The organism is Aquimarina sp. AWH4_224 (genome assembly GCF_056160245.1).
In genome coordinates, this window is record NZ_JBSWWU010000003.1 from 346,030 (window position 1) to 403,700 (window position 57,671).

General features: G+C 36.1%; 48 protein-coding genes (2 of these 48 only partly in view). 29 read left to right on the top strand and 19 right to left on the bottom strand.

What is annotated here, in order from left to right:
- The 9 genes from ACXAGJ_RS07695 to ACXAGJ_RS07735 all read right to left on the bottom strand — a co-directional run.
- Window positions 1–712, bottom strand: the 5' portion of a protein-coding gene (locus ACXAGJ_RS07695) for an NAD(P)-dependent alcohol dehydrogenase (protein ID WP_474838615.1). It extends 209 nt beyond the left edge of the window; 712 of the gene's 921 nt are visible here — the first part of the coding sequence; the start codon lies at window positions 710–712; its stop codon lies beyond the left edge, outside the window.
- Window positions 713–821: 109 nt separating this feature from the next.
- The gene (locus ACXAGJ_RS07700; RefSeq protein WP_474838617.1) at window positions 822–1,169 is read right to left on the bottom strand and encodes a DUF983 domain-containing protein; all 348 of its coding nucleotides are present in this window, start codon (window positions 1,167–1,169) and stop codon (window positions 822–824) included.
- Between the two features lie 11 nt (window positions 1,170–1,180).
- Window positions 1,181–2,053: an SDR family oxidoreductase gene (locus ACXAGJ_RS07705; RefSeq protein ID WP_474838618.1), complete on the bottom strand. Its 873-nt coding sequence runs from the start codon at window positions 2,051–2,053 to the stop codon at window positions 1,181–1,183.
- A 20-nt stretch (window positions 2,054–2,073) separates the two neighbouring features.
- Entirely contained in the window at window positions 2,074–3,336 is a 1,263-nt protein-coding gene (locus ACXAGJ_RS07710; protein ID WP_474838620.1) for a serine hydrolase domain-containing protein, read from the bottom strand.
- A gap of 236 nt (window positions 3,337–3,572) precedes the next feature.
- Window positions 3,573–5,366: a helix-turn-helix domain-containing protein gene (locus tag ACXAGJ_RS07715; protein WP_474838622.1), complete on the bottom strand. Its 1,794-nt coding sequence runs from the start codon at window positions 5,364–5,366 to the stop codon at window positions 3,573–3,575.
- Window positions 5,367–5,590: 224 nt separating this feature from the next.
- Window positions 5,591–8,632, bottom strand: coding sequence for an efflux RND transporter permease subunit (locus tag ACXAGJ_RS07720; RefSeq protein ID WP_474838624.1), 3,042 nt, complete (start codon window positions 8,630–8,632; stop codon window positions 5,591–5,593).
- Complete coding sequence (locus ACXAGJ_RS07725) at window positions 8,629–9,678, bottom strand: efflux RND transporter periplasmic adaptor subunit (RefSeq protein ID WP_474838626.1); 1,050 nt, start codon at window positions 9,676–9,678, stop codon at window positions 8,629–8,631. Before ACXAGJ_RS07725 ends, ACXAGJ_RS07720 begins: the two co-directional genes overlap by 4 nt.
- Entirely contained in the window at window positions 9,678–11,036 is a 1,359-nt protein-coding gene (locus ACXAGJ_RS07730; protein ID WP_474838628.1) for a TolC family protein, read from the bottom strand. Before ACXAGJ_RS07730 ends, ACXAGJ_RS07725 begins: the two co-directional genes overlap by 1 nt.
- A gap of 70 nt (window positions 11,037–11,106) precedes the next feature.
- Window positions 11,107–11,508, bottom strand: a complete 402-nt coding sequence (locus ACXAGJ_RS07735; protein WP_474838630.1) for a MarR family winged helix-turn-helix transcriptional regulator — start codon at window positions 11,506–11,508, stop codon at window positions 11,107–11,109.
- Between the two features lie 283 nt (window positions 11,509–11,791).
- Here ACXAGJ_RS07735 and ACXAGJ_RS07740 point away from each other — a divergent pair, with 283 nt between their 5' ends.
- The 20 genes from ACXAGJ_RS07740 to ACXAGJ_RS07835 all read left to right on the top strand — a co-directional run bounded on the left by ACXAGJ_RS07740 (window position 11,792) and on the right by ACXAGJ_RS07835 (window position 33,622).
- On the top strand, window positions 11,792–13,015 hold the full coding sequence (locus ACXAGJ_RS07740) for an efflux RND transporter periplasmic adaptor subunit (RefSeq protein WP_474838632.1): 1,224 nt from the start codon (window positions 11,792–11,794) through the stop codon (window positions 13,013–13,015).
- A gap of 107 nt (window positions 13,016–13,122) precedes the next feature.
- Window positions 13,123–16,311, top strand: coding sequence for an efflux RND transporter permease subunit (locus ACXAGJ_RS07745; protein WP_474838634.1), 3,189 nt, complete (start codon window positions 13,123–13,125; stop codon window positions 16,309–16,311).
- Between the two features lie 97 nt (window positions 16,312–16,408).
- Window positions 16,409–17,050 (top strand): NADPH-dependent F420 reductase, encoded by a 642-nt coding sequence (locus tag ACXAGJ_RS07750; protein WP_474838636.1) that lies wholly within the window; start codon window positions 16,409–16,411, stop codon window positions 17,048–17,050.
- An 87-nt stretch (window positions 17,051–17,137) separates the two neighbouring features.
- A complete protein-coding gene (locus tag ACXAGJ_RS07755; protein WP_474838637.1) occupies window positions 17,138–18,607 on the top strand; it encodes a TolC family protein in 1,470 nt (489 codons plus the stop codon).
- A 92-nt stretch (window positions 18,608–18,699) separates the two neighbouring features.
- Complete coding sequence (locus ACXAGJ_RS07760) at window positions 18,700–19,605, top strand: helix-turn-helix domain-containing protein (protein WP_474838639.1); 906 nt, start codon at window positions 18,700–18,702, stop codon at window positions 19,603–19,605.
- Window positions 19,606–19,758: 153 nt separating this feature from the next.
- Window positions 19,759–20,664 carry a helix-turn-helix domain-containing protein gene (locus ACXAGJ_RS07765; protein WP_474838641.1) on the top strand — a complete coding sequence of 302 codons (906 nt, stop codon included), beginning with the start codon at window positions 19,759–19,761 and terminating at the stop codon, window positions 20,662–20,664.
- Window positions 20,665–20,764: 100 nt separating this feature from the next.
- Complete coding sequence (locus ACXAGJ_RS07770; protein ID WP_474838643.1) at window positions 20,765–21,523, top strand: SDR family oxidoreductase; 759 nt, start codon at window positions 20,765–20,767, stop codon at window positions 21,521–21,523.
- Between the two features lie 145 nt (window positions 21,524–21,668).
- Window positions 21,669–22,514 carry an aldo/keto reductase gene (locus ACXAGJ_RS07775; protein WP_474838645.1) on the top strand — a complete coding sequence of 282 codons (846 nt, stop codon included), beginning with the start codon at window positions 21,669–21,671 and terminating at the stop codon, window positions 22,512–22,514.
- A gap of 19 nt (window positions 22,515–22,533) precedes the next feature.
- Window positions 22,534–23,499: an aldo/keto reductase gene (locus ACXAGJ_RS07780; protein WP_474838647.1), complete on the top strand. Its 966-nt coding sequence runs from the start codon at window positions 22,534–22,536 to the stop codon at window positions 23,497–23,499.
- Between the two features lie 124 nt (window positions 23,500–23,623).
- Complete coding sequence (locus ACXAGJ_RS07785) at window positions 23,624–23,767, top strand: hypothetical protein (protein WP_474838649.1); 144 nt, start codon at window positions 23,624–23,626, stop codon at window positions 23,765–23,767.
- A gap of 314 nt (window positions 23,768–24,081) precedes the next feature.
- Window positions 24,082–24,984, top strand: a complete 903-nt coding sequence (locus ACXAGJ_RS07790) for a helix-turn-helix domain-containing protein (protein WP_474838651.1) — start codon at window positions 24,082–24,084, stop codon at window positions 24,982–24,984.
- A gap of 111 nt (window positions 24,985–25,095) precedes the next feature.
- A complete protein-coding gene (locus tag ACXAGJ_RS07795) occupies window positions 25,096–25,902 on the top strand; it encodes an aldo/keto reductase (protein WP_474838653.1) in 807 nt (268 codons plus the stop codon).
- Between the two features lie 28 nt (window positions 25,903–25,930).
- Complete coding sequence (locus ACXAGJ_RS07800) at window positions 25,931–27,862, top strand: L-dopachrome tautomerase-related protein (protein WP_474838655.1); 1,932 nt, start codon at window positions 25,931–25,933, stop codon at window positions 27,860–27,862.
- Window positions 27,859–28,062: a hypothetical protein gene (locus ACXAGJ_RS07805; protein WP_474838657.1), complete on the top strand. Its 204-nt coding sequence runs from the start codon at window positions 27,859–27,861 to the stop codon at window positions 28,060–28,062. The genes ACXAGJ_RS07800 and ACXAGJ_RS07805 overlap by 4 nt, the downstream gene beginning before the upstream one ends.
- 108 nt (window positions 28,063–28,170) lie before the next feature.
- Window positions 28,171–29,031 (top strand): DUF6503 family protein, encoded by an 861-nt coding sequence (locus tag ACXAGJ_RS07810; protein ID WP_474838659.1) that lies wholly within the window; start codon window positions 28,171–28,173, stop codon window positions 29,029–29,031.
- A 218-nt stretch (window positions 29,032–29,249) separates the two neighbouring features.
- On the top strand, window positions 29,250–29,507 hold the full coding sequence (locus tag ACXAGJ_RS07815) for a hypothetical protein (protein ID WP_474838660.1): 258 nt from the start codon (window positions 29,250–29,252) through the stop codon (window positions 29,505–29,507).
- A gap of 49 nt (window positions 29,508–29,556) precedes the next feature.
- Window positions 29,557–30,447 (top strand): helix-turn-helix domain-containing protein, encoded by an 891-nt coding sequence (locus ACXAGJ_RS07820; RefSeq protein ID WP_474838661.1) that lies wholly within the window; start codon window positions 29,557–29,559, stop codon window positions 30,445–30,447.
- 90 nt (window positions 30,448–30,537) lie between these two features.
- On the top strand, window positions 30,538–31,215 hold the full coding sequence (locus ACXAGJ_RS07825) for an SDR family NAD(P)-dependent oxidoreductase (RefSeq protein ID WP_474838662.1): 678 nt from the start codon (window positions 30,538–30,540) through the stop codon (window positions 31,213–31,215).
- A 331-nt stretch (window positions 31,216–31,546) separates the two neighbouring features.
- A complete protein-coding gene (locus tag ACXAGJ_RS07830; protein ID WP_474838663.1) occupies window positions 31,547–32,659 on the top strand; it encodes an MBL fold metallo-hydrolase in 1,113 nt (370 codons plus the stop codon).
- Between the two features lie 33 nt (window positions 32,660–32,692).
- A complete protein-coding gene (locus tag ACXAGJ_RS07835; protein WP_474838665.1) occupies window positions 32,693–33,622 on the top strand; it encodes a helix-turn-helix domain-containing protein in 930 nt (309 codons plus the stop codon).
- A gap of 34 nt (window positions 33,623–33,656) precedes the next feature.
- Here the strand turns inward: ACXAGJ_RS07835 and ACXAGJ_RS07840 are convergent, their stop codons facing one another.
- Both ACXAGJ_RS07840 and ACXAGJ_RS07845 read right to left on the bottom strand, forming a co-directional pair.
- Window positions 33,657–34,340, bottom strand: a complete 684-nt coding sequence (locus ACXAGJ_RS07840; RefSeq protein ID WP_474838667.1) for a LytR/AlgR family response regulator transcription factor — start codon at window positions 34,338–34,340, stop codon at window positions 33,657–33,659.
- On the bottom strand, window positions 34,337–35,134 hold the full coding sequence (locus ACXAGJ_RS07845) for a sensor histidine kinase (protein ID WP_474838669.1): 798 nt from the start codon (window positions 35,132–35,134) through the stop codon (window positions 34,337–34,339). The genes ACXAGJ_RS07840 and ACXAGJ_RS07845 overlap by 4 nt, the downstream gene beginning before the upstream one ends.
- Window positions 35,135–35,348: 214 nt before the next feature.
- Here ACXAGJ_RS07845 and ACXAGJ_RS07850 point away from each other — a divergent pair, with 214 nt between their 5' ends.
- The 3 genes from ACXAGJ_RS07850 to ACXAGJ_RS07860 are packed head-to-tail and all read left to right on the top strand — an operon-like array spanning window position 35,349 to window position 37,121.
- Window positions 35,349–36,257, top strand: a complete 909-nt coding sequence (locus ACXAGJ_RS07850) for a M28 family metallopeptidase (protein ID WP_474838671.1) — start codon at window positions 35,349–35,351, stop codon at window positions 36,255–36,257.
- Window positions 36,254–36,664 carry a hypothetical protein gene (locus ACXAGJ_RS07855; RefSeq protein WP_474838673.1) on the top strand — a complete coding sequence of 137 codons (411 nt, stop codon included), beginning with the start codon at window positions 36,254–36,256 and terminating at the stop codon, window positions 36,662–36,664. Before ACXAGJ_RS07850 ends, ACXAGJ_RS07855 begins: the two co-directional genes overlap by 4 nt.
- A gap of 13 nt (window positions 36,665–36,677) precedes the next feature.
- Window positions 36,678–37,121 carry a DUF6326 family protein gene (locus ACXAGJ_RS07860; RefSeq protein ID WP_474838675.1) on the top strand — a complete coding sequence of 148 codons (444 nt, stop codon included), beginning with the start codon at window positions 36,678–36,680 and terminating at the stop codon, window positions 37,119–37,121.
- 111 nt (window positions 37,122–37,232) lie between these two features.
- Here the strand turns inward: ACXAGJ_RS07860 and ACXAGJ_RS07865 are convergent, their stop codons facing one another.
- Window positions 37,233–37,931 carry an NUDIX hydrolase gene (locus ACXAGJ_RS07865; RefSeq protein WP_474838677.1) on the bottom strand — a complete coding sequence of 233 codons (699 nt, stop codon included), beginning with the start codon at window positions 37,929–37,931 and terminating at the stop codon, window positions 37,233–37,235.
- Window positions 37,932–38,002: 71 nt separating this feature from the next.
- Here ACXAGJ_RS07865 and galK point away from each other — a divergent pair, with 71 nt between their 5' ends.
- Both galK and ACXAGJ_RS07875 read left to right on the top strand, forming a co-directional pair.
- Entirely contained in the window at window positions 38,003–39,160 is a 1,158-nt protein-coding gene (gene galK, locus ACXAGJ_RS07870; RefSeq protein ID WP_474838679.1) for a galactokinase, read from the top strand.
- Entirely contained in the window at window positions 39,153–40,193 is a 1,041-nt protein-coding gene (locus ACXAGJ_RS07875) for a UDP-glucose--hexose-1-phosphate uridylyltransferase (protein WP_474839004.1), read from the top strand. Before galK ends, ACXAGJ_RS07875 begins: the two co-directional genes overlap by 8 nt.
- Before the next feature lie 108 nt (window positions 40,194–40,301).
- Here ACXAGJ_RS07875 and ACXAGJ_RS07880 read toward each other — a convergent pair whose 3' ends face one another.
- From ACXAGJ_RS07880 to ACXAGJ_RS07905, 6 genes are all read right to left on the bottom strand, one after another.
- Window positions 40,302–41,276 carry a type I phosphomannose isomerase catalytic subunit gene (locus ACXAGJ_RS07880; RefSeq protein ID WP_474838681.1) on the bottom strand — a complete coding sequence of 325 codons (975 nt, stop codon included), beginning with the start codon at window positions 41,274–41,276 and terminating at the stop codon, window positions 40,302–40,304.
- Window positions 41,273–42,403 carry a glycerate kinase gene (locus tag ACXAGJ_RS07885; protein ID WP_474838683.1) on the bottom strand — a complete coding sequence of 377 codons (1,131 nt, stop codon included), beginning with the start codon at window positions 42,401–42,403 and terminating at the stop codon, window positions 41,273–41,275. Before ACXAGJ_RS07885 ends, ACXAGJ_RS07880 begins: the two co-directional genes overlap by 4 nt.
- A gap of 10 nt (window positions 42,404–42,413) precedes the next feature.
- Window positions 42,414–44,021 carry a sodium:solute symporter family protein gene (locus tag ACXAGJ_RS07890; protein ID WP_474838685.1) on the bottom strand — a complete coding sequence of 536 codons (1,608 nt, stop codon included), beginning with the start codon at window positions 44,019–44,021 and terminating at the stop codon, window positions 42,414–42,416.
- 4 nt (window positions 44,022–44,025) lie between these two features.
- Window positions 44,026–44,658: a GNAT family N-acetyltransferase gene (locus ACXAGJ_RS07895; RefSeq protein ID WP_474838687.1), complete on the bottom strand. Its 633-nt coding sequence runs from the start codon at window positions 44,656–44,658 to the stop codon at window positions 44,026–44,028.
- Complete coding sequence (locus tag ACXAGJ_RS07900) at window positions 44,655–45,959, bottom strand: MGH1-like glycoside hydrolase domain-containing protein (RefSeq protein WP_474838689.1); 1,305 nt, start codon at window positions 45,957–45,959, stop codon at window positions 44,655–44,657. The genes ACXAGJ_RS07895 and ACXAGJ_RS07900 overlap by 4 nt, the downstream gene beginning before the upstream one ends.
- Before the next feature lie 85 nt (window positions 45,960–46,044).
- Window positions 46,045–48,708, bottom strand: coding sequence for a TonB-dependent receptor domain-containing protein (locus tag ACXAGJ_RS07905; protein WP_474838691.1), 2,664 nt, complete (start codon window positions 48,706–48,708; stop codon window positions 46,045–46,047).
- A 131-nt stretch (window positions 48,709–48,839) separates the two neighbouring features.
- Here ACXAGJ_RS07905 and ACXAGJ_RS07910 point away from each other — a divergent pair, with 131 nt between their 5' ends.
- Window positions 48,840–49,871 carry a LacI family DNA-binding transcriptional regulator gene (locus ACXAGJ_RS07910; RefSeq protein WP_474838693.1) on the top strand — a complete coding sequence of 344 codons (1,032 nt, stop codon included), beginning with the start codon at window positions 48,840–48,842 and terminating at the stop codon, window positions 49,869–49,871.
- 58 nt (window positions 49,872–49,929) lie between these two features.
- On the opposite strand, the gene ACXAGJ_RS07915 is transcribed toward ACXAGJ_RS07910, so the two are convergent.
- Window positions 49,930–50,460: a hypothetical protein gene (locus ACXAGJ_RS07915; protein WP_474838695.1), complete on the bottom strand. Its 531-nt coding sequence runs from the start codon at window positions 50,458–50,460 to the stop codon at window positions 49,930–49,932.
- Between the two features lie 286 nt (window positions 50,461–50,746).
- Here ACXAGJ_RS07915 and ACXAGJ_RS07920 point away from each other — a divergent pair, with 286 nt between their 5' ends.
- From ACXAGJ_RS07920 to ACXAGJ_RS07930, 3 genes are all read left to right on the top strand, one after another.
- The gene (locus ACXAGJ_RS07920; RefSeq protein ID WP_474838697.1) at window positions 50,747–51,232 is read left to right on the top strand and encodes an asparaginase domain-containing protein; all 486 of its coding nucleotides are present in this window, start codon (window positions 50,747–50,749) and stop codon (window positions 51,230–51,232) included.
- A gap of 237 nt (window positions 51,233–51,469) precedes the next feature.
- The gene (locus ACXAGJ_RS07925) at window positions 51,470–54,412 is read left to right on the top strand and encodes a helix-turn-helix and ligand-binding sensor domain-containing protein (protein WP_474838699.1); all 2,943 of its coding nucleotides are present in this window, start codon (window positions 51,470–51,472) and stop codon (window positions 54,410–54,412) included.
- 184 nt (window positions 54,413–54,596) lie between these two features.
- Window positions 54,597–57,671, top strand: partial view of a glycosyl hydrolase gene (locus ACXAGJ_RS07930; RefSeq protein ID WP_474838701.1) — the 5' portion only. Its footprint extends 948 nt past the window's final position; only the first 3,075 of its 4,023 coding nucleotides appear in the window; the start codon lies at window positions 54,597–54,599; its stop codon lies beyond the right edge, outside the window.

The following is a 57,671-nucleotide window of genomic DNA, read 5'->3' on the forward strand; positions in this document are numbered from 1 at the left end:
CTCTTTTGGCATCAGACTTTGAAGTTTTACCTACGGCATCAAATACAATATCGAAGCGTTCAGATAGGTTAGCATAATCCTGTTTTTTGTAATCGATTACAGCTTCAGCACCTAATTGTTCAACCATATCTACATTCTGAGTGCTACACACTCCCGTAACCTGTGCCCCAAAATGATTGGCAATTTGCACCGCATAGCTCCCCACACTACCAGAAGCTCCGTAAATGAGTACTTTCTGATTTCTTTTAATATTCGCTTTTTCCAGTAAATACTGAGCGGTCATACTGCCGATCGGTAATACAGCAGCTTCCTTGTGAGAGAGGTTCCTTGGTTTTTTGGCTACCACACCATGGTTCCAACGCTCGGGGATACACATATATTCAGCATAGGCTCCTGTTTTTAGCATGGACGTGGTACCAAAAACCTCATCTCCTACTTTAAACTTTAATACTTTACTTCCTACTTGTTCAATCACTCCGGACCATTCGTGACCTAAGATCCGCTTCCTTGGACGGAACAATCCAAAAATCAAACGTGCGGGTAACCATACCATTGCTGGAAAATCAGAGGCACGTAACCTTACATCACCAGCAGTAACCGAAGTAGCGTGTACCTTCACCAAAACTTCATTAGATTTTGGTGTGGGTTTTTCCAACTCCTCTAATTCCAGGACTTTTGGCGAACCATATTTAGAATACACTACTGCTTTCATTTTTAGAAGTTTTATACTTGCTGGTTTAATTGATAATTTAATGGTTCAAAGATGCGAATGATAAGGCCACCAGTCGTTCTGAAATGAAATCCCGAACTAATTTCTGTTTTTAAACACCTTTCAATATGTAAATCCAGATTATTCGGGCAATCCGCATATTAAAAGAAGATAACAGTAAAATAGTGATGGCTATCCATGGTAGGATCCGTAGATCAAAGGTGTTTTCAAAAAAGAAAGTTCCGATGACAAATACTGTGATTGCTTCTGCAATTCCCAAAGCATAACTTACGTACATCGCACCGAAGAAAAACCCTGGTTCTTTTTCGAATGCAAATCCGCAATGCTCACACTCTCTGTTCATTCTGGGTTTGCTAAAATTGAAGTAAATGTTCTTTTCGTTATAGATATGTCCTTTACCACAGTTTGGGCATTTATTACTTAACATTTTATGTATCATGACTTTAAATTTTAATTGTTTTTTGCTTCTGCGAAATAGAAGTCTCTTAGCTTATGCTTTCCGTAGCGCATTGCTACGTTGTCATTGGCCATCAGGGTCAAAAAGAACTCAATCGGACCATAAGTCTCTACAGTAGTAAATTTTCGGACCGACCAAAGAGAGAAACGCCTTATCCAATCTGGCAAATGCCAAATATTAGGTGCTTTACCGTGGGCATCAAATGCCAATTCTGCAATCTCATTTTGTGTAAGTACATCTGGTCCTCCTACTGAACATTCATTAACAGATTCGTCAATCATTGTCAAGATGATTTCTGCCAAATCTGCTCCGTGAATTGGATTCATCAATTGCTCCCCTTTTCCGAAGAGAAATACGCGTCCATTCCCTGCCATTTGCAGAAAGTCTTTCATATCAGAGAAAAATCCATTGGGTCTAATCACGGTATACTCCAACCCTGACTTTTTTAGTTCATCTACAAAGGCTTCTTTAGCCTCAAAAATTTTAAGGTCTCGATGCTGGTCACCATTAATAGCGGATACATAAATGAACTTTCGGACAGCTGATCTTTGGGCTTCTCGCAGTAGATTTAAATTGGCTTGGTAATCTACATCCATATACGTGAATCCATCTTTTTGGCGAGTGATACCTATGGTAGAAATCACTGTATCGATTCCTTCACAACTTCCAGAAAGTGTATTGGGTTCTGTAACCGTAGCCTCCACAATTTCTATCCCTGGAGACTGATATTGCGCTAATTTTTCTTTCTTTCGCGTAAGCAGCCTTGCAGCTAACCCCTGTGTCATCATGATTTGTGCTATATGATTTCCTAAATAGCCTGTAGCACCTGCAACCAACACATGTTTAGTATTTACTTTTTGTAACATCCTAATTCTTTTTCACCTGATTAATTATGCTGTATATATTCCTGAACACCTTCTTTTATGAGCTGCAATACAGATTCCCATTTACCAGTGTTATCCGAAAAAGTGGCATCCATATTAGCAATAACAAAGAACCCTGAACTACCATCTGTTTTTATTTCCATATGACTGGACACCCCCAAACTATTACCTCCATGAACCCAGTTATTTCCTTTTTTGTACCAATACAGACCGTGGTTTTCGGCAAAATCATCTGGTACGATACCCGCATCAAGTTGTGGAGTAAATAGTAGTTCATAAAAAGCTGTTTCGAATAATGTATTTGATTGCCCCTTAATCCCATTGGTCATATCCAAAAGGTAGTTTGCCAAATCGTCATTAGTAGTATGTATGCTGCCTTCGGGATAGCCGTGATTTCCGTAAAATGGAAGAGGTGTATTTTTATCCAGATAAGGAGTGGCCCATTGCTGTTGGTTTACTTCTGTCACGTTAAATGTGGTATTATTCATCTGCAAGGGCGATAAAATATATGTTGCCACATAGGTTGCAAAATCTTCTTTGGTGGCAGATTCTATAACGAAGCCCATGAGTGTCGTTGCTACATTTGAATACGACCATACTTCTCCTGGTTTTATAGCAATGAAGTTAGAATCACCATATAGTGCCCCATCCGCTAAAAAATACTCTGCCAAATATTCATCAAGTGGAACAGGATTCATCACTTCGAGTTCTAGAGCATCAGTTAATATCATAGCACCTGTAGTACTCATATCCTGATTGGGCAATACAAAATAATTGGCCTTGATATACGTACTTTGATCATCTACAATCCCTGAAGTATGTGTTACCAAATGTCGTACTCGAATCACCGCATCAGGATTTGCAAGATTGACAATGCGAATAGGCAGTATATCATTTATTGGTGTATCCAAGGTAAAGTACCCTTGCTCAATAGCTTTTGCGGTAGCAGCACCAACAAAGGACTTGCTTAAAGAAGCAATATTAATAACCGTTTGGTTGTTGAAGTGACGTTGTGCTTCAATATTCTCGAACCCAAAAGAAGCCTTGTAATTAATGTTGTTACCTTGTGCGATACTCACTGCAAAACCAGCTATTTCCTGAGTTTCTATAACTTTTTCAAAGTACTCTGTTAGGTCTTCTTGAGTTTGAATTCCTGTTGCTACAGGTGGGGTACTACTTCGATCATCATCGCTGGAGCACGACGAAATGGCTGATAGCAGTATTACTAATGTTGTTCCTAAAATAAATCTAATCCTTGTTGTCATAAATGTTCGTTTTTTACTCTGCGCAATTGCGAAGTAGATGGATAATTTTTTGATGGTACAAAGATGATTTTGAAAGGAAAGACAATCGTTCTGAAATGAAATTCAGAACCTACAAAATGAAAATCAGAACTTTTTGACTACGATTCTCAAAAAAATTGAATAAGTAGTATTAAATACTTGTGATTACAACTCAGATGTTAGACAAGAGATTTTGAAACTGTGTACGAACTCCTTAACTAGGCATTATTCTTCAACCACTGCTTGGGCGTCATACCTTCTATTTTTTTAAAGTATGTATTAAAAACAGTTTTGGAGTTAAAACCACTTTCGTAGGCTAATCCCAATAAGGTCAAATGGTTGTTTTCTGGTAACAAGGCTATTTTTTTGAAATACTCAAGACGCATACGGTTCACTAACTCTGCAAAATTTGTTTGGAGACCATCATTAATGAATTTTGATAATCGATTGGGGTGGATCACCAATTCTTCTGCCAAAGAGCGAAGCGATAATTCTGGCCAAAGAAAGGCCTCTTTACCAACTAAAATTTGGTCCAATCCATTTTTCAACTCATCAGATTCTTTTGGGGTAAAGGATGGGATGTTATCCGTTTTTGAAGCTTCAAGAGAGAAGGTAGTGACTTCGATTCCTTTAAACACTGAATCTCTTAATTCTTTGAAAACTTTAGTTCCTCGTATAGGCTCCAGAAATGGATCAAATTGAAAATTAATGATTTGCCCAATACGCTCATCTACCATTTTCTCAAAGTGTTCGAGTGCAAGATCCGTTTTTTGACAATGTACCAAATAATAAAAATCCCAATACACCATCAAGTTCAAATTTTCTGACACTAGCGCTTCATCGTATTCTGGTATTTCTTGACGGTGAACGGCCCCATAAATGGCTTCAATCATAGCTACAAAATCATTATTCAGGAAGGATTTGGCATAGGCCAACATTGCATCTCTTTCTTTTAAAAATAACAGACATGCTACTTTCAAATGCCGGCTTAATGCAAAACTATTGTCAAGCTTTAGCGAATTTTCGAAGCTATTCAATGCAGTTTCGTAGTGTCCTTGCAAATAATGTATATTTCCTTGGGTATAATAATGATTTGGAGATAATGGATTAATTTTTAGAATCTGTTCGGTTTGTTCCAAAGCCTTATCAAAAAATCCCGTTGCAGTATATAGTTCTGCAAGGGCTTCCATACCTTCAGAGAAATGTGAATTTATTTTGAAACAACTTTGAAGATCTCGATACCCTTCTTCAAACTGCCAATTCCCCCAAAAATGTATTGTTGCTTTAGCAAAATACCCAGTATAAGAATCAGGGTTCATTGCTAAACCCCTATCCAAAAATTCATTTGCCTTTTTTAGCCCATCATCTCTATCCATATGCCCCCAACTTGCATTGATGGCATAACACCATCCAATAGCTATTATGGGATCTGCATAAGAAGCATCAAAGTCTGCAGCTTTTTGATAAAAACCAATGGCCTTTTCAAGATTTGGCAAGTTCCAAGTCAATTGAAAATATCTTCCTTTCAAATAGAGTTGATACGCCGTGAGGTTTTGTGTACGAACAGTGGATAGGGTTTCATCAATCTCGATATGCCCAAAATTCTCACGAATTTTATCTGCTATCAAAAGGCTAATTTCGTCCTGAAGTCCAAAAACATCATTGAGTTCTCTATCAAACTTTTCAGACCATAACAGAAAACCTGTATCTGTTCGTGTAAGTTGGGCAGAAATACGTATTCTCTCTTTTGCAATCCGAATACTTCCCTCAACGGCATTGGTTACACCAAGTTCGTTCCCTATAATCCGAATGTCCGTCGGTTTGTTTTTAAACGTAAATGATGAAGTCCGTGCAGTAACTTTAAGTCCATCAATCTTTGTAAGCGCATTAATTATTTCTTCGGTAATACCATCAGAGAAATACTCATAGGAAGTATCTCCACTCAGATTTTTGAACGGTAAGACGACAATAGATTTGTCTATGGATGATATATTTGAATTAGATAGATTCAACTTTTACAACACAACGGTAAATTTAAGAAAGTGCTAAAAGAAAATTTAACTCTCTTATAGAGAATTTGAATTTCTTATCGCGGAGCGAATAAAAATCGATCTTAAATTATCTAAAATGTAGCGTTTCAGAAATTAATAAACCCTTAAAAGCCACGTTCAAAAACGTAGCTTTTAGTTTATAAAAACGAGCATCTTTAATATTCAAAATGAATATCACATCATATTTATTCACCTACGGTTAACCACTTATATAATACCGGCACTATTAAAAGGGTAAGCAAAGTTGACGAAATCATTCCCCCAATAAGAGTCCAGCCCAATGGCGACCACAAAGAAGTTCCAGAAAGTGTTAATGGCATAAGGCCCAAAATGGTGGTAAGCGATGTAAGAACAATAGGAATAAACCTTCTTTTGGCAGCAAGCTCAATTGCTTTTACTTTTTTCCGGCCTTCGGCAATCAGCTGATTGGTGTAATCAACCAGAATAATAGAATTATTGATGACTATTCCGATAAGACTAATGAATCCAACAAAAGCAAAAAACGAAAACGACCAACCTGATAAAAAAAGTGCAATAAAAGAACCGCTTATGGCCAGTGGTATCGCCGAAAAAATAATCAACGGTTGCGTAATCGATTTGAATTGTAACACGAGAACTGCAAATATTAAAATCAGGGCGGTTACCAACAAAATACCCAAATCCCCAAAACTCTCGGTTTGAGTCTCATACTCCCCTCCTATATAATAGCTGTAACCCTCTGGCCAATTATAATTTTCTAACTTGGGTAATATCGCTTCTGTATATGTTTTTGTGTTATCGGGGTTCACTACATTGGCAGTGATCGCAGTATTTCTTTGGGTATTGAAATGGTTAATCTTCGCATAATCCTCTTCAAACTGAATAGTTGCCAATTGACTTAATGGTATTTGTTCTCCTGTGGAGCTCGCTACATATACTTTATCAAAATCCTCTAAAGACGGCCTATCTGCAAACGGAAGCCTAAGTACAACTGGATAATTTTCATCGTCTTCCTCTATTTGGATGTTATCGATCAAAAGTCCATTTAAACTTGCTCTTATGGTTTGGTCTAAATCCAAAAGAGAAACATTAAACAATGATGCCTTGTCGCGATTTACTTTAATATTAATATCAGTCTTTGCAACTGCCAATGGGTTATCAACATCCAAAGTTCCTTCAGTTTCTTCAACAATTCTTTCTACATCATAAGAAATCTGTTTTAGTACTTCAAGCTCTTTACCGATTAACAAAATTTCAATTGGTGCTTCAAAAGGAGCTCCGTTTTTAAGCTCCCTAAAGGAAATTCGAGCATCAGGATATCCGGCAAAAGTGTGCCTGAATTGCTCCAAAGTTTTATAAAACATTTCTGGATCCCAATGATCAAAATTCACCAGTACTTCACCATGATAAGTTTTGTACTCTTCTGGAATTCGATTGTAGTATACCTGAGGATTACCATGTCCTGCATTGGTGGTGTAATGAGATACAAAATCGGTGGTATCCAATACCGACTCGATATAGCGCATGGTTTTATCTGTATGCTCAATATTACTGGAATACGGATGATCAACATCGATCAGTAACATTGGTTTGTCTGCGGTTGGAAAAAAACTCACCCCAATACTCGGAAACAACAAAAGAGAACAGATTAATACCAAAAACCCTCCAAAAACGATTATCCAACCTTTCCGAAGGGAAAATTGTAAAAGAGGGCTGTACCTTTTTTCAACAAAGTATTCCAACTTTTTTGAAATAGCTGGTGTTTTTTGAGGGGCTGCTTTTTTCAACAACCTACTAGCCAAAATTGGTGTAAAAGTTAATGCCAATATCAATGAAGCTATTAAGACATAGATAACTGTTAGGGGCAAGCTACGTAAAAACTCTCCTGGCCCACTTGACAATAGCGTTAACGGAGCGAAAGCCAGTATGGTTGTAATTGTTGAACTCACAATAGCATATCCAACTTCAGAAGTTCCTTTTGCTGCAGCTTCTAGTAAAGAGTAACCTTCTTTTTTGAACCGAACAATGTTTTCGATAACTACAATTCCATTGTCCACCAATAGCCCCAAAGCAATTACCAAGGCTGCGATGCTTATTTGTTGCAACGCATAGTCTGTGAAGTCCATTAGCATAATTGCAATTAATATAGAAAGTGGTATGACCACCATGATAATAATAGCAGGTCGCCATCCTAAAAACAAGAGTATGATAATCCCTACCAACAGGATACCTTGAAACAAATTAGATATAAAATCATTAATTCTTAGTTTTACCGCCGGAGCCTGTTCGAAAGCCGTTCTTAATTCGATCGTATCCGGAAGTTTTTCCTTAAAAGTCTCAGTTATGGTAGAAAGCTCTTCGGAGAGTTTCAAAATATTACCCCCTTCTTTTTGAGTAACAGTTATATAAATAGCCTTTTTACCATTAAACCTACCTATCCAGCGTAAATCTTCATAATCATTAGTTACCGTTGCAATATCCTTTAGGTACACAATCTGCCCCTCATTAGAAAAAATAGCAGTGTTTCGAAGTTCATCCAAGGTTTCGTAGCTACCAGTAGATTTTAAGTTAAATCCTAGATTTCCAGATTTAATAGTTCCCCCAGGGACATTAACGTTGTTATTCCGTAAAGTACCAATAACCAATCTTAACGGAATCTTCAAGGTTGCCATTTTCTGAAAATCCAAACTAATCCGGATTTCCTCTTGAGGGTTTGCCTCTATATCTACTTTGTTTATATAACTGGAAACTTCGAGTGCATCCTCTAGATCCTCCGCATAATCATACAATTGTTTATAAGATTCGCCGTCAGACACCAGAGCAAATTGATTTACTACAACCCTATCTGCTGGCTTAAACTGTTCAACATCCAATTCTATAATCCCTCTGGGTAGTTCGTTTCTAATTTTGTTGATTTCTGCAACGATGTCGTCGTACTTATCATCATAATTGATACCGAATTCGGCTTCAATCTTTAGGACTGCAAGACTATTTGTTATTTCAGTCTTAATTTCTGTGATATCATCTAATTCGTCTATTACTTCTTCAATGGGATCTACCACCAAATCCTCCATATCTTCAGGGCTGGTTCCTGGATAAACCACTACAACAGTATAATTTGGTAAGGATAAAAAAGGATCCTCCGAGCGTGGCATTGTATCAAAGGAACGGATGCCTAAAAAGACCAAAAGAAAGACAGCAGTTAGAACAAAAAAATGATTTTTGAGTGCTAAGTTTGGAAGTTTCATTGTATAATATTTATAGAATCATTTGTTTTTAGAAATGGAGCCCCACTTGTGATGATTTTCGCATCAAAAGGAAGCTGAGACAAAGCAGTAGTAAAATAATCTCCTTTAACTTCTATTACGTCAATTTTTGCCACTTTCAGGGTCTTATCATCTTGGGTGTAGTAGATGGAAGCCTCCTTTTTATCTCCTTCTACTAATGCATCCATAGGAATACTGAGTAATGGTTTATTGCCTTTGGGATGAATTTGCACCTTACCAATGAATCCATTTTTAAGCTCAGGAACTGGCTTGGTTAAGGTAAGTTCAACCTCAAAAAGTCCTGTTCTTGGATTGGAAGATTCTGAAATCTCGGTTACCATACTATCAAATTCAACATTTTCGAAAGCATCAAAATGTACCGTAGCTTTATCACCCATTTGAATTTTAATGATATCTCTATCCGAAAGCCCCAATCGAACAATTTGTGAACCAGCGGTTTGTGAACTCCCTATTTTATATATGGGTTGTCCCGGAAAAATGAGTTCTCCTTTCTCGACAAACCTTTTTAAGATCTTCCCAGTGATTGGAGCATTCAATACGGCAAATCTTTGGTTAAAATGCGCTACGTTGAGATTTGACTTTGCTATAGCAGCTGCAGTTTCTGCATTTTGCTTTTGCTCAAGGGTTCCTACTGTATCCCGATACAGATTAGTGGCTCTTTCTAGATCCCGTACTGACTTATCATAAGAGTTTTTGGCTCCTACTACTTTTGCATTGATCTCCGTAAGATCCAGACTACCCAAACGTTGTCCTTGTTTTATGGTGTTTCCTTCCTCTGCATTTAGATTCGCAACGATTCCGCCAATCTTGAAAGAAAGAGTTATCTCCTCTTTGGACAATAAGGTTCCCGTAGCAATTACAGGTTGTATTTGTTTCAAGTTTGCTACCTTTTGAACTCTTACGTTCTTAAAATTTTCTTTTGTAACCGAATTTATATTGGTGTACTCCTTTTTACAACCAAGAAATAGGAATGAGGTCCATAGTAGTATTATAGCGGTAGTTTTCATTAGTATAAATTGTTTTGTGTTATTCTTATCAGGTTTGCTTTGGCTATTTTGATATTGAATCGAGCGATTGATTCATTGAGTTGCGCCGTAGTCAATTGTGTACGCGCTTCATTGAACTGCACCAACAATGCTTGATTCTGTTTATATTGAGCCTCTATAATCTTGAAGTTTTCCTGTGCACTTTTTAGTTGAGACAATTGAGCATCGTGCACAGATAATGCCTCTTCATGTTCGTAATACCCCTGAGAGGCTTCCAAAAGAATACTGTTTTGCACCTCGAAATAATCAGTTTGCAGTTGTTTCTTTACAATTTGAGCTTTACGGACCTTAGACTTGTTCCTGCCGCCTTGAAATATTGGCCAAGAAAGATTGAAACTTAATAGGTAATACCTCTGATCTTTATCAAATGTATACCCAAACCCTTGATAACCGAATTCAGCGGCTGCAGAAACATTAGGGATTAAAAACCCTTTAGTGCGTTTGATTTCAAAGTCATTGGCTTTGATGCCTTTTTCAATACTTTCCAACTCACTGCGATGTGTTAAGGCAGTTTTCTTAATTTCAGAGACTATAAACCGATCATTGTCTGATTCTGCGGGTTTATCTATGATAATCTTTGCCTCTAAATCCTTATTCATCAAAAAATTGAAAAAATTACGAGATAGCGCTATGTTTTTGTGTACAGTTGCAAGTTGAGCATTAATTTGATACAATTGAGCTTCTGCATTATAAAGGACCTCCTTGGTAGCCACATCATATTTAACAAACTTTTTGTTGACGCGCACAAGTTCTTTTAGTAGGAGACGTGTGTCATCCAGAATGCTTTTTTGTTCTATCAGTTTTAGATGATCGTAGTATGCCTTACGAATTTGAAAAGCCAATTGATTTTGGTATGCGGTTTCCTTTGCTTCATTGATAGAAACCTTGGCTTTGCTAGCTTTATGCCCGTAATAGATATCAGTGTTTAAGAGAGGCTGTACAATTCGTATTTTGGTTTCATGAAAATCATTTGGTAATAGTTGTTCATTGACGTTCTCCAAATTTGTAGGGAATTGGGGCGTCCCCGTCAATTGATTTAGGCTAGCATAGACCGGATTAAAAAGGTCACCAATCGGAAAATCTATGGTTCTTCCTCCATCTGCAAGAATATATCCAGCATTAAAAGATATATCCGGAAGAAAAAGTCCTTTGGCTATCTTCCTTTCTTCTTTAGAAATATCGGTATTCAATCGTTCTTTTAGATACTGCCTATTATTAAGTAGTCCTTCTTTTACATAATCCTCTAAAGTGTTTTGTGAAAAACACACAAAGCACAAAAGAAAAAAGATGCATCCTACAAATGGTGTTTTGGTTTTCATAATAGTTCTATTAAATATGAAGTTGAATTTTTAATTAAATGTTGCATATACAACATTATATATAAAATTTTTAGATCATTTTATTTTCTAGTTTTTTTAAGCTGTTCATTCCATCCTCCTCTAGACTATCCATAAACAAATCCATGGCCTTCTCCCATTTTGGGATAATCTCATTTACCATTTCCAGACCTTGAGAAGTCAGTTCGACTTCTGGTCGGTAATCTGCAGTTCGCAGTACAAGATTTCGCTTTTCCAACAGTTTGATATTTCTGCTTACTGTAGAACGTTCCAGACGCAAAATTTCTCCCACTTTACCTTGCTCTACTCTTCCTAATTCATGTAAAGTAAAGAGAATAGTAACCTGATTTTCGGTAATGTTTTGGTCTCCTAGAAATTTTCTAATATGACCATCAGCTATTCTAGACAATCGTCTTAACCTAAATCCGACACAATGTTGCAATGGATATTTCATAAAACAAAAGTAACAACCAATGTTGTAAATACAACATATTTAACTTTATATTAACTAATTATGAATCATGATTTCCAAAAAACATTTGTGGTTTTTGTTTTACTCCTATGCCAAAATAACCAATATTCCCTCTATTAATATCTCTTCTCCCCCTCATTTACAGCAAAAAACACCTGAATATTAAATTTTGGTCATTTACCCTTTGTTTTTGGTTAACTATTAGGCCAACATCGTAAATACATTTGTACTATCAAATTTTAATAACACCGAAAACAACAATAAAATGAAAACAATACTTCCAAACATCAAAAAAAGCACCAAGCAGATGAGCATATTTGCTGGATTAGCTCTTGCAGTACTAGCTATAATAGTTTTTATAAGCAAAAACAACACTAATGAAGATCAAGCTACTACTATACAGGCAATGCCCGTAGAAGTAGCACTACCCGTATTTGAAAAAATTACGGAATGGGACGAATATACAGGACGTTTTGAAGCAAGTAATCGCGTAGCCGTAAGAGCGCGAGTTAGCGGCTATATCCAAAACGTAAGCTTTAAAGATGGGCAATCCGTTACTAAAGGAGATGTTTTATTTACTATAGATCAAAGACCTTTTAAAATTGCATTAAGTCAAGCCAGAGCCAGTTATAGCCAAGCTCAAGCAAGGTTAACTATTGCAAAAGATAACTTTGACCGTGTGCAATCTCTAAGAGAATCAGGAGCTGTATCTTTAGAAGAATATGATAACCGAAAGCAAGCATTGGCTGGAGCAAAAGCTTCGCTACAATTGGCACAGGCTTCAGTAGATAATGCCAAACTAAATCTTGAATTTACTAAAGTAAAAGCACCCATTTCTGGACGTGTAAGTCGTGATCTGATCAATGAAGGAAACCTTATTGATGGTGGTTCTTCAAATTCGACGTTACTTACTACTATAGTAGCCACAAGCCCTATTCACTTTTATTTTAGAGGAAGTGAATCAGATTTTCTAAAATATTCGCGTCTAGCTCAAAATGGAGAAAGAGGATCATCTCGTTCTACAGCTAACCCTGTTTTTCTGAAACTTCAAGATGAAAATGAGTACAAACACAAAGCCGTAATGGATTTTGTAGACAATGAAATTGATAGAAGCACAGGAACTATCGAAGGTAGAGCAACTTTAGAAAACAAGGATGGTCTTATTGAGCCTGGAATGTTTGGTAAAGCCAGACTATTGGGAAGTGCAGAGCATGAAGCACTAATGATTCCTGACGAAATTATAGGTACCAATCAATCCGTGAGGTTTGTCTATGTTCTAGGTGAGGATAATCAAGTGACCATAAAAAATGTAGAACTTGGTCCATTACATACTAATGGATTGCGAATCATCAGAAAAGGGTTAACGCCAGAGGATAAATTGATTACCAATAACATTCAGAAGATCCGACCTGGAGTTGCGGTAAGTCCAACTGAAACCGTATTAACTACTAGTAACAAAGACATTGTAGCTTTTTCAGAAGAAGAATAAACACAATCACATAACGAATTCATTACATCACTGTCTACCAACACTTTATCATGTACTAACGGACAGTGACAGAGGATTCTTTTTTCCAATACTAAAAAATAGAAATCATGAAATTTAGTCACATTTTTATAAAAAGACCCATTTTCGCAGCGGTGTTGAGCATCCTGATATTGATCGTGGGCGGATTGGCATACGTATCCTTGCCTGTATCACAGTTCCCAGATGTTGCACCTCCAACCATTGAAGTAGTAGCAACTTATCCCGGGGCCAACGCACAAACACTTTCTGAAACCGTTGCCACTCCTCTGGAGAAAGAAATCAACGGGGTTGAAAATATGATCTATATGACCTCACAATCTGCCGCAGATGGTAGAGTTACTCTTCAAGTTGCTTTTGAATTAGGAACTGATCTGGATAAAGCCCAGGTACAAGTGCAAAATCGAGTTGCCATTGCAGAACCCCGATTACCAGAATCTGTGAGAAGATTAGGGATTACTACAAAGAAAATATCTCCAGATATCTTATTGGTTGTCAATATGTATTCTCCAAATAAGACCTACGATCAGACCTATATCGGAAACTATGCGACATTACAACTCAAAGATGAATTGGCTCGTATTAAGGGAATTGGAGACATACAACTTTTTGGTGCAGCAGAATATGCAATGCGTATCTGGTTGGACCCAGATCGAATTGCCAATCTGGATATGACTGCCGGAGAGGTATTAACCGCACTTCGAGGTCAAAATGTACAGATCGCCAGCGGAACTTTAAACACGCTCCCTTCAGGAAGCCAATCTGCATTTGAAATTAACATACAAACCCAAGGAAAACTAGTCACCACAGAAGAGTTTGAAAATATTATTATCAAATCAGGAGAAAATGGACGAATTGTACAATTAAAAGATGTAGGACGTGTAGAACTTGGCGCTCAAAACTATGCCACCAAAGGATATCTGGGTAAAGATCCGGCAATTGCCATGCCCATATTTCAACAACCTGGAGGAAATGCATTAGAAACGGCTGCAGAAATTCAAGCCAAAATGGTCGAACTGTCTAAAAACTTTCCAGAAGATTTAGAATATAAAATAGCATACAACCCAACAGAATTTGTACAAAAGTCCGTTGATGAAGTGTATCACACCATTTTTGAAGCTGTACTCTTAGTAGTATTTGTAATTCTATTATTCCTACAGTCCTGGAGAGCTGCAATTATCCCTATTTTGGCAATCCCAGTATCTCTTATCGGAACATTTGCTGTGATGCAGGCCATCGGGTTTTCGTTGAACAACTTAACCCTTTTCGGGCTAGTCCTTGCCATTGGTATTGTGGTAGATGATGCTATTGTTGTTGTAGAAAATATGGAACGTTATCTAGCACAAGGATTATCGCCAAAAGATGCTGCTCGTAAAACCATGGATGAAGTTGGTGGCGCACTAGTTGCTATTGGGTTAGTATTAATCGCCGTATTTATCCCTACTACATTTTTAGAAGGTATCTCAGGACAATTCTACAAACAATTCGGACTTACAATAGCGGTAGCCACGGCAATTTCAGTCTTTGTTTCACTAACGCTAAGTCCCGCAATGGCTGCTTTATTAATGAAGCACGAAGTACATGATCCCAATAAGAAAACTCCCCTATTACTAAGACCATTAAAATTCATTGGTGATGGTTTTAACCGATTCATGGATAACGTATCCAATCGATATGGAAATAGTGTTCGTAAATTGGTTAGAACCAGTGCAATGGTTATGGTAGTCTATGGCGGACTTATTGCATTTACTGGTTTTGAATTTAACCGTGTAGCCACTGGATTTGTACCGGCAATGGATCAACAGTATTTTATAACTGCAATCCAGTTACCACCGGGATCTTCTTTAAGCAGAACCGATAAAGTGGTAAATGATGCGTTAGACGTATTACTCGAAGTTGACGGAGTTGAAACTGCAGTATCATTTACTGGTTTTGATGGAGCGTCTTTTACCAATGCATCCAATGCTGCTGCAATTTTCGTAACACTTGAAGATTTTGACGTTCGAAACGAAAAAGGAATTGGCTACAACGATTTACTCGCCACACTACGAGGTAAAATGGCACAAATCGATGAGGCTTTCGTTGTTGTGATACCACCTCCATCGGTACGTGGTATTGGTAACGCAGGTGGATTTAGAATGATGGTTCAGGATAGAGCAAATCTAGGTACAGACGAATTAATTAACGCCACCTATACCCTAGCCGCAGCTGCCAATCAGGATCCGGCATTAAACAGTGTGTTTACTTTCTTTAACAATCAAACCCCACAATTATATTTGGATATTGATCGTGTAAAAGCAGAGCAATTAGGCATTGATGTTGCAGATGTCTTCCAGTCTTTAGAGGTATACCTGGGTTCAGCTTTTGTCAACGAATTCAACTATTTAGGAAGAACGTATCAAGTAACTGCTCAAGCCGATGCTCCAAACAGATTAACACCAGATGATATCTCCAGAATCAAGGTAAGAAACAATCAGGGCGAAATGGTGCCTCTAGGAACCATTAGTACTCAAAAAGATATTGCCGGACCCAATAGAATCCCTAGATTCAATTTATATCCATCGGCATCATTAGTTGGAGATATTGCACCAGGATACAGCACAGGTCAAGCACTTGATCGTATGGAAAAATTGGCTGCAGAAGTATTACCCCAAGGGATTTCTTTTGAATGGACAGAAATGGCCTATCAACAAAAACAAACAGGAAATACGGCGGCAATTGCATTCTTATTGGCCGTAGTATTCGTCTTTTTACTATTAGCAGCCCAATTCGAAAGCCTGGTATTACCATTAGCAGTCATCTTTATCGTACCTATGGTATTACTTTCTGCAATGATTGGTGTGGATTTGGCTGGATTGGACAATAACATCATGGTTCAAATTGGATTGGTGGTTCTCGTAGGACTGGCCAGTAAAAATGCCATTCTGATCGTCGAGTTCGCTAAACAACTGGAAGATCAGGGTAATGACTTAAAAACGGCAGTTATCGAAGCTTCCAAACTACGATTACGTCCTATTTTGATGACAGCAATGGCATTTATTCTAGGTGTTGTTCCTCTTGCTATAGCTACCGGAGCCGGTGCAGAATTGAGAGTATCCTTAGGGATTGCAGTATTCAGCGGGATGCTTGGAGTTACGCTCTTTGGAATCTTCTTAACGCCAGTATTCTATTATTTAGGACGACGATTAACAACCAAAAAATCCAATACTGAAAAATTGGAATCTGCAGAGATGATATCAAAACAAATTCAAACTGCTTAAGGATATTACATTTTGGTCAGTGTACAGGTGTTATTGGTTAACTAATAACACCTGTTGTAACCGAAATTTGTAACAAGAAATCAAAACATTAAAAACAATGAAAACTACATCATACAATATCGGAATTATAGGTTCGGGTGCCATAGGTGGTATCTTGGGAACCTACTGGGCACAAGCTGGACACAAAGTAATGTTTAGCTCGAGAAATCCTGAAAAACTAGCTACGTTAGTTGAAAAAGCCGGAGACAATTCGCAATTCGGTTCTGTAGAAGAGGCGACTCTATTTGGAGATATTATTCTGCTGGCTGTGAATTACAGTTCAATAAATGAAGCTATCGAAAAAATTAAAGGACTAGTGACTGATAAAATCATTATAGACGCCACCAATCCATTGGTTAAAACAGAGAATGGCTATCAAAATATGATTCCAGAAAACACCACTGCTGGTGAAAGAATGCAACAGTTACTCCCCGAGGCAAAAATTATGAAATCATACACCACACTTTGGTCCAAATATCTGGAAACCGAATCCAATAGAAAAGATGGATTACTAGTAATGCCGCTAAGTGGTGGTGACAAAGCAGATAAACAAAAAGTAGCGCAACTAATTATGGATTCGGGGTTTCATCCCTACGATTTGGGTGATCTTTCACAATCAAAACCTCAAGATCCAGGAAGTGCGATCTGGAATAAGCCATTACCTCTACAACAATTTGACGAGGCAATTCAAATACATTAGATTTTGGTCATACAAGGAGTGTTATTGGTTATCTATAAATACCCTTCGAGACCGAAATTTGTAATAAGAAATTAAAACATAGAAATCATGAAAAATCTAACACTAATAACTATATTATCTCTACTGTTGGTTTCCTGTGGGATTACCAAAAGAGATATTGAAGTAAACGCTCCTCTTACTGTAAGTGAAAATTACTTAGCAACAGCATCGCAAGATTCGGTTTTCACTCAAGCAAATACGCAAATCACGATAAACTGGTGGAGCGAATTTAACGATCCTATTTTGGATACCCTTATCCAAAAAGCAAGAAAACATAATTTAGATATTAATACTGCAATAGCCAATTTTTATGCCTCCAGAGCTTTGGTAAAAGAAACCAAACTGGACAGATTACCAACCGTTACCGCCAATGGAAATGTCACCAGAACACGACTAGGGGAAAACATATTTGTCCCTGGTGCGAATCCAACATTTACCACTTACAATGGCAGCTTTGATGCCTTTTGGGAAACAGATTTATTTGGACGTGTATCCAATAGAATAAAAGGAGCTGTTGCAAATCAACAATTAGCACTAAACGACCTACAAAGCGTATATGTAAGCATTTTTGCCGAAGTATCCAGAAATTACATCGAACTAAGAGGCGCACAATACCAATTGGATATTGCAAACCGTAATCTTAATGGACAACAAGAAACTTATGATCTAACTGTTCGTTTATCAGATGCGGGAACCAGTAATCAATTGGATGTATCAAGAGCATTAGCACAATTGGAAAACACGAGAGCCACTATCCCCCCATTAAAAGCGAGAATTGAAGCATTAAAAAATAGCCTCAGTGTTTTAATCGGTGAAGTACCTGGTAGTTTGGACACCAACATTGTCACCAAAAAACCATTACCTAGTCTTCCTGAAACTATATCTATTGGAGATGTAACTAATTTATTACGCAGACGTCCTGATGTAAAACATGCCGAAGCCGAATTACAACTTCAGATTGCGAAATATAATCTCTCGGTTGCCGAATTGTATCCAAAAATTCAGTTTGGTGGATCGATAGGGTTTTCTGCTGTTGACTTTTCAAACTTTGCCAGCAACGAATCATTTACATGGAGCATTTTCCCCAGTATTAGTTGGGCAGCGTTCAACTTAGGTAGAGTAAAACAACAAATCAATAAAGAAGATGCGCTGACTCTTGCCTTATTACAACAATACGAAAAAACAGTACTAAAGGCTCTAGAAGAAATCAGAACTGCAATGACCAATTACACCAACGAATTGGAGCGTAGAGAAATATTAAGAAAATCATCTTTAGCCAGTGCGGAAGCGACTGAAATCGCGAAAAAACGTTTCAATGCAGGGCTAGATAGTTTTATCGATTACCTCAACGCAGACAATACACTATTGCTAGCAGAAAATAGATTGGCCACAAGTGAAATAGCTTCTGCTACATCCCTAATAGCCATTTACAAAGCTTTAGGTGGAGGTTGGGAGATTATCTCTGAAACAGAACTGGAAGAACAATTCGATACCATGAAATTGGCAGAATCCAAATAACAACATATATCAAATTTTAGTGTTGGATAAAACGGTGATATTTCAGAAATGAGTGTTGCCGTTTTTATCTTAAAATATGCTATCTTTTAAAAATGAAAATAGATGGCATACATACTTTATCTACGATCAAAGAGTATTTTGATTTTATCAACTTCGACTGCCCTGTTTTTAACGGATTTGCTATTGGCAGATTGGAAGATTCGGCAAAAGTGATTCCTCAAAAAATGCCTCCGTATCGCAAACGATTCTATAAGATTATGTTCATTTTAAGCGGAGAAATTGACATGCATAACAATGAGAATGAAGGTCACCTTAGCAATAATACTTTATTTTTTTCTGGCGAAGGTCATATCCAATCCTGGGAAAGTATTGCACCGATGAGCGGATATATCATCTATTTCACCTCAGACTTTTATTCCGTAGTTCATAAAAAGAATAAATTACATTCTGATTTTCCTTTTTTTACTCAAAACGCATCGATGAGTATCTCCATAACTCAAAATGAAAGTGAGCACTTGCAGCGAACTTGCGAAAATATCATTTCGTTATCTCTTCAAAATTTATCGAATAAAGAGGATATTTTCAGATCTTATCTCAATATCGTACTCCTGGAATCCAAAAATCTCTACGAAGAAAAATTAGGGACTACGGCTGTAGTTCAGGATTCAGATAAACGAATATTGAATAGCTTTAATCAACTTATAGAACAACAGTATAATTTGGACCAAGAAAATGTACTTAAATCGGTAAAAGAGTTTGCCAATCACATCTCTATCCACCCTACCCATCTTAACTATGTGGTAAAAAGTCTAACGGGCAATACCGCTTTACAGCTTATCCATAACAGAAAACTCCAGGAAGCGAAGTCCTTATTATTTCAAACATCTAAAACCGTTAGTGAAATTGCCTATGATTTACATTTTGACAACCCTACTCATTTTGTGCGTTTTGTAAAGAAAAAAACCGGTAAAACACCTCTTCAATTACGCAATAATTAAGACGAACTACTTTTTTTACTAGTAGTCCAATACTATCTTTTAGACAAGGATTTTTTGTGTTGGGATAAAAAATAAGGCACTGCCATAGAAAGTAGCTTCTCAATTCATTCTTTAATTGTTTGAAAAACTGTATTTTGTAATAAAATTTCTTGCTTGAAGGTAGACGGGATATATACTTTAAAAACTATTGAAGAATATTTTAATTTTATCAATGTTGAATGTCAAATATTTGATGGTTTCAGTGTTGGCCGAATTGAAAAATCTGCTGAATCCATTCATAAAAAAGTCCCTCCATTCAGAAAGAAATTCTTTAAAGTTATGCTTATTTTGAGCGGAGGTATTGATATGAGCAACAATCAAAATAGTGCGCATTTAGATACCAATACACTTTTTTTCTCAGGGAAAGGTCATATTCAATCCTGGGACAATTTGGAACCGATGACCGGTTTTGTAATTTATTTTACATCAGATTTTTATACACTGGTACACAAGAAAAATAAATTACATTCTGATTTCCCCTTTTTTACTCAAAATGCATCGATGAGCTTAAAGATCAATCCAGAAGAGAGTAATCATTTGCAGCGAACCTTTGAGAGTGCATTGCTGTTATCACAACAAAATTTATCTAACAAAGAAGATATATTTAGGTCTTACCTCAATATTTTGCTCTTGGAATCCAAAAATCTTTATGAGCAAAAACTAGGAACAAATGCGGTAATCCAAGATTCTGATAAACGTATTTTAAGTAATTATAATCAACTAATCGAACAGCAGTACGGTACCAACAAAGAGAAGGTATTGAAATCGGTTAAAGAATTTGCAGATGCCCTATCCATTCATCCTACACATTTAAATTATGTAGTAAAGAGTTTAACAGGCAATACCGCTTTACAACTTATCCATAATAGAAAACTTCAAGAAGCAAAATCCTTATTGTTTCAAACGTCTAAAACCGTTAGTGAGATTGCCTACGATTTACACTTTGACAACCCCACCCATTTTGTACGTTTTGTAAAGAAAAAAACAGGCAAAACACCACTTCAATTGCGCAATACTTAAAATTGGTCATCCCTCCTTGTTTTTTGGTTTAATACAAGGCTACTTAGCCAGGTACATTTGTAGTGTAATATTTAATGAATCACTATAAAATTTAAATACAATGGAAAATTCAAATCAAACTATACAAGGAAAAGTAGCCATCGTTACAGGAGCATCTAAAAACTTAGGCGCAGAAACAGCATCTTATTTAGGAACATCTGGAGCAAAAGTAATCGTTCACTATTTCAGCGATAGCAGTAAACGTGAAGCAGAAAAAATCGTGGAGCAAATTGAAGCTAGCGGAAACAATGCAAAGTTGGTACAGGCGGACCTGAGAAAAGTATCCGAAATCAAACGTTTGTTTGATGAAGCAGAAACCACTTTTGGAAAAGTTGATATTTTGGTAAATACTGCAGGTACCATGCTCAAGAAACCAGCTGCAGAAGTCACAGAAGAAGAGTACGATCAAATGTTTACGATTCATACCAAATCTGCTTTTTTTCTATTAAGTGAAGCCGCCAAACGCATCAATGATGGTGGACGAATTGTGAACATCTCCACCACCCTTACGTCGGTTACCACAGGGCTATACTCGGTATACGCCGGGGCAAAAGCTGCATCAGAACAATTTGTAAAAATGATCGCCAAAGAAATTGGCTCCAGAGGGGTAACCGTAAACTCCATAGCACCCGGTCCGCTTAACACATCATTTTTCTACCCGGTAGAAAACGAACATTCTATTGATTATCTGAAACATATGTCTGTTCAAAACAGATTAGGAGAAATCTCGGATGTATTGCCAATGATCAAATTTTTAACCAGCTCTGAGGCGGGTTGGATAACAGCACAATCCATAAGAGTGAACGGGGGAATGTTCTAAATACTTCTATATAACCATAAGCAGGGATTACTCCTTACTTTAAGAAACTATAAACGTTTATAAATTGATTAAAGGAGCTTTCTTTAGTTCATTTTTAAGATTAACCCATAGACCTATTTATTAGGATCATAAAAACATAAAAAAAATGAAAACAATAGCACAAAATAGCACGTATAAGATAGGTGGAGATATAGAAGTAAAACGTCTTGGATATGGTGCTTTACAAACCACTGGTACGGGAGGGTACGGACATCCTAAGAACAAAGAAAAAATGTTACGCCTACTGCAAAAAACCATGGATTTGGGGATCAACTTCATCGATACTGCAGATAGTTATGGGCCTTACATTTCAGAAGAACTGATCGCAGAGGCACTACATCCATATCGTAAAGAAACTGTAATCGCCACCAAAGTGGGTTATGAACGCCCTAATGGAAACTGGATCGTTAATAATGACCCAAAACGTATGCGTAAAGCCTTAGAAGGAAGTTTACAACGATTAAAAGTCGAGCAAATCGATCTCTATCAATTACATCGTATAGATGCTTCGATCCCTTTATCAGAACAGATCGGTTTTTTGGCAAATGTACAAAAGGAAGGATTGATCAAACACATTGGATTATCCGAAGTGAACCTACAACAGTTACAGGAAGCAATGACTTATGCACCTATAGCTAGTGTACAGAATCAATATAGCTACGGGAATAGAAAATGGGAAGATGTTCTGGAGTTTACCGCTCAACATGACATCGCATTTTTACCATGGTATCCTTTGGATGCAGGCAACGTTTATGGCAAACAAAAACTAGAAACTATTGCCAAAAAATATGGCTTTAGTGCGCATCAAATAGCTCTTGCCTGGTTGCTACACCATTCAAACAATATTATTGTAATCCCTGGAACATCTGATCCAAAGCATTTGGAACAAAATATGGTGGCCGGACAAATCCCATTATCGGCTCAAGATTTAGAATTTTTAGAACTTAAATAATCATTTAAAATTAAAAATAATGGAATATCGAAGAATGGGAAATACAGGGTTACAGTTAAGTGCCCTTTCCTTTGGAAGCTGGGTGAGTTTTCATAAACAGATTAATGACACACTTGCCGATAGACTCATGGGAATTGCCTATGATCATGGTGTGAATTTTTTTGACAATGCCGAGACATATGCTTTAGGCGAAAGTGAAAAAATGATGGGTAGCGTTTTAAAAAAGAAAAATTGGGAAAGAAGCTCTTTTGTTGTGTCTTCAAAAGTATTTTTTGGTTGGCATGGAAAAGATAACAAACCTAATCAGATGGGTTTAAGCAGAAAACACTTAGTTGAAGCGTGTCATGAAGCATTACAGCGTTTACAAGTGGATTATTTAGATCTTTACTTTTGTCATAGACCTGATGAGAACACCCCTATTGAAGAGGTAGTATGGACTATGAATATGCTTATACAACAAGGAAAGATTTTATACTGGGGCACTAGCGAATGGAACGGCGTTCAAATTATGGAAGCACAAAGAATCGCACAACAATATGGTCTTATTGGTCCAAAAGTAGAACAATCTCAATACAATCTTTTAAAGAGACATAAAGTAGAAACCGAGTTTAAAGATATTTACAAAAACATTGGGTTAGGCATAACCGCATGGAGTCCATTGGGAGCAGGATTTCTAACGGGAAAATATCTTGATGGTATTCCTGAAGGTTCTAGGTTCTCTATTAAAGGAATGGACTGGCTTTCTAAACAATGGTTACAACAAGAAAAAATGGAACAACTACAGCAACTCAAGAATATCGCTGATGAACTAGGCATTACACTTGCTGCTTTAGCCATTGCCTGGACGCTTAAAAATCCAAATGTAAGTTCTACCATTTTGGGAGCCTCAAAAGAAGAGCAGCTTTTAGAGAATCTAAAAGCTTTAGATGTACTACCGTTGCTTACGGATGACATTTTAACTCATATTAATTCGATTACGGGATAAATACGCTAATGTTAAAATTTCAAATCACCCCAAAACCATTTTCAGGCTTTTATTGCATTCGATTTTGGTCATTTTACCTATAATTCTGGTTTAGTATTGCCGCATAATGGTAGATACCTTTGTAATGAAAATCAATATGAACTTAAAACGATATAGTCATGAAAAAGATAAAATCAACATTTATTGTGTGGATAGCAATTTATCCAGCAATAACAGCAATATTAATGGTTTTTGGAGAATACTTAAACCACTTACCAATTCTGCTTAGAACCTTTGTTCTAACCATAATTCTAGTGCCTTTGATGGTGTATTTTCTGATTCCATTTTGGACCAAAGTATTTTCAAAATTAAAGACAAGTAAATAATTGTCAATTATAAAAGAAAAAGCCCCGAGCTTCGAAAATTAAAAATCATGCAAAAAATCCGAATTAAACCTATATATATTAAAACCATATTCATTCAGTATGTCAATACGCTTTACTAAGAGAACTGTGAAAAAGTAAGTTTTAACGAGCTGATTATAATTCACATCATCAAATTTAAACATACAAACTTGATATCCTTTTTATTTATCTTGTAGCTGTGAAAACAACCACAAATTATTATAAAGATATATACTCATTACTTGAAGGTTTAAAAACGGTTCAACCATTGAGTGAGGATTTTCATATTCATAAGTTTTCAGATACTCCTAGTACTTGGGTTAAAGAGACCAGTATTTTTCGAAGTAACACCTATTCTATTATTTTACTAACCAAAGGCGAAGCAAAATATAAGATTGGACTTTCAGAATATTACATAACAAGTGGTAGTCTTTATTTCCAAGCACCTCAGCATCTAAGATATTACAATAGATTATCCGATTGGGAGGGTTATGTTATAGTTTTTATGGACAGTTTTTTTGAAAATCATCCTACCTTAAAAGAACTGATAACACAATTTGATGGTTTTAAAATCAGTTCGAAGGTCATGATTCCTCTCAAGGAAGATATTCTTTCAGAAACCGGAATAATGTTTGAGCATCTCTATAACATAAGCTATTCGAATAGTGAAGAACGTTTCAATAAAGCAAAAGCCCTATTAGAGTTAATTTTACTTCAATCCAACGAGCACTACAATCATCTTTACAAAGACCAAAAAGAGTCCAAACAACATCGTATCGTAAAACAATTTGAACAGATTTTAGAGGAGCACTTATACCTTATCACTCAAAAAAAGGTAGAACGGCAGCTTACTATATCGGAAATCGCAGAAAAGATTAATGTCAATGCTACTTATTTAGGAGAAGTACTTAAAAAAGTGACCGGTAAAACACCTAAAGAAATCCTTTCGGATCGCATTATTCTTGAAGCACGTTCTTTATTGAATAATACCGATATGGCCATTAATGAAATCGCTTATTTTTTGTTGTTTCAGGATGCTTCGAATTTCACCAAGTTTTTTAAGCTTAAAACCGGATTTTCACCATCAAAATATCGTAAATAGCACTTATTTTTATGAAAAACTGGATTTTTTACCAGTTACTCTTAATTCTTCACCATAAAAATACCTACAATTCGTCTGACATTTGTACTGTAATTAAAAACACAGTACATCATGAAAACGAATAAAACATTTAAACTTGGAAATTTTGAAATTAATAGAATTGGCTTCGGTACCATGCGAGCTACTACTGGTGAAGGTATTTGGGGAGATTCATTAGACAAAGAAAATGCCATAAAAGTCATTCGTACTGCTATCGAAAATGGCGTTAACTTTATTGATACCGCAGACACTTATGGGCCTTATACTTCAGAACTATTGGTCCAGGAAGCTATAAGACCTTTTGGTGATCAAGTAATGCTAGCAACAAAGGCTGGTGCTATAAAATATAAGCCTGGAGCTGTAATATCCAACGGACACCCATATTACCTTCGTACCGCTTTAGAAGGAAGCCTTAAACGATTAGACAGAGAAGTCATCGATCTGTATTTCTTACATCGTGTAGACCCAAACATTCCTATTGAAGATTCGATTGGAGCCTTAGCTCAATTTCAAAAAGAAGGTAAGATCAAACATATTGGTGTCTCTAATGTTACACTTGAGCTTTTGGAACGTGCACAATCAGTTGCAAAGATCGATGCCGTGCAAAATGCCTTTAGTTTTAAAGATAGACGCTACGAAAATGTGGTTAATAAGACCACCAAAGAAAACATCGCCTTTATTGCTCATACTCCCGTTGCAAAAAACAGTTGGGATAACACCACTTTAGAAATAGCAGAAAAAGAGCATATTTCTACAAATCAACTATCACTTTCTTGGTTATTACATTATGCCCCAAATGTGGTTTCTATTCCAGGAACTTCATCAGAAAAGCATCTAATAGAAAACTTAGACTCTTACAATATCAATATACAATCATAAGTAACGCATATAAAAAACATTAGAAATCATGAAAATAGTAATCACAATGACAATGGTTTTAATGACGATGTTCATGAGCCTTGCCAACGAGAAAACAAGCCTGGAAGAAATAACCTCTTTCAGCACGCACAGACCAACAGCGGTGGTCGTTTCAAAAGAAGGACGCATCTTTATCAATCTGCCATATTCCAATTACTCTTCAGAAACACATATGTATTCGGTTCTAGAAGTATTTAAGGATGGTACTAAAAAGCCCTTTCCTAATATGCCATGGAATAAAAAACCTAAAAGAAAAGAGAGATTAAATTCATTTTTAAATGTACAAAGTTTAACTATAGATACTGAGAATGACTTATGGATTTTGGATACAGGGTCACCCAAACGCAAAGGTGTGATCAATGGTGGTGCAAGAATCATACATGTAGATTTAGAAACAAATAAAGTTCTTGATATTATTGCTATTAAAGATGACGTCCTATCTCCTAAAAGTTACCTAAATGACTTACGAGTAGACAAGAATCAATCGCACATTTATATTACCGATAGTGTCGATGGTGGAATAATCATTGTTAATGTATTAACAAACCAACAACGTAGGGTACTGCAAAATTTTGTCCCGATAAATGATATTCAAAAACCTTTAGTTATTGAAGAAATTTCTTTGCAGAACACTTCTAATTTTTATGCTACCGATGGGTTGGCTTATGATCCAATTAATGATGTTGTTTATTTTCAGTTTAGACCATTTTCAGGTTCATCTGCTCTAATGAAAATTGATGGTAAATCTTTAAACGACTTTTCTCTTTCCCAAAGCCAGGTAGATAGTAAAGTGGCACATATAGGTAACACAGTTATCGCTGATGGTATAAAATATAAAGATGGATCAATTTACCTCACAAACTTAGAACAAAATGCTATTTCCAGATATGATTTAGATCATCAGGAATTAGTAAACGTAGTGGCCGGCCCTGACATTAGCTGGCCAGATAGTATTGATTTTGATAATCAAGGCAATCTGTATTTTACTACTGCTCAATTTCATAGATTACCTATTTTAAACCATGGGATTGATGAGCAAAAAGGAAATTTTAAAGTTTTCAAGATCAATGAAAATCCTAAAACAGGTTTCAAATTAAAATTTGCTCCCCACATAGGGCTAACCAGCGTAAAAGACGGTATGTTCGTTAATCATGCAGGTGAAAATCCTATTGCACAGATTCAATTTATCGCATCACAAGGTTTTAAAGGGATAGAAGATAATTTTATGAAGATTCGACCTGTAGCGCAACAAATTGCTATAGCCGAAGAATTAAAGAAACAAGGAATGGAATTAGGTTCTTTTGTTCATAATACAACTACTTGGCAGGATGCAACATTAGTTTCAGAACCATCAGAAGTCAGAGAAATTATATTAAAAGAAATCCGTGAAACTATAGAAGTAGCAAAACGTGTTAATGGCAAATATCTAACCTTATTGTCAGGGAGAAGTCATCCTACTTTGGAACGCCAATATCAAAAAGTAAATTTTATTGAAAATTTAAGAGTCATTGCAAAAGAAGCAGAAAAAGCAGGATTGGCTTTAGGACTAGAAGCCATAAACGGCAAAGAGTTTCCAGGGACATTTGTTACCAAGGTTACCGATGCCTATGAAATAGTAAAAGCAGTAAATAGTCCATCTATAAAACTTACATTCGATATTTACCATGTTCAAATTGAAAATGGAAACATCATTGAAAATTTTAATCGAACATTTGACGAGATTTCCTACATCCACATGGCTGATAATCCAAAACGAAGTGAACCTGGCACAGGTGAAATCAATTATATCAATGTCTTAAAGCATATATATAAAAGTGGCTATAAAGGATTTATTGACATGGAACACATCAATAGTATTTCTGGTAAAACTGGTGAACAAAAAATATTAGACATTTATAGAAATATAAATAGTAAATTATGAAAAAGATAAAATCAACATTCATTGTATGGATAGCTATTTATCCCGCTATCACAGGAATTCTTTTACTATTTGGAGAGGCATTAAATAAAGTTCCTATCATGTTTAGAACTTTCATTTTGACCATTATTCTGGTTCCATTGATGGTTTATGTATTGATCCCTTTTTGGACAACTATTTTGAAAAGATTAAATAAAAAGTAAAGCTGTGGTTATTAAACCATAATCACTACTTTTAAATTATAAAACACATAAAAATTAAGGCTAAATACTAGTTTTGTAATATGATTCTTGAGAACCAATATTTTGATTATGAAACAATTACTTTTAGTACTTAGCCTTAGTATTCTTTTTCAAAGTTGTAAAATAGCCGATCTAAGAACAGCGGCTATTGATGAAAATACACCTAACAGAGAAGAAAAAGCCATCTTGCTCATTGATAAAGTAATTGCAACTTACAATCTGCAGAAACTCAGGGATGCTGACACCTATTCTTGTAAAGCCTCTGACAATTGGAAAGGCCTAATGGCAATTGTTAACCCACTTCCCAAAGACAATGAACTTATGGAACTTCGATTGAGACCTAATTCATTTGACGGACAATTCAATTACCTGAAAACAAAGAAAAAAACCATCCATGGTGTGCAATCTTTTAAATACTACAAGATCAAAGAGAATGGGGATATCATTCGTAAAAAGAAAAGAAGTATTGTTTTTACATTACCAGCTATTCAATATTTTTTTGAGTTACCGCTTCGTTTGAAAAACGCTCCTATCCTAAAATACGCGGGAACAACCACATTTGAAAATAATGACTATGATTTGGTCTTTGCTACCTGGCAACAATTGAAACCGCACAAAGAACACGACCAATACTTGCTGTATATTAATCAGAAAACAGGCCATCTGGATTTTGCCAATTATACCGTACGTGGCATGTATCTCCCAACACCAAAAAATATCTATGGTTCTATTCGGTACACAAATTTAAAGGCAAACGAAGACAGCGTAGTTTATCCAGGAACTATGTTCGTTCAACTCAACCAATTGAAAAAGGAAAAACGTACTTTACACACCCTACACTTTTCTGATCTGAAACTCAATAGTTTTGACGTCTCCTTACTCTATCCCATTAAGAATTTGGAGTTTATTGGGGATGCGAAATCAAAATAGAAATATTGATCTTCATGACACGTCCCTAACTGAGTCCATTATCAAAGGAGAAGCCTTGATCGGATTGACACAAAGAAATGCCATACATGCACAAAAGACCAGTGACTTTCGTTACAGGTCTTTAATATTAAAAAATGGTCATTTTGTCTCGTATTATGGTTAACACTAAGGAGCATTATGGAAGTAGCTTTGTAATGAACTTAAAAATCTTAGAAATCATGAAAAACGAATATCATCAATTTGAAACCCCATCGATATTATATATCATTATATCAGAGTTAATTTTCTTGAAAGAAATCAGAAAAGCAAACCATTATGTAAAAAAATCACTTACCTTTTTCTATAGTAAACTAAAGGCCCGTTATCAAAAATTTATTCAAAATGAATGGACTCGAGCCTACCTTGTTCTTTCTGGGTATATGGCAGTTTCAACCTTGTTATTACTGGCAGCTTATCAACTAGTGATTGTCTTTTAAAAAATTAGATTTTGGTCAGTCTCGTAAAATTTTTAACTAACTTTGAATTATGACCAAAAAAGCGATACCTGTTTTTGAAACGAGTAATGACCTTCATGAGGCTACAGGGTACTACCATCGTAGTCATATCCCTGGATTTGATATTTTTACGTTAGAGTCTTTGGACCCTACAACCCGAAGATGTATGCCTCCCTACCGACAGGGTTTTTATCAAATTGGTATTTTGAGTAACGCCGGAAGCAGTCAAATAAACATTAACACCAACGAGGTCAAACTCGAAAAACTTCCGCTTTGGTTTGTTGTCCCCGGCCAGGTATTTTCTTGGGTAAGAAGTCCCGAAACTGCTGGATACCATATTCAATTTCGGAAAGAATTTGTTACTGAAATTGTTCAAAATTTAACCGCAGAATTTCCTTTTCTAAAACTTGCCGAAAATAGTGTATTCTTAATGACACCAGAAGAGCAAAAATCGCTAGAGTTAGATATGCAGCGTATGCATTCGGTATTTCAGAATCCTCATCCTTATCAAGAAAAGATGCTTCAAGGGATGCTAGTTTCGGTATTGTACAACTGTAAATCGATTTACGAACGTTTTAAAACTACTGAAAGTCATTTATCACGAGGGCAAGTACTTGCTCAGCAATTTCAGCAACTGGTCGACAAATTATACATCGATTCCAAAAATGTAAGTGACTATGCAGAGCAGCTGAATGTAACTCCAAATTATTTGACCACTACAGTAAAACAGATCACAGGTAAAACTGCCAAAGACATTATTCAAGAACGTTTGTTTTTGGAAAGCAAGACCATCCTTTCATTTACAGATTTGGACATCGCAGAAATTGCCTATCAACTTAACTTTTCTGAACCTACCCACTTTACCCGTTTCTTTAAAAAGTATAGCGGTACGACGCCTAATAAATTTCGGCAGACACTGTAATTAAGATTTGTGTCATTTTCCCAATGAAACTGGTTATTTTTTCACTTCATCTCTTCAGAACTTTGTACTGTAATTATAAAGTACAATGCCATGAAAGAGAATAGAATTGCCCTAATTACAGAAGCTGATAACGGACTAGGGTATCAATTTGCTTCCATATTAAAGAAGCAAGGCTTTGAAGTTGTAATCGCAACTAAAAAAGATGCTCATCTCAATCTTCATGAATTAGATCTTGAAGGGATCCAATTCATAGAAACAGATTTGACTCAAACAAAAGGAGTTACTCAACTCTATTCCTTTATCAAAACCGTTTACGGAAAACTAGATGTTCTTATCAACAATGCCGAAATTGCTAATGGTTTTGGTCAAAAGATCACCGAGTTGGATATGGATGAAGTCAAAAAACTATATGACGAAAACCTGTTTTCTGTGATGCATCTTACAAAAACACTTTTTGAATTACTCAACAAAAGTAAAAATGCAATAGTAATGAACATCACTAGCGGATTAGGTAGTATGGATAAAATGAAAGATCAAAACTTTGATTATTCAAGCTACAAGATAACCGCATACTCTACGGCAAAAGCCGCCCTGGATATGTTCACTTTGATCCTCCAAAGAGAGTTCGAATCGACCAACATCAACGTAAAAAGCTTTGATCCGATTAGACCAAAAAACTGTACACACAACCAAGTAACGTTATGCCCGGATGTAGAAAAAGAATTCCTCGGTCTATTACAGATTGAAAGTTTTGCAGCCACAAACTAGAACATGATGCATATTTTCTTAGGAAAACCCTGTGATATCAATTTCTCCCTCATGTATTGATTACACTTAATATGGTTGTAAAGGGTTTTAAACTATCATATGTCTATTGTATTTTCTATTTAGGTTTAAATCTCACCTCATTCAAGCTCACTTTTATTATGGATTTTTCTGGCTCTAACCAAAAAGTATAAGTCTTCTACCAAAATGTGTAAGTCGTCAACCCTATACCTGATATAACTTTGCAATCAAATGATCAGCACAAAATTATTTAAGGAGATCATTTTCTATTTTTAATTGAATAATGAGAAGAATACGTAAAATCATACAAAGAATGTTGTTAACTATTGGAGGTATTATTGGAGCACTTGTGATCACTGGTATCCTATTTGTAAATTTCAGTCCTCAATTTGGAGGAAAGATCTCAAAAGAGCAATTAATCGAATATGCCAAATCTGAAAACCATAAGGAAGGGAAATTCATAAACATAGGCGGCGTAACCTCTGAAATGAGCATGGGAAATATGCTGAAAGCCATAGGAGGTATGTTTAAGAACATTCCCAATGCCAAACCAAATTCTCCAATAGAAGTTCAAAAAGTAGATTCGCTAAACATTGCCAATTACCATTCAAAAACAAGATTTATTTGGTTTGGGCATTCTGCTTTTTTACTGCAGATGAATGGTAAGAATGTCATAATCGACCCCATGCTAAGTGAAGTTCCCGCTCCTCACCCCCTATTGGGAGGAAAACGATTCAATAAAGAATTGCCTATTGAAATTGAAGAGCTTCCCAAAATAGATGCTGTAGTCATTTCTCATGATCATTATGATCATTTGGATTATGAGTCTATATTGAAGCTAAAAGATAAGGTAAGCATGTTTTTCACCCCATTAGGAGTGGGAACTCATTTGCAAGAATGGGGAGTCCCAAAAGAAAAGATAGTCGAGTTAGATTGGTGGCAAGAAACTACATTTGAAGACCTGACTTTTATCAGCACCCCTGCACAACATTTTTCGGGAAGAGGGTTATCGGATCGAGATCACACCCTTTGGTGTTCCTGGATCATTCAATCCAATGACGAGAACATATTCTTTAGCGGAGACAGTGGTTATGCGTCACACTTTAAAGAAATTGGCGATAAGTATGGTCCTTTTGATTTTGCGATGATCGAATGTGGGCAGTACAATGAACTATGGTCCGAGATTCACATGTTTCCAGAAGAGACTGCACAAGCCGGTAAGGACGTAAAAGCAAAAAGAATAATGCCCATTCATTGGGGTGCTTTTAAATTGGCGCAGCATTCTTGGACAGATCCTATAGAACGTGTAAGCAAAAAAGCAGATGAATTAGGTCTTACACTAGTCACTCCCGAAATAGGAGCATCAACAGCTATTGATGATGAAGGTGTTTCTCAAAATAAATGGTGGAATCACTATCAAAAATAAGTTGTAATTTTAATAATCCATAATGTACTAACAATGCCGAGTTTTAACTTCAAAAGTATCACCGAGTATCATAAGCACTTTGAATTACCTGATCCACAAAACCCTTTATTAAGTGTATTGCATACTGAACTGGAAGAAGGGGAAGAAGAAAACTGTGATACCCATTCGTTTGAGGAACCCATAGAACTTTGTTGTGATTTTTATGCGATAGGCTTCAAAAAAATTATCTCGGGTGAAATTACCTATGGCCGTACAAAATATGACTGTACAAATGGTACACTTCTATTCACGGCTCCCAATCAAAAATTGAGTTTTAAGGATTTAGTGTTTAGCTCAGAGAGTTATCATATTGCATTTCATAAAGATTACATTCAAAGTTTGGATATATACCAAAAAATTAAAAAGTATAATTTCTTTAATTATCATGTGAATGAAGCACTTCATTTGTCTCCAAAGGAAGAGCAGATTGTAAAAGATATTTTTAAGAACATCACCATTGAATATCACAATAATCAAGATGAATTTAGCAAAGAAATTATCATCTCACAACTGGATACCTTATTAAAATATGCGGATCGATTTTACAAAAGACAATTTCTTGATAGAACCGATAATAATAAGATTTTGATCACAAAATTCAAGGAAATATTAAATGCTTATTTTGAACAAAATCTATTGGCAGAAGAAGGCATCCCAACGGTGGATTGGATGGCTGCACAGTTAAACGTAAGTCATCGTTATATGAGTGATACGATTAAGGCTGAAACCGGTAAAACAGCGATCGATCAAATCAATCTATTTTTGGTAGAAGAAGCCAAAAGTATGTTGCTAAATCCCAACTTATCTGTATCTGAAACGGCGTATCAATTAGGTTTTGAATATCCACAATATTTTACCCGAGTGTTTAAAAAGAAAGTGGGCATGAGTCCCAAAGCATATATCGAAGCGCATTCTTTGAACTGACAATACTTTGCCTTCAAATTTTAAACCCACTACCTTATTCATAAAGCTCTCCTATCCTGCTCTTGTAGGTAGTTCCGATTGGAATTTTATGATGTTCAATATGTAACCTATTCCCTTCTATTATTTTTACTTTTTCTTTAGCCACAATAAATGAATTATGAATGCGTAGAAATCCTTTGGGTAATTCTTTTTCAAATGTTGAGATTTTCTGCAAAATCACAATCATTTCGTCTTGCAAAAACACCTTACAATAGTTCCCGGAGGCTTCGATAAACAGTATGTCCTTAAAAAAGACTTTTATCTGTTTTGAACCTGATTTGAGATATACAAATGGGTGTTCATTGTGATACTCGTGGGGTGATATGTTCTTATTGGCCATCACCACCTTATTGACTGCCTTGATAAATCTTTCAAAAGAAAAAGGCTTTAATAAATAGTCTACCACGTTAAACTCGTACCCTTCTAAAGCAAATTCCTTATGTGCAGAAGTAACGATAATTTGAGGTGTTTCTGGTAGCGTTTTCAAGAATTCAAACCCATTAATCTCTGGCATATTCATATCCAAAAACAAAAGATCGACCTTTTGCTCTTGCAACATTTGGATGGCTTCAAAGGCATTGTAGGCATTCCCTACCTTCTCCAGGCTTTTCAACTTTTCCGAAAACCCCTCGATGATACGATGCGCAATGGGTTCATCATCCAAAATGATATATTTCATAAAGTTTGAATTTTTAGCGTTGCTTGATAGGTGTCTTCTCCTTTTTTGAGGAGTAATTCATGTCTCCTTGGGTAAATCAATTGAAGTCGTTTTTTCAAATTAGACAACCCAATCCCTTTAGCTCCACGTATTACAGGTTTAAAATTATTTATTATTTGGAAAAACACAGTGTTCTTTGTAGCCTTAAGGTCCATATCAATATACGCATCATCCACCATACTTTCTACTCCATGTTTTATGGCATTTTCTAATAGCATGATGAGCATTAACGGGGCTATTTTGATTTCTATATCATCAATCTGAATTTTAAAAGAAATCCTTACCTCTTTTTGATACCTCAACTTATGAATCTCCAGATAAGTCTCCAGGTATTCAATCTCATTCTTTAAAGTAACATAATCATTTTCTCCCTCATAAATGGTGTACCGCATGACTTCAGAAAGTTTTAAAATGACTTCTGGAGCTCTATCCGACTTTTCTATCGCCAAGCCATACAAATTATTGAGGGTATTAAAGAAAAAATGCGGGTCTACTCTGCTTTTTAACAACATTAATTCTGCTTCATTTTTGTCATTTTTCAAGCTTCTGTACTCTTTCCAAAGCCTAAAGAGCCATCGTAGCACCAAATACCCGAACGTAAAAATAAATAGATACTGGAACAGATAAAAGTAATTGTCATGGATCTCTAATCCCGACAATTCTTCCATTCTTTTGAAATGTAACATCCCAAAAAGCTCGGCAATCAATAAAGCAACAGCTATAAAGGTTGCGTATTTCCTAAAAATTCTAAGCATGTCTTAAAGGTACTGTTTTTACAAAAGTTCTGTACATCGATGTGATGGATAGGACATTTACAATGACAGATACTCCAAAAACAATGATCGATAGTTATTCGACTTAACATATGAATTATCTATCCCAGGATCTCTCTCTACGATCATAAATTTTAGTAAGCACTCTACTTAATAGCTATGTTTAATGAGCCAACTTCAAAAAACAAATGAAAAAATGAAATCAACCTTATTTCTTGTACCGTCTTTTATCTTATTACCCTTATTTGAGTTAGAAGCGCAGGTAGACCCCGTATTTCAGGAGGAGATGCTCCCTTTCCAGAAGGAAGTTATTGCAAAACTCTGCGGAAAATCAGAAATCTCAAATGGCATGTTTCTAACTCAGCGGGCATCTCCCGAAGAACGAGAAATCACCGCAACCTATTTGTCCAATGCTCTCACGGCAATAGGGTGGAAATTAGAAAACCATCACTATGAGGTTACCAATGGCAACCCCTTTCTTGATTTGATCTTAAAACCGATGCAAGGAATTAATGTAGCGGCCGTTTTGCCTGCAACAACACCCAATGACACCTATGTTGTCTTTGGGTCTCATTATGATACCGAACGAGGTAGTCCAGGGGCTATTGATAACGCCACGGGTATAGCACTTTGCTTATCGGTTGCCAGACAGTTGAAACAACTCGAGAACAGAAAATTTAACTTCATTCTGGTGTTTTTTGATCAGGAGGAAGATAATGAAGTAGGAAGCAGAGCTTATGCCAAAATGCTAAAAACCACTCAAAAAAACGTCCACTCAGTACATACCATTGATATGGTCGGTTGGGATAATGATAACAACAAAGGAGTCGAATTGGAATTACCTGCACCAGAGTTAGAAAGATTATACAATAGTGTTGCTCAACAATTGAACATCCCGGTATATCGTACAAAAGTGAGTTCTTCTGATCATAAATCATTCATTGATCAAGGATTCAAAGCTTTAGGTATCTCTGAAGAATATGTAAAAAGAGATTCTACCCCTTACTACCACACCCCAAAAGACACATATGATACGGTAAATTTTGAATACCTATCGGCTACCTCATATTTCATTTTTAACGTCTTCAAAACTTTACTGCAATGATACATTTTCAGGATATCAAAAATTTAAATAGAGAAACATCTCTATTAATACTAAGTATGTTATTACTCCTAATAAAAGGGTTAGTCTACATTTTTATAGGAGTCATATACCCTTTGGGTATAGGTCTGTTGCTCTTATTGCCGCTATTATATGGGTACCTAAAAGGAGGTAAAAAACTTCAGAAAGCAGTTAAATACTGGAGTGTTTTGGTAATCTGCTATGGTCTTATTCGTATCCTTTTGAATGTTTTTATCTACGCTGATGACAGTGGAGTCCCATCAGGAGCTTATTATCAATTTACCGTTTGGTACGGGCTAAAAAGCATTTCGTACGTCATTCTGGGAGTTTATCTATTCATCCAACGAAAAGAAATATCATTTCAACAAAAATTATCCGATATCAGCTAAAGTCACCTATATCATGAAAAAATCCGAAACCGTAATCCCTGATAGAAAAATCATTTTATCCACGCTTTGGATATTTGTAACCTTAAACTATCTCTATTGCGATGTTTTGTCCCTAATGTCTGCAGATATGCTAAATGCATTACTTACTGGAGAAATAGCCGGTATCCATATGAATCAGGTTACTCTTTTGATGGCGGGTATCATCATGGAGATCTCTATGGCAATGGTGCTCCTCTCAAGAATATTGAAATATAGTGTAAATAGGCTCCTCAATATTATTGCAGGTAGTATAAAAACCTTGATTATGATTGGGACATTACTTATGGGGGGAGCTAGTTATCACTATTGGTTTTTTGCAACCATCGAGATTGTGACTACGGTATTTATCATCTGGTATGCATGGACCTGGTCTACATATACAATGACAGTACACGCTTCTACAAGATATAATTCCTAAGAAAATGAGAGATGAATACAATCACATACATTCGATAAAATGAAAACTATAGGAGAATGAATAACAGATTATAAAAAGAAAATCAATACCAACTAAAATCCATCTAACGGATCACTTAATTAAAAAATCTTGGTCATGGTGCTTGTCGTAATCGAATTCATATAAATAAGCACCTTTCTTGGAAGAAGATTTGTCTTTCATATCTGTCTTTTTTAAAAAATTTAGAGAAAGTAATTTTTTCCTAAAATTTCTAGTATCTATCTTCTTTTGAAAAATTTGCTCGTACAGTGTTTGTATTTGTGGAATGGTAAAGTATTTAGGAAGTAATTCAAAACCAATAGGAGTTCTTTGTGCCTTATCTCTTAACTTCTCTAGAGCATCTTGTACCATGGTATCATGATCCAAAACTAATTTTGGTAAAGTATCGATAGAAAACCAATAAGCCCCATGCTTATTTACTAATTCTTCATTTTCTTTATCTATCCGAATTAAAGCATACTGGGCTATACTAATACACCTCGCACCGGGATCTCTGTTTACATCTGTATATGCTCTTAGCTCTTCCATAAAGATATTTTCTAAACCAGTAAGATCCTTAAGAATTCTTAATACCGCTTGATTTGCATTCTCATTAGGCCTCACAAAACTACCGATTAGAGACCATAACCCTTTTAAGGGTTCTATTTCCCTCTTAAAAACAAGAAGTTTCAAAGTCTGATTATCAAACCCAAAAATAATACAATCAACGGCTACAAGTATTTTCTCCTTATTCTCGTACCACCTATTTTGTTGGTCTTTGGCAAACTTCATAAAATATTCTTTAAAATTTAATAAATGTAATAAATACATTTATTATTTTTGTTATCAAATACAAACTGATTATGAGCAAAGAAAGGAATTTTATACCTGACATCATAGTAGGTTCACCTGGCAGAATAAATTTTATCGGAGGGCACACTGATTATAATAATGGATTTGTACTTCCCGCAGCTATCGATAAAGAAATTAAGTTTGAATTCAGTAAAAATGACACCGAACATATTTGTAATATATACAGTAAAAACTATGGAAAATCTTTGGTAGTTGACCTTAGAGCAATAAAGCCAAGTAAAGAAAACTGGGAGAATTATGTTTTAGGGGTTTTACATCAATTATTGAAAAGATCAAATCGTGTTAAAGGGTTTGATTGTATTATCACCAGCGAACTCCCTATCGGTTCAGGACTTAGCTCGTCTGCAGCACTCGAGTGTGGATTCGTCTTTGGAATAAATGAATTATTCGGGCTTAACATCTCTAAATTAGAAATCGCAAAATTAAGTAGAGATGCAGAACATGAATATGTAGGCACCAAATGTGGTATAATGGATCAATATGCTTCGGTTTTTGGGGAAAAAGACAAAGTTCTTTTTCTAGATTGTAAATCCTTGGATTACGAACTCATCCCTATGAATTTAAGCGATTACAAAGTATTAATCCTTAATACTAATGTCGAGCATAATCTATCTACTAGTAATTACAATCAAAGAAGGGAGCAATGCGAACAGGGCGTTCGTATCATCAAAGAAAAATACCCCAGAGTAAATTCTTTAAGAGATGTAGATCTTGATATATTAGAAAACGTAAAAGAGAACTTCCCCGAAGTTATTTATCAAAGATGCTTGTACATCGTACAAGAGAATGAACGAGTACAAAATGCCGCAAAATTCTTAACAAAAAACGATTTAAAAAACTTCGGAAAACTTCTATACGAATGTCAAGAAGGGTTAAGATATCAATATGAAATAAGCTGTGAAGAGCTAGATTTTCTAGTGGACTTTTCGAAAGAAAAAGACTATGTACTGGGATCTCGTATGATGGGAGGTGGATTTGGAGGATGCACCGTAAACCTAATTCAATCAGAACATGTAGATCAATATGTCAATGAAATAAGTAAAGCCTACAACTATAGGTTTAATATCACATTAGATGCTTTTTTGGTCGCTCCAAGTCAAGGTACTCACCAAAAACCTATCCATAAAAAAAAGGAATATGATGCATAAAATTTTGAACGATAATTCGCATAGACGATATAATATTTTGACAGGAGAATGGATATTGGTCTCACCACATAGAACCAAAAGGCCTTGGCAAGGCAAACAAGAACAAATAAAAATTGCCAAATCAAAATCTTATGACGAAAACTGTTATCTATGCCCTGGTAACACAAGAGCCAATGGAAGTATAAATCCGCAGTATACCAAACCTTTCTCATTTGTAAATGACTATTCTGCCTTGTTATCCTCTGTTCCGGAAGAACACTATAACGAAGGGCTTCTTCGTGCAAAATCCGAAAAAGGCATATGCAAAGTAGTATGTTTTTCTCCTGATCATTCACTCACTCTTCCTGTAATGCCTATAGATGATATAATGGAAGTAATAAATTTATGGATAAAAGAGTATAAGGAACTGGGAAGCATATCTTATATTAATCATATACAAATCTTTGAGAATAAAGGAGATATCATGGGGTGTAGTAACCCCCATCCACATGGTCAAATTTGGGCGCAGGAATCTATTCCTGTAGAGATTGTCAAAAAAACCAAAAATCAACTCGAGTATTGGCAGAAAAATGGTGTAGGACTTCTTTCTGATTATTTAGAACAGGAGTTAAGTCACAAAGAACGAATTATTGCAGAAAATAAATCTTTTGTTGCTCTTGTACCCTATTGGGCTATTTGGCCTTATGAAACAATGATATTGCCAAAACGAAAAATTGGAAGCATCGATAAGCTTACCACAAAAGAGATCAATTTCTTTGCGGCTATGATAAAAGATGTCACTACAAGGTATGATAATTTATTTCAAACGAGTTTTCCTTACTCTGCTGGGATACATCAGGCACCCACCGATGGTAACCATCATGACGAATGGCATTTTCATATGTCTTTTTATCCCCCATTGTTACGATCAGCTACTGTAAAAAAATTCATGGTAGGGTACGAAATGTTTGCAGATCCACAAAGAGATATAACAGCAGAACAAGCTGCTGATACTTTAAGAAATATAACTTCTAAGCATTACTCGATTACATAGATCATATTTTCAAGAGCTTTATTGGGATCATACAGTTTGACGCTCTTTACTAAATTCCTTCTAGTAATCAAGGCCTAAATTTTCTATCCATAAAATTCACGAAACATGCTATAACATCATCACCTCAAGTAATTTGGCATTAGTTCCTTCAAAATTGACCATATCTACCATTGCAGGAACCAGAATAGTTTCTCCTTTATGGAGTATATAATTTTGACCTTTGTAATTCATTTCTATATTTCCCTCTACACAGATGTATATTACAAAAGAATCCACATCCTTTAGATTACGCAGCATATGTTCTTCAATATCAATCAAATTCGTTTTAAAATATGGAGAATATACCAATTTATTAGTTGTATTCTTTGTATTGGTATACCTCGTTTTATAGGTGTCATGATACGTAAAGTCTATGGCATCCATGGCTAAATCTGTATGTAATTCTCTTTTTTGGCCCGTAGTCTTATCTACTCTATTATAATCATAAATGCGATAAGTGATGTCTGAAGTTTGCTGAATCTCTGCCAATAGTACACCTGCCCCTATAGCATGCACCCGGCCTGTTGGGATGTAGAAGGTATCTCCTTGATTCACTTTTTCTATATTTAATATCTCCTCCAGAGTATTCGCTTCAAGATGTTTCTTGTAATCTTTTTGAGTCATCTCTCGATTAAAACCAACTACCAATTCTGCATTTTCCTCAGCCTGCATGATATACCACATTTCATTTTTTCCAAATGAGTTATGACGTTCCTTTGCTAACTTATTGCTAGGGTGCACTTGAATCGATAGTGGCATTTTGGCATCTATAAATTTGATCAATAACGGAAAATCTAACCCAAAGGTTTGGTAAACATGATGTCCTACCAATGCTTCTTTAAAATGAGCAATGAGTTCTTTTAATGTTTTTCCTTGTAATTCACCATTACTTACTCGTGTTTCTTTGTTTTTGACATCTGAAATTTCCCAGGATTCTCCTATGGATTCCTGGTCATAATTTTTAAGCAGTATGGATTTTAGTTTATTTCCACCCCAAAGTCGATAGCTATAAAAAGGTTCAAATTTTAAAGGGTACAACTTCATGGCTTTATAAAATTTTGAGCAAACCTTTTGGCCATTTCTTCTACATATTTACCAGCATTGCTCATAGCATCTTCTACGTCTACTGCGTAGTTCATAACTGCATCGGCATACCAAATATTCAAATCTTTGATCACCTCATCTTCTAGCTCAATTGCACCACAAAATACAGCAACTTTTGCATCATGATCTCTCACAACATCGGTAACTCCCTGAATGGTTTTACCCGACAGTGTTTGATCGTCTAACTTTCCTTCTCCCGAAATCATCCAATCTGCACCTTGGATCTTTTCTTCAAATCTGGCTAATGTTTTTATCAACTCAATACCTGGTTCTAAACTACCATTTAAAAAAACTTTGGACGCAATCCCCATGCCGCCAGCAGCTCCTGCTCCTTTTATAGTTTGCGGATCTACATCAAAAACTTCGTGTAGCACCACCGAAAAATCCTGTAAACCCTGATCCAACATTTTGATATCCTCTACTGTTGCTCCCTTTTGAGCAGCATACGTATAGGCTGCTCCATTTTTTCCATATAATGGATTGGTAACATCGCATGCAATTTGGAATTGTACATCTCCTAATTTGGAATTCACTTGATTGGTATTGATGGAGGTTATTTTGGATAAATTAGCTCCAATGGGTTTGACCAGCTCATGATCTTTATCCAAAAATTGATATCCCAAAACGGTAGCCATCCCAATACCACAATCATTTGTAGCGCTTCCTCCTATCCCCAAAATAATTTTGGAAACTCCTCTGTTTATGGCGTCCAAAATCATTTCACCAGTACCATAGGTAGTGGCATTCTTGCAATCACCTTCATACTCATTTAATAACTTCATCCCTGATGCCTCTGCCATCTCGATAAATGCCGTCCGGGTAGATTCTGAATATAGGTAAGAAGCTTTTACTGGTTTGAAAAAAGGATTGTTTACTTCAACGGTAACCATTTCTCCTTTTAAGTAATAATTGACAACCTCTATAGTACCATCCCCTCCATCAGCCAACGGCAATTGTATAATATCGATATCGGATCGTACCTGTTTAACCCCCTTCTCTACAGCTTGGCAAAACTCTAAAGCTGTTAGAGAATTTTTAAATTTATCTGGAGCCAAAATTATTTTCATAGTAACTACTTTAACTTAACATCTTACTTATTGAAATTGCCAAAATACATATCACAACAAAGTACCCCACAAGGATGACCACTTCACGCTTCCCTTGTTTATAGAATACTACTTTTAGCCCTTCTTTGGGTTCTCCTTGTATGATCAAACTAAAAGTATATCCTACGATCATAGTCACTAAGCACCCTATGGCATTCCACCAAAACCAAAACACTTCGGGCACACATAACCATAAATACATATTGAAAACCACCCCAGTAACTATACCAATGTTTGCACCAAGAGCATTTGTTTTCTTGGTTAGGATAGCCAATATAAATGCGGCCAAAATTGGTCCGTAAAATATAGAACTGATCTTATTGATCACCTCTATCACTGTACCTTCTATATTTCCTGCAAAAAATGCAAAAAACAAACAGACCAATCCCCAGAATACCGAAAGCAATCTTGAATACGTTACATATTTTTTGTCGGACATGTCAGGTTTGAATCTCTTGATAAAATCCTCTAGGGTCACTGCCGATAGGGAGTTTACTGTAGAACTTAAGGAAGACATAGCTGCAGACATGATAGCTACTATCAAGATTCCTATGATTCCGTTAGGAAGATATTTTATAATAAACACTGGCACCATTAAATCTGCTTTTTTACCTTCCAGACTACCGATGTTCTCTTGATATACCACATCCATCAACTCCTGAAAGCCCAAGTCTTGAAACAACAGCGTCCCAAGGACCAACCCCATAATACAATACGTTAGGGTTACCGGAAAACGAAGCAATCCATTAGCAAGCAATAATCTTTTTATAGTAGGCATACCTTTGGCGGATAATAGTCGTTGAGATTGGGTTTGATCGGTTCCGTAGTATGAAGCATATAAAAAGACTCCTCCTATCACCATGGGCCAAAACCCAAACTCATCATTTTTGTCAGCATTATTAAATCCCCATTTTGAAAAATCAACCGCCGTTAGTCGGTCCTTATCAACATGGGTTAAGAAATTTTCGAATCCTCCTAACTCACTTATACCATAAACCAGGCAAACCACTATTCCGAAGAAAAGAATACACATTTGCACGACATCACCCCAAATCACGGCTTTCATCCCTCCTTGAAATGAGTATATCATGGTAATGATACCTATGAGTAGTATGGAAATCCAAAAATCAATTCCGATAGTAGCCTGTAAAATGAGTGCCATGGTATACACCATCACTCCTGTGGCGACAGATCGACTGATTTGAAACACAAAACTGATAAGTAGTCTTGAGGACGCATCAAAACGCTTTTCCAGAAATTCATAAACACTGACAATGCCCGAACTATATAGTGAAGGGATAATAGCAATCAACAAAAACGCCATCGCCAGCGGAACTCCAAACTCGTAGGTTAGCCATTGTAACCCTCCTCCATCTTTTAGTCCTACAAAAGCGGGTGCCGATATAAAACTAATTGCAGACAATTGTGTCGCCATGGTAGACAAACTAAGAGGAAACCATCCCATGGATTGTCCTCCTAAAAAATAGTCCTTAGAATTCTTATTTTCCTTAAAAAAATATCCTATCCCAAGGAATCCCAGTAAATAAACTACAATGATTATGTAATCTATATAATTCATAATGTTATACTTTTCTATTTAACTTCTGAAGCAATTCGGGTTTCACAAAAGTTGTCCATTCATCTTTCAAAATACTGAATAATATAATATCAGTTCTTCCATCCCCGTCTACTGAAGGGATAAAATTGCGCAAAACTCCTTCTTTTGTGCCACCAATGCTCTTCATTGCGGCTATACTCACTTTGTTTTCTGCATGAACACCAAACCCAACACGTTCTATTTGTAACTGTTCGAAAATAAATTCTAGAACTAAGTATTTACAATGTTTATTGACACCAGTCCCTCTAAAATTCCTCCCATACCAGGTATGTCCCATTTTAATTACGTTTAACTGTTGGGAATAGTTATACAATCTGGTGGTTCCTGCATATTGTTTTTTAACTTTGTCATAAACCACAAAGGGATACTCTTTTGCTATCTTTCTATTTTCTAAAGCCTGAGAAACGTAGGCTTCTAATTGTTCGGTATCCCTACCTTTTTCCAGTAAATAGGCCCAAATATCTGGATCGTCGGATTGTTCTGAAAGTTGCTCTATGTGCTCTAAATGTAAAGGTGACACTCTTACCACTTCATTTTCGAGAACGTAATCCTTTGAAAAATCCAACATCTTCGCATCTTTAGTATTCACTACATTCATGAACTTATCAAATCGATAAGCAAGGCCGCGCTCCAGGAAAAATCATTACCTCCATACCCTGCTTTTCCTTTTTCATGAATTTCTTTCCTCGAATCAAAATATTCATAAAACCCATTTTTCTCTATAATTTCTATAGTATCCTTTTTAATGCGCTCGGCAATATCATTATATCCATATTCGGATACCCCATAATAAAGCATCCAGTTTAAATTCACCCACACAGGTCCCCGCCAGTACTTTTTTGGATTAAACCGATCACTGGTAGGATCAAAAGAGGCACATAAATATTGATGAGCTCCTCCAAATTTATTGAGCATTACCTGGATCATGGACTCAGCTCTTTCCTTATTGGGAATACCTGCAAACAATGGTGAAAACGAAGACGAAGATAAATACCTGAGTGGCTTTTCATTTCTAAGATCATAATGAACATAAGCACCTACTTCTTCATCAAACAATTTAGCATTAAATGAAGTTATTGCTTTATTTTGCCAATTCTGTAATTGTAAAACCTTATCAGAGTGACCTCCAATTAATTCATACAACTTGATCAAACTTCTATTGGATTTGATAAGTATCGCATTAAATAGAGGGTCCTGGACCAAAAAAGGAGATAACTCTGCGATCTTTGCATCGTTATAATTATGCTCTTTTGCGATTTCTATGATATGTAAATAGTGATCATATTCTCTTTTTGAAGGTCTTTCTGAGGCATCTACATGGGTAGTATCCCTTCTTTCAAAGGTGTATTCTGGTGGATTCATAGTCTTCCAAACATCATCCCACATGGGAGAATTATCGGTTCCAGATTCCCAATTATGATAAATATACACCAACCCCTCATCTTTAGGATCCCGGTTCTGGTAAAAATACTGGTGATTGAAGTACACCTTGTCGATAACCGTTTTGATAAAATCTAGTGTAGCTTTTTTATCGGTACCAATTCTATACAATTCTTCTAATACAAATCCGGTAACCGGGGGTTGAGTCATCCCCGTAGACCGATACTTTTGTGAAGCTTGTGGGTGTAAACTCGAGTGGTGAAAATCCGCTCCCGGAAAATACGAGTCCGTTTCCGTATGAAAAATAATATGAGGAATAAACCCATTCCCCCATTGCGCATCTAATAAGGTTACTATTTCTTTTTCAGCTTTGGGCATGTCAAAATGTGCCAGACCAATTGCAATCAATCCCGAATCCCAGAACCATTGAAAAGGATATAAATTGGCGCAAGGTATGCTAAAGTTATCTTTCCAGTTCTTGTTCAAAACTTCGATTGCTTTTTTCTCTAATGATGTCATAACAATTCTTAATCGATTAATAAAAGTGCATCACTTGCAGTAAAATGCAAGTGATGTCTTAACTCAAACAAATTCATCAAATGGTTTAAAAATTATAAGTGGCGGTGAGGAAAAATCTACGTGGTAGAATAGGTCTCCCGAAGAAAAACTCTCCATCAGCAGATTGACCTGCGATCCCGGCTCTAGGGTTACCTTCAGTAAGTCCATCACTATCAAACAAATTAAATACAGAAAATCCTAATCGTATAGCGTTGGTATTTTGTGTTTTGAAAGTATATCCACCACCAATTCTCACAATAGAAATCGCATCCAACTCCACATTATTAGAATCATCGGTAAACTTAGCTCCTGTATGATTCAAAGTAAAGTTTGCATCAATCTTTGAATCATCATAAGTGGCTCCAAGACTACCTAAAAAGTTAGGCTGTCGTCCTATTTCATTTCCTTCGTTAATGGTAGACGTCGTATTATTTACCAAGTCTGTAGTTTCATTTTTGGTGATCTCATGGTCTTGATAGGTAACTGTAGCATTGATATTAAGTGCATCCGTCAAACGGTATTGTCCAGTAGCTTCTAATCCAAAAGTTCTGGTAGTTTGCTCACTTCTAGCCTGATCTACCAATTGTCCTCCAGATATAGCCTGATCAATTCGGATACGATCACTAAGGTTCACAAAATAACCTGCTACCGACCCAGAAAAAGCAGCAGTTCCAAACTTGGCTCCAAGCTCACCCTGGATAATCGTTTCGGCCTCATAATTGGTTTCTCTAATACCTGGTGTTGGAGCAAAACCTCTTTGCTGTGGGAAGAAAAATCCTCTAGAAAAGTTTGCGTATAGGTTGGTTGACTCTGTCAACTCATACAAACCTGCCAAAGAAACCGCCCATGCGGTATCATCGATCTCTCCAGTTGTAAAAGTTCCATCCGAAAAACTTACATTTTGCAATTCTGCAGTCAATTCCGGATTGTCATATACTTGTGATTCTTCTAATCCTCCTCTTCTGAAAGTTCCTTCGGTATTTTCGATTCGGATTCCAACGTCAAAACGCCATCTATCAAATACCATTTCATCAGTGAAGTAGAATGCTGTTCTACTTTGGGTTAAGAAATTATTAGCAGTCATCCCAATTCGATTATATAAACCTCCTTCAGAATAAATGACATTTCCACCACCTGCATCTGTATAACTTAAATTTACCAATCGGGGATTGTTATTAAATTCAGAAAGCACTCTATACTGGAAATTTACATCTTCGGCTTCTGTTCTTGCCAAATACGTTCCTAAGGTAAAGGTATGATTACCATCTCCTGATTTCAATATTAAGTTCGCTTCTCCAGAATAATCGGTCATTGGACGTAAACGATCTACATGTAAATTCTCTACTACCAGATCGGTACCGTTTATCTGAGCTCCGGTTCCCCCTTGATACGTTGCGTTAAAACCAGTGTTTCCAGGAGCTATTTCAGAAACATAATTTGCTAAGGTAATTGGGTTTCCAAAATCTCCATTTCCTCCTACATACAATGCAAAATTGTGTTGATAATTGGCATATTTTGCTTTGGCTTTAAATTTTAAATTATCTGTCAGATTATAGTTAAAATCTGCCAAAAGATATCCACCTCTGGTAAAAACACCATCGTCTATAGGACTTTCATACACCCCTCCAGGAGTTAAGAAAGACGTATTGGCCAATTCACCAGACAAAAGCTGTTCAACCTCATCTCCATCATTACCATTAATACGTTTTCTAGAACCACCCTGGAGCGGCAAAGGAAGGAAGAATTGTACTCTATCATTAATAAATTGACCATGTACTGTAAAAGATCCATTGTCGAATTTCTTTTTGATATTTGCTCTAAATTGTACACCTCTCGTATCTAACCCTGTTTCGATGGGGCCATTATCTTTTCTTACAAAACCGGTAAATGCATAATAGGTATTCGAATTTTCACCTCCTAATTTACCTCCACTATAAAAGTCAGTTTTTAACCTTCCTCTATTTCCATATTCTACATTAATTACGGTTTCATCATTGGTATCTCCCGTTTTACTGGTATAGTTGATAATCCCAGCAACAGACCCTGCACCGTATAATACAGCGGCACCACCTCGTACAAATTCTACGCCTTTAAATCCTATGTCAGGTCTTGCATAAACATCGTGAGCCGAAGAATTAAGCCCAAAAGTACTGGTTAACGGCATTCCATCATATTGCAAGGGATTGAATACATATTGCCCTCCAGAAGGCAATCCTCTTACGAATAAGTTGGTAGCTGTTTCTCCACCTCCACCTTCTGCGGTAATACCGGGAACGTCTCTTAAAATATCCGCCTGACTATTGGCAGAAAGTTTAGTGATTTCGTTGATTCCTTTAGAACTAATAGATAAAGGCGCTTGTTTTTGTGATCTAAAAGTAGATGAAGCCGTGAGAAGCACTTCATCTAATGTATTTCCTTCTTGTAAAGTGATTTGAAGTGTTATGGGGGGTCCATTAAGTTCGATAGACTCCGTATGGGTTTTAAATCCTAAAAAAGAAACTTGTATTTGCTTAGGTCCTGTTAGATTTGATGAAAAACTGAATTTTCCATCAAAATCCGAAACGGTACCTGAGTTACTATCCAAAATAGTAATGTTAGCTCCTAATAGGGGTAAACCTGTGTTGTCTGTAACAGTTCCTGAAATTTCTGTTTGCGAGAACGCTATTAATGTGCAAAATACACATAACAATACAGTGATAGCTTTTTTCATTATTAATAAGTTTTTGTGAAGTATTTCTCAAATTTATTATTATAACCTCATCAAAACTGCTAAAAAATTATCATTTTTGTATGCAAACGTTTTCGCAAACGTTTACAATTTGTTTTTTATAAAATTTTGATATGAAAAAAGAGATTACCACCATGAAAATGTTAGCTCAAGCCTTGAATCTCTCTATTTCTACGGTTTCCAGAGCATTAAATGATCATCCCGATATTAGTGAGGATACCAAAACCAAAGTGAAACAATTAGCGCAATCCAAAAACTATATCCCCAATATTTTTGCCAAAGGATTCAGAAAACACAAATCCAATATTATCGGCGTAATTGTGCCTAATATTACGCATTACTTTACAGCCACCATTGTTCGAGGCATTCTGGAACAGGCTTCTATGCAGGGATACAGAGTAATCATATCAGAATCGAATAATGATGTAAAAAAACAAAACGAAATGTTTCATACCATGATACAATTTGGTGTAGACGGAATATTGGCATCTTTGACTAAAATGACTAGAGATATTGGCAATATTCTCCCCATTATTGATACACTTCCTTTGATTTTGTTTGATAAGGTATCTGATAAGATTCCTTGTACGCAGATCACTATAAATGATGAAGAAGCTGCCTTCAATGCGATTGAACATCTTATTAATATCGGCAAAAAAAGAATTGCTATTATCAAGGAACGGGAGTTCTCCTATACTTCAGAAAAGAGATTTGCCGGATATCTAAGAGCTTTGAAAGAGCATCAAATAGAAATTGATGAAAAAATTATAATTAGTGTTGATGACATTTCCCTGCAACAAGGAAAAAGAATGGCTAATATCTTATTGAGTCTCAAAGAAAGACCTGATGCTATTTTTGCAATCACTGATAGCGCTGCGATTGGTGTTATTCAAACCTTAAATAAGTTCAATATCAAAATCCCTGAGGATATTGCTGTGGTGGGATTTAGTAATTCTAAACACGCTAAGATTATAGAACCTAATCTCACCACCGTAAATCAACCTGGCAACACCATTGGAAAAACAGCAACAAAATACCTTATCCAAGAAATCGAAAATGAAGATGATACCGATCTTATGGTCAAAAAAACAATTGAAATCAAAACTGAATTGATTGTTAGGGAATCAACTTTTAGTGTTTCTTGAAATCATTCATCAATATGTAAGCATTAGAATTAGAGACACCATGCTCCTCCAAGCTATCCTAATTACGACGTAATAGTTTTTCAACCAAACCCTTTTCTATAGTGATCTTCCTGTTTACGTCAGCGATCGAATCCTTTATAGCCGATAGCTCTCTCCATTGAGCCGTATTTGGTCTCGAAATATTCGCACGCATAGCATCTACCTGACTTTGTAAATATTTGATTTTGGTTTCCTGAAGTTTAATAGAATTAGAAGTCTCTGCCCTAGCCTTAAAAATCTCGATCATATCCTGCACCCAATCATTATCTGTCTCTGGATACGATTTTTCCAGAACTGCTAAACCCAACAAAACATCATTCGGGTCTTTTTTTGTTTTTAGTAAATCCAAAACAATCTTTGCTCTTTCTCTATTAATACTTTCTTGAGAACTTTTTCTGTTAAGTACTGATTCTGGTCTCTGAACAATGATAAAAAGTAAAACAGAACCAACGACCATAACGATCCACTTTAAAACCCCGATTCTTCGAGTAAACGCAGTATTCTTAATCTCTTCTTTTAATTTTTTAATAGTAAGTTCTTCTACTGTCATGATTTGAACAATTAAATTAATTCAGGTTGCATAATTTCATTCATTAGTATTATAAAAAATAACCCAACCCAAATCGAATTTGATCTAGGTTGGGGTAAAAAATCACCTATAAAATTACAAATTCTCAATTACAATAACCTATTGATTTTCAGATAAATTCATATTAATCTTAAAACTACAGATCATCAAATAGGTAGCATACAGTAGTTGATCCTCTTTCTACTTTTTATATAAAAATGATATTAATTTAAAAACGTTATTTAACTTTAGCCAACAATCACAAACTATGATTCATATCATTTCGACGGGCGGTACCATTGAAGGATTAGAATACGATGATCCCAATAAAAAAGGCGTATCAAATAGTATTTCTATCCAAGATTTACTCCAAATTTCCGGAAACGAAGAAAAATATTGTCTAGACAAAATATTAGATAAAGATAGTCGCTTTATCAATCAAGAGGATCGTATTACAATTGCAAATACTATTACATCTTCGACTCATTCAAAAATCCTATTGACACATGGCACAATAACCATGGTTGAAACTGCAAAATATCTAGGTTCTCTTGAACTTGATAAAACGATTATTCTTACCGGTGCTTTCATTTTAGGTACTCAACCCAATACCGATGCTCCTGATAATCTAAAATTCGCTATAGCATCTTTTGAAAATCTAAACTCAGGCGTATATGTAGCTATGAACAATACTGTATTGCCTTGGTATAATGTAAAAAAGAATGTTTCTAAAAATAGATTCGAACCTTTGTAGCTAAAATTTACTCAAACGTTTTCGTGGTTTTCAAAAACTCTTCAACAGACACTCAACATTATATTTATCAAACACTTACAGCCCATTACAGTGCTATTCTGACGTTCTACCTTTGTCTTAGTACTTCCGGATCCACACAATATTTAGTAATTTGACACGATTTTAACAATTACAACAACAAATTCAAGGTTTGTAAGCCTTAAATATTGGATCCCCTTAACGAACTATCGTAAATCTATGTCGTCGTTATTAGTTATTAAAAAAACAAAATTAGCTGTTATTCTGGCCGGTTGTTTGATATCCTTTCCTACTTATTTGCATTCGCAAACAAATTGGAAAAAAATCACACAAATAAAGAATTATGCTAGTGATCGAATAGGTAAGGTAGCCCCAAAAACCTACGACATTACGCAAACGGAAAAAGGATTACTATACTTTGCCAATGAGTATGGATTGCTGGCTTTTGATGGTACCGATTGGAATATTTTATTACAACCCAATAACCGATCTCATATAAGTTCATTATTATCTCTGGGGCCAAGGACATATATCGGAGGAAATAACGAAATAGGTTTTGCTCAAAAAAACAAGTTTGAACAAACTTACTATCAATCCCTAAATAACCTTCTCCCTAGTGATTGTGTCGATTTTAGTCAAATCTGGGGTATTTATGAAATCCGCAATCATATTTATTTTTGTACTAATACCGTCTTTCTAAAACTTGATGTAACAGAAAATTCGATTACATGCATAACTAACCCTTCGGGTGCACGAAGTGCTATCAAAATCAATAATACGCTATATTTCGTAGATCATTCAAACACCATCCAAAAACTAGAAAATGATCAAATACAACAGGTGTTTGCTAATACTGAATTCGCATCTTACAACGTCAAACAAATCCTTCCGTATGCAGATCAATCTCTTTTGATACTTACCCAAAAAGATGGAGGATTTATTCTGAAAAACAACACGCTTTTCCCTTGGTTTCAAAATGACAACCCGATGTCTTTAAAAAATATCAATATCTCTAAAGCGATATTACTTGATAATGACATTTACTGTATTGGAACTACAAATAGTGGTGTTTTGTTCTACAATAAACAAGGAAGGTTTTTACAAAAACTGGATCGTACCAATAAATTACTTAGTAACACTATTATTGATCTCTATGTGGATCAATCAAAAAATTTATGGATTACTCTCGATGGAAGTATAAGTTATGTAGAATTGAGATCTCCGTTTTATACCTTATCAGAGGATGAAGGAATATTTGGGAGCACTTATGATGTAAAAAAATATAATGACAATTTGTATGTAGCGACATCTGACGGGGTATATTTTACGAATTGGGATTCTTCGGACCTTCGTAAAAAGTTCAAAAAACTGATTGGAATAGAAGGCCAGGTATGGAACTTAACACAAAACGATAATGATTTACTCATAGGTGCTCATAATGGGTCCTATCAAATTCATGATTCTCAAATTCATCTTATCAATAGCGTAGAAGGCGGGTGGAATTTCATTACTATTCCAGAACAACCTAATATTCTTTTACAAGGAACCTATACAGGCTTATATGTTTACGAAAAAGTGAACGAATTATGGAAAGTAAGAAACCGCATAGATGGATTTGAGGATACAGCGCGCGAGATTTCTTTTGAAAACAAAAATACGATCTGGATATCTCAGGGGTACAAAGGAATCTATAGGTTGCAAATTTCTGAGGATTATAGAAGCGTAGAAAACATTAAATTATATGATCAAAACGACGGACTACCCAGTAACCTTTTTAATTGCCTTTTGGAAACAGGGTCAAAACAGCTCTTCGGCACACAACTCGGTGTTTATGAACATGATAAAAGTTCAGATTCGATAGTTCTTAACAGCAAATACACCGGCATTTTGACGAATCATCAATTAGTGCGGTATTTAAAAAGAGTATCGCGAAACAAAGATCTTTTTATACAAGGGTATGACAGGGATGATGACATTGGGATAGTAGAATTTGGTCCTACAGGAAACTATGATATCCAACGTGTGCCCTTCCAGAGATTAAAAACTAAGCTAATCCCAGCCTTTGAAAAAGTGATAGCTTTTGAAAATGGAGATCTAGGATTTACGTCAAAAAACGGTTTGATCGTATATAACAAAGACGTTCAGGTCAATTACGATGCTACGTTTACTACATTGCTAAAACATGTAAAAATCAAAGACTCCATCGTATATGGCAATGTAGAAGATTATGTAAAACAAATACAACAAGACACCATTGTAAAACCCATTCCTTTTACTAAGAATCAATTGAGTTTTTCATTTACAGCTCCTTTTTATGAAGATCCCTACTCAGTAGAATACCAAATGTACCTAGAAGGATTGGATGAAAATTGGTCTGACTGGACTTCAAAATCCCAGAAAGAGTATAACTTTTTACCTTCTGGTGATTATACGTTTAAAGTGAGGGCCAGAAATATCTATGGAAAAATTGGTGAAGAAACACTTTATAAATTTACCATTAGCCCGCCTTGGTATCTTTCAACCTCCATGTATTTGGTGTATCTATCTCTACTCATTTTAGGGATCTATTCGATACTAAGAATTAAAAACGAGCAAAAAAGAAGAGGAATTGAAAAATTAAAAATTGCTCACCAGAAAGAGATTGAACTACAAAAAGTCAAATTCGAAGAAAAAAGACTAAAGGAAAAGAATGACAAAATCAAAAAAGATAATAAACTCCTCAAAGAAAATCTTGAGGTTAGAAACAAGGAGTTAGCCTCTTCCGCAATGCAAATGGTACAGGTCGAAAATGAATTATCGCAATTGAAAAAAAATCTAGAGGAGATTTATGTAGTTTCTGAAGGAGAGAACAGAAAAAAGCTTCGTAAAATCATCAAATCTGTTGAAGATCAAATCAAAGGAGATAATAACTGGAAGCATTTCGAAACTCATTTCAACCAAATTCATGACAATTCTTTGGATCGATTAAGAGAAACTTACCCTGATCTTAATCATCGAGAAATCAGACTATGCGCCTACCTGAAACTTAATTTATCTAGCAAGGAGATTGCACCTTTGATGGGCATTTCTTATCGAGGAATAGAATCTTTACGTTTTAGAATAAGGAAAAAAATGAACCTGGATACCACCACGAATCTTACCGATTACATCATTCGATTCTAGATAAAACACACCATATAAAGCGCTTAGCACCTCTCAGATTCTATTTGCGTGGTAAAACTGTAGTCCTTTTGTACTGTTCTCGTAGTACAGTTTACTATTTTACAAAATACACCCAATAATTTTGATCAAACGTCAATAAAACTATTAAAATTTTGTATTGGCTTTAACCATAAACACAATAATTATGCTCACTTTTAACACAAATCGAATACTACTACTGCTTTTAATATGCATAGGGTATACCTCATCGTTTTCGCAAAATACCATCCCAGGGAAATTCGCTCCTACGGATGGGAAAACAATGTTGATTATCGGACAGGATTTAGGTGCTGTTGCTGGATATGTAAACTCAGGACAATTCCCCACGCCAGCTGGGGTTACCATGTATACAGATCTGTATACCATGGCGGGTCTCAATGATATTACCAACTACGGCGCTGGTGATATTGGTCTTCAGAAAGCCATGAGTCGATATCCAAATTCGGGGCTTTCCATAGGATTTTGGATGCGTGAAGAAGCCGACGGCCAGGGTGAAGATCATCCGAATGGATTAACTGAGCTCGTAAACGGACTTCACAATGATGAACTAAACAAGTTCGCAGACTTTGCCAAAAGAAATAGTCCTAGACCTATATACCTTAGAATAGGTTACGAATTTGACGGCCCTTGGAATAACTATGACCAAAATCGATACAAGGCGGGTTATCGTTACATTGTTGATTATCTAAATGGTCAGGGAGTAACCAACGTAGCTTATGTTTGGCAATCTGCAACCTGGGGAGAAAATGCACCAAACATTATCGATGGATATTATCCTGGTGATGATTATGTAGATTATGTAGGACTTTCGTTTTTCTTCTTTGCGCAGGACTTTAATGCTGCAAACCTGGAATATGCCTTAGAATTTGCAAGAAACAAGAACAAACCTATGATGGTAGCCGAAGCTTCTGCGCAATACTACGAATTTGATCAAGGTACTTATCATTTTAATGGAGTAACAAATTTGGGAAGTCAAGCCATATGGGATCAATTCTTTAGAGATCAACTTATTCCATTTATCGACAACAACAACGACGTTATCCGAATTCTGGCTTGGATCAATGCGGATTGGCAATCACAACCTCTTTGGGCCGACTCTGGTGTACATTGGGGAGATACCAGAATCGAAACTGACCCATTGATCACTACAAATTGGAACAATTATATCAATAACGGTAATTTTCTTCATGGAGGGCCAAATCTACTGAATGATTTAGGCATTACGAATACGCCCCCACCTCCACCAAACCCAAGCTGTAATGATGGAATTCAAAACGGAGACGAAACGGGTATAGACTGTGGAGGAAGCTGTACTCCTTGTGATACCGGTGGAGGAGAAACTACCACAAAGATCGAAGCAGAAACAGCTAGTCTTTCTGGACAAGCTCAATTCTATAACGATGGCCCTGCTAGTGGCGGACAAGGAGTTGCTTTTCTTGACCAAAATGGAAACGGATTCACTATTAACAATGCTCCAAAAGCGCAGGAAGTAGAAGTTATTTATGCATCACAAAACACAGGAGGTATTTCTGTATTGGTTAATGGACAAGATGTTGGAACACTCAACTTCACTTCTAATGGAGCCTGGGTTGGTTCCTACACCACTACTTCTATAACTGTTGACGTTCCTACGGGTGCTTCTTTTCAAATTATCAATCAAGGAGGAGGAGATCAGGCACTAAATGTAGATTATCTTAATTTTATAGATAATGATGGAGGGAATACCAATGAACCTTGTACAGGAAATGATGTTCCTAATGCCACTGTGAGTTCAACCAACGAAAGTACTCAAGGAGCCAATGATGGTAGTATCACTTTTAGTTTTGGTGATACAGCTAATAGAACGAATATAGAATTTAGTATTGATGGCGGTGCTACCTATCCGTACAATGTGCCAGATAACATTGGATCTACTACCATCTCTAACCTTGCTCCTGGAAATTACAGCACTTATATAAGATGGGGCAATGACGAATGTGCAAGAAGCCTGCAACAAATAACTATTAATGCAGGTACTCCTAGTGGCACGGGTTGCAGTGATTGCGTTAATTTTAATGAAACCGGAACTTCATCATTTAGCAATCAGGATAATGCCGCCAACATCAATATACAAGATAGTGGGTTAACCGCCGTTCTTTCAGATAATACCTGGAGAAGAACTAATACCCGATACAACATCACAGCAAATACAATCATAGAATTTGAATTTCAAAGTACATCTCAAGGAGAAATTCACGGTATCGGATTTGATAGCGATGAGCAATTGAGTGCTACACAAATTTTTCAATTGTATGGGACCCAAAACTGGGGAAATAGAGATTTTGACTACAACCAAACTGGATATCAATCTTTTAGTATCAAAGTAGGTGATTATTATACAGGAAATAATATGTATCTGGTTTTGGTTAATGATAAAGATCAAAATCCAACAGGTAATACTAGCTTTTTCAGAAATGTTAGGATTTTTGAAGATACCCCAGGTAACGAACCTTGTACCGGAAATGATATTCCCAATGCCACAGTGAGTTCTACCAACGAAACCACACAAGGAGCCAATGATGGCAGCATTACCTTTAGTTTTAATGATGCTCCAAATCGAAGCAACATCGAATTTAGCATTGATGGCGGTGCTACGTATCCATACAATGTAGCGGACAACAGCGGATCTACAACCGTGTCTAATCTCTCACCAGGAAACTACAGTACTTTTGTAAGATGGGGTAATGATGAATGTGCAAGGAGTTTAAATAACGTAACCATTGCTGCTGGAACCAGTAATCCCCCAGGAAACACCACGGGAAGTTACTTAGAACCTAGCACAGGAGAGAAAATGATCTTTATTGGACAAGATTTATTATCTGTATCAGATTACATTAGCGATTGCGGTAACTGCCCTACTCCAACAGGTATTGCAACTTATGTAAATCTTGCCAACGTTTTACTTCAAGGAAATAATGGAGCACTGGGCTGGACTCAAAATGATCAACCACTAGGAATAGATATCGATTGGGGAGGAGGACCTTTGAACGCACATAGTGCAGCGATAGGTTTCCCTAATTCAGCTATCCAAATAGGGCTTTATCTCGTAGGAGAAACCAATAATATTGCCGGAGGTGGAAGAGATGCAGAAATTAGACAACTTGCCGATTTCTTTAAATCTCTAAACAGCACTGCTTTTTACCTGCGTATTGGATACGAGTTTGATGGAAATTGGAATGGT

Bases quoted from the DNA above. Each gene is read 5' to 3' on its own strand.
- ACXAGJ_RS07810 (WP_474838659.1), top strand. From the start codon at position 28,171: ATGAAACAATTACTTTTAGTACTTAGCCTTAGTATTCTTTTTCAAAGT.
- ACXAGJ_RS07865 (WP_474838677.1), bottom strand. From the start codon at position 37,931: ATGAAGTTTGCCAAAGACCAACAAAATAGGTGGTACGAGAATAAGGAG.
- ACXAGJ_RS07775 (WP_474838645.1), top strand. From the start codon at position 21,669: ATGAAAACAATAGCACAAAATAGCACGTATAAGATAGGTGGAGATATA.
- ACXAGJ_RS07875 (WP_474839004.1), top strand. From the start codon at position 39,153: ATGCATAAAATTTTGAACGATAATTCGCATAGACGATATAATATTTTG.
- ACXAGJ_RS07880 (WP_474838681.1), bottom strand. From the start codon at position 41,276: ATGAAGTTGTACCCTTTAAAATTTGAACCTTTTTATAGCTATCGACTT.
- ACXAGJ_RS07735 (WP_474838630.1), bottom strand. From the start codon at position 11,508: ATGAAATATCCATTGCAACATTGTGTCGGATTTAGGTTAAGACGATTG.
- ACXAGJ_RS07785 (WP_474838649.1), top strand. From the start codon at position 23,624: ATGAAAATCAATATGAACTTAAAACGATATAGTCATGAAAAAGATAAA.
- ACXAGJ_RS07825 (WP_474838662.1), top strand. From the start codon at position 30,538: ATGAAAGAGAATAGAATTGCCCTAATTACAGAAGCTGATAACGGACTA.
- ACXAGJ_RS07700 (WP_474838617.1), bottom strand. From the start codon at position 1,169: ATGATACATAAAATGTTAAGTAATAAATGCCCAAACTGTGGTAAAGGA.
- ACXAGJ_RS07750 (WP_474838636.1), top strand. From the start codon at position 16,409: ATGAAAACTACATCATACAATATCGGAATTATAGGTTCGGGTGCCATA.
- ACXAGJ_RS07755 (WP_474838637.1), top strand. From the start codon at position 17,138: ATGAAAAATCTAACACTAATAACTATATTATCTCTACTGTTGGTTTCC.
- ACXAGJ_RS07835 (WP_474838665.1), top strand. From the start codon at position 32,693: ATGCCGAGTTTTAACTTCAAAAGTATCACCGAGTATCATAAGCACTTT.
- ACXAGJ_RS07915 (WP_474838695.1), bottom strand. From the start codon at position 50,460: ATGACAGTAGAAGAACTTACTATTAAAAAATTAAAAGAAGAGATTAAG.
- ACXAGJ_RS07780 (WP_474838647.1), top strand. From the start codon at position 22,534: ATGGAATATCGAAGAATGGGAAATACAGGGTTACAGTTAAGTGCCCTT.
- ACXAGJ_RS07795 (WP_474838653.1), top strand. From the start codon at position 25,096: ATGAAAACGAATAAAACATTTAAACTTGGAAATTTTGAAATTAATAGA.
- ACXAGJ_RS07910 (WP_474838693.1), top strand. From the start codon at position 48,840: ATGAAAAAAGAGATTACCACCATGAAAATGTTAGCTCAAGCCTTGAAT.
- ACXAGJ_RS07815 (WP_474838660.1), top strand. From the start codon at position 29,250: ATGAAAAACGAATATCATCAATTTGAAACCCCATCGATATTATATATC.
- ACXAGJ_RS07900 (WP_474838689.1), bottom strand. From the start codon at position 45,959: ATGACATCATTAGAGAAAAAAGCAATCGAAGTTTTGAACAAGAACTGG.
- ACXAGJ_RS07730 (WP_474838628.1), bottom strand. From the start codon at position 11,036: ATGAAAACCAAAACACCATTTGTAGGATGCATCTTTTTTCTTTTGTGC.
- ACXAGJ_RS07740 (WP_474838632.1), top strand. From the start codon at position 11,792: ATGAAAACAATACTTCCAAACATCAAAAAAAGCACCAAGCAGATGAGC.
- ACXAGJ_RS07760 (WP_474838639.1), top strand. From the start codon at position 18,700: ATGAAAATAGATGGCATACATACTTTATCTACGATCAAAGAGTATTTT.
- ACXAGJ_RS07895 (WP_474838687.1), bottom strand. From the start codon at position 44,658: ATGAATGTAGTGAATACTAAAGATGCGAAGATGTTGGATTTTTCAAAG.
- ACXAGJ_RS07860 (WP_474838675.1), top strand. From the start codon at position 36,678: ATGAAAAAATCCGAAACCGTAATCCCTGATAGAAAAATCATTTTATCC.
- ACXAGJ_RS07745 (WP_474838634.1), top strand. From the start codon at position 13,123: ATGAAATTTAGTCACATTTTTATAAAAAGACCCATTTTCGCAGCGGTG.
- ACXAGJ_RS07830 (WP_474838663.1), top strand. From the start codon at position 31,547: ATGTTGTTAACTATTGGAGGTATTATTGGAGCACTTGTGATCACTGGT.
- ACXAGJ_RS07820 (WP_474838661.1), top strand. From the start codon at position 29,557: ATGACCAAAAAAGCGATACCTGTTTTTGAAACGAGTAATGACCTTCAT.
- ACXAGJ_RS07770 (WP_474838643.1), top strand. From the start codon at position 20,765: ATGGAAAATTCAAATCAAACTATACAAGGAAAAGTAGCCATCGTTACA.
- ACXAGJ_RS07855 (WP_474838673.1), top strand. From the start codon at position 36,254: ATGATACATTTTCAGGATATCAAAAATTTAAATAGAGAAACATCTCTA.
- ACXAGJ_RS07725 (WP_474838626.1), bottom strand. From the start codon at position 9,678: ATGAAAACTACCGCTATAATACTACTATGGACCTCATTCCTATTTCTT.
- ACXAGJ_RS07720 (WP_474838624.1), bottom strand. From the start codon at position 8,632: ATGAAACTTCCAAACTTAGCACTCAAAAATCATTTTTTTGTTCTAACT.
- ACXAGJ_RS07800 (WP_474838655.1), top strand. From the start codon at position 25,931: ATGAAAATAGTAATCACAATGACAATGGTTTTAATGACGATGTTCATG.
- galK (WP_474838679.1), top strand. From the start codon at position 38,003: ATGAGCAAAGAAAGGAATTTTATACCTGACATCATAGTAGGTTCACCT.
- ACXAGJ_RS07710 (WP_474838620.1), bottom strand. From the start codon at position 3,336: ATGACAACAAGGATTAGATTTATTTTAGGAACAACATTAGTAATACTG.
- ACXAGJ_RS07905 (WP_474838691.1), bottom strand. From the start codon at position 48,708: ATGAAAAAAGCTATCACTGTATTGTTATGTGTATTTTGCACATTAATA.
- ACXAGJ_RS07705 (WP_474838618.1), bottom strand. From the start codon at position 2,053: ATGTTACAAAAAGTAAATACTAAACATGTGTTGGTTGCAGGTGCTACA.
- ACXAGJ_RS07840 (WP_474838667.1), bottom strand. From the start codon at position 34,340: ATGAAATATATCATTTTGGATGATGAACCCATTGCGCATCGTATCATC.
- ACXAGJ_RS07805 (WP_474838657.1), top strand. From the start codon at position 27,859: ATGAAAAAGATAAAATCAACATTCATTGTATGGATAGCTATTTATCCC.
- ACXAGJ_RS07885 (WP_474838683.1), bottom strand. From the start codon at position 42,403: ATGAAAATAATTTTGGCTCCAGATAAATTTAAAAATTCTCTAACAGCT.
- ACXAGJ_RS07850 (WP_474838671.1), top strand. From the start codon at position 35,349: ATGAAATCAACCTTATTTCTTGTACCGTCTTTTATCTTATTACCCTTA.
- ACXAGJ_RS07920 (WP_474838697.1), top strand. From the start codon at position 50,747: ATGATTCATATCATTTCGACGGGCGGTACCATTGAAGGATTAGAATAC.
- ACXAGJ_RS07845 (WP_474838669.1), bottom strand. From the start codon at position 35,134: ATGCTTAGAATTTTTAGGAAATACGCAACCTTTATAGCTGTTGCTTTA.
- ACXAGJ_RS07925 (WP_474838699.1), top strand. From the start codon at position 51,470: ATGTCGTCGTTATTAGTTATTAAAAAAACAAAATTAGCTGTTATTCTG.
- ACXAGJ_RS07890 (WP_474838685.1), bottom strand. From the start codon at position 44,021: ATGAATTATATAGATTACATAATCATTGTAGTTTATTTACTGGGATTC.